Here is a 57,655-nt window from a genome sequence, read left to right on the forward strand (position 1 = left end):
GAGCTAGAACGGTGAGCTGCGTGGCTCGTTGCCTCGCCTGGGCCGAGAGGGTCGCAGGATCTGAAGAAGATAGATTTCGTACCTTTGTAGGCAACTCATCGAGCTCTTCCTGCTCTTCTGCAGATAACGGCTTGACGCCCTTGAGCGTTTGCAATGCAGCCTCCTGCCCGAGGTGCGCAAACAGATCGGCTCCTGAACCGATTTCCAGTTCCGGCCAGTTTCGACTTTGAAGTTTGAGGGACTGCAGGTCTGCAGAAATGAGACCGTGGATCTCGTTCAGTGCTCTAGTGTACTCAGCTAGTATCTGGAGAGTTGCAGGAACGTAAGCGATCTCGGTTGCACCTGCGAGATGAACGTTTGCAGCCGCAGTGTCAAAAATGCGGACTCGCTGAAGCGGGCCTTCGGGCTGAGCATCCGCAGCCTGCCAGGTCAAGCTTTGAATGGATGCGTTTCCAATGGTGTATTCGACTACTGCCCTGGGAACTTGGGTAGAACGAAAAGCGTTAGGGAGCACGGCCTCTGAAGCCCTGCATGCTGCAACCTGCTTCAGAATCCGCGTGTAGCCAGATTTCCCGCTACCGTTCTTTCCGGCAATAATTGTGAGCCCTGTTTGATGTGGTTCCAAAGCTGCCCCGTCGGCCAGGCCATTTGCCCCGTGAACATGAATGATCTTCGCCAGCCGAACTGGATCAGCACCATCTTCCGTAGTGTTCAGGTGTGCAGCAGTTAGTGGCTCAAATTCTTGTAATTTATCCGTGCCAGGTACCGCATAGAAATGCGAAATCTTCTGCATCTCTGCTCGTTCGGCAGCGTCAGCATAAGCACGTAGGCTCTGCTGCCCCAGGACAACGCCTGTGGCCAACTGCCGCAGAAGGTCTTGCTGCCACGCATCGCGCTTACTGGCCCATTCCAGCAGCCCCGACTCCAATTCGCTCACTTACAGGTTCCACCTTCCCGGTGATGACTTCGCATAATCGATATTCAGTGCTTTGAAGTGCGCTCGTGCGGCCTTGATCTTCGCTTTCTCGGTAGGACGAAGTAGCTCTGCGTTTGCGGTGCTCTTGGTCTCACGCACCATGTAGATGCGGTCTTCGCCGTCCTCATGCTTCACGATCGCCCAGTCAGGGTTATACGGCCCGACAGGCGTATCGATCTTGAACTTAGCCGGGAGCTTCATGAACATCTTGACGTCTTCACGCCCGTCAAGCAGCTCCGCGAACTGTCGCTCAATGTCCGAGTCGAACAGCACGTAATCAAAGTCAGTCTTATCTTGGTTCTGCACTTTGTACAGCTGGTCAAGGAACCGATCCGCTTCTTCCTTGCTATCCTCGCGGAGTTCGCGTAGCTCGTAGACGCTGCCCGAGATCCGCTCATATTCAACACCGTCAACGATGATCTTTGCGAGCTCAGCATTAATAACTCGTCGAGCCATAGTGATGAAGTCATTCGGGTTACCAATGAACTCATCGAGCCGTTCGCTGCCGGTCAAGATATCAACGATAGTGCGGCGGGTGAGCTTCGTTGCATCTTGCAGCTCGGTGATGATGTCAGGTAGGTCATAGCTGCCTCGCAGATCAGCGGTGCGCACACCGCGTTCTTCGGCCTTCGCGCCACCGCGCTGGATCTTCAAACCAGCTTTGGTCACCTGAATCCTCAGCGGTTCAACTCGCGGATTCTCATCCAGATCGCGCAGCTTTGCCAGGCTCGTGCTAATGATGTCTTCACGATCAACCTTGACTCGGTAGGTCGTCTTGCGACTAATCGCGTACCAGAAGTCTTCAAACTCGTCTGACCAGTAGAACTCCTTATTGAGTTGGCGTGAGGCACGAAGCTTCTTTGGCTTCACGAGCTTGTCAAGCTTGCACTTATCGACGAGCTCAATCACGAAATCGGTCGCCCATGCGAAGTCGACTGGCAGACCAAGATCAAATCCGAGCGTTGTCGGCGCAAACTGATCCGTGACCCGACCGTCTTTATCGAGGAAGCCACCAGTCTGGAGAAGTTCGTAGATTCGCTTTGAAGCTTCAAACCCGAGTGGCTTCTCTGTCTCACCATCAACAACAGGAATCTGGGCGAACTCGCCCTTTCTGACGAAGCCAAGCTGCACGCCAGCTTTCTTGTACTCGTCTTGGAGGCTTTTCGCGAACTCAGCATAAGACTCGTTCGCGATCACCGTGAGCTGCGCAATTTCGGGCTCAGCAATTCGCTCACCGTCTTTGTTCACGGGGAGACGAAGTCCTCGTCCGATGGTCTGGCGTCGTTCGGTTTCTCCACCCATTTCGCGCAGGGTGCAGATTTGGAAAACATTAGGGTTGTCCCAGCCCTCGCGGAGCGCTGAGTGGCTGAAAATAAACCGAGTCGGGGTATCTTCACTGAGCAGGCGCCCCTTATCTTTCATGATGAGGTCGTAAGCGTCATCATCTTTCGCGGTAGTGCCCTCGCCTTTAGAATCGACAAACGTCAGCTTTGCAGCTTTTCCCTTGCCAGACTTCATCTGCGCAAAGTACGCCTTGCGATATTCCTGCGGATCTTCAGGCAGCAGCTCGCTCCAGGCTGGGACACGGTCGCGCTCTTCGCGAAGTAGCTCATCGAACCACTGTACGTATTGGCCGTTGGCATCTTCGTTGTTGACACCATCACCAAGGAAGTTAGCCACCTTGTCAATGAAGAATAGACTCAGTACTTTGACACCCCGAGGACGCATCTGCGCTTCCTTGCGGAGGTGTTCACGAATCGTCTCGCGGATCATCTCCCGGTAGATCACCTGAGAGTTGCCGCCAATTTCTTCGCCGAGGTTGAGAATCGGGTGCTTCGTTAGTTCAACAAACGGAAGACCTGAACCATCTGGAGACTCAAGTCCGATCTCGTTAACACGCCATCCCTCATAGATCGGATTATTAGACGCCGCAATACCTGCAAGGTCTTGCCCTTGCTTGATCTTCTTCGCCGTGCGAGCAAAGCTTCCGTCTGCCTTGCGGCTCAATAGCTCGAGCTTTGCCGTCCACGGATCTCGTTGCACGTCAACAAGTTTGATGTAAGGGGTTGCATCCGCGCCCTGCTGGCGAGCTTCAGCAACAACAATCTGCTTGACAAGCCCCTTGTCGTGGGCATCAACAGGGTCGAGACGGTACACAACGTTGCGTGTCTTGCGGTGGGTCGCGCTGTAACGCAAGGTGCACGTTGGCGAGAGGTCACCGACCGCACTCTGGGAGAGCTTCGACTCCATGTTCTGTGGTTCATCCATGATGACTACAGGCCGCGTGGCCTTTAGATAGTCAATCGGACGCAAGCCCTGCAGCTTGTCGCGGGTCTGGTGAATAATTCGGCTGTTCGCATCACCACGAATTGAGTCAATCGTCATTACTAGAATCTGCACATTGGTTGCCGTCGCGAACGACTGCACCTCTTCTGCAGACTTACCGCTGTACACGGAGGAATCGAATGGAAGAGCCGGGTAGAGTCCACGGAAGTGCTCGCGCATCAGCTCGATACTCGTGTTCACACCTTCGCGGATGGCAACGCTCGGAACCAAGATCACGAACTTGGTGAAGTTGTACTTCTGCGCCAACTCAAAAATGGTGCGCAGGTACACGTAGGTCTTACCCGTGCCGGTCTCCATCTCAATATCAAACCCGAGCTCTTCCTCAGCAAGCCGAGCGCTGAGTTCAAGGCCGTTCCGATTCTGTACCTTACGAAGATTCGCAAGGACCGTGTCGCGTTCAACGATCAGGTTATTGCCGACTGCGCCAACCTCTTGCGCTAGTTCCGAGGGGTCAATATCGAATGCAGCTTGACCTGATGTGTCACTCTCGGGAAGACTAATCTTGCCCCGTAAGGCGATCTCAAGTTTCTCAGCGTCCTTCGGCTGACCGTCAAAGAGGTCTACGACTGCTGAAATTGCATCGAGTTGAAATGGTTGTTTGTCGTCAAATCTAAACTTCATGGGTGCCTCGCCTACGCAGTCCATAGCTCAATGCCGTTACTCTTACAGAGTTGGGCGAGGTTGGTCTTCAGTTCGTCATCGCCATGGAACGCGTCTTCGAGCACGATGATCTTTCCACCATGGATTTCATCGACCATCGCTCGGAGCTGATCTAGCGTCGGCTTCCTGTGCTCGTCTAGATAGGCGAGCACAGCAATGTCCCCATCTGCCTGAAGAACTGCACGCATTTCGAGGCCAGCAACCTCGAACGGACTGATCTGCTCGGTGAGCGAGAAGCCCTGCTTTAGAAGGATCTCGGTGAAGAGGTCATCTGGTGTGGCGTTGTCGTCAGCACTGTCACGGAGACCGAGAAGTCTTTGCTCCAAAGCATCAGGCTCAATCTCACTCGAGACTCGCCATTTGGAGAAGTTACTGTCAACCAATCTGAATGAGCGGTATCCCGTATCCACGGGGTGTCCCTTCACCAGCAGATTTTGGTTGTCCGACTGAATCTCTGCTGCTGCAAGGTCGATTCGCAGTCGCGAAATATCCGGAATCGTTTTGTAGCCTGCCTTCGCAGCTTCGCTCCCACCGTCGAGTGGTTCGGGCAGTTGAACTTGAATATATCGTCGAGCACCGCCGTCTTCCCGGTTTACTTCCATAATGGCATGTGCAGTTGTGGCGGAACCAGAAAAGAAGTCCAACACAATATCGTTGTCATCGGTTGCCTGCGAGACTAGAAACTTGATCAGGTCGAGCGGCTTCGGGAAGTCAAAGTACTTCTTCCCGCCAAAGAGTCGAATCAACTGTTTGGTTGAAGTCTCACTATCGAATCGCCCAAGATTCGAGAATAGCGGTGAGCGATCATTTGCCATTTCATCCGCATACACAACTTGGACAGGCTTTCCATCATCATTTTTCGGGAAGCGGATTTTTCCGTCTTCCACCATCTGCTTGATCCGGTCTTCCGAGAACGCCCAGTTGCCGTAATAGGACTTACCGTTCACTGGGTTGATAATGCTAAACCAACTATTCTGCGCTCCAGTAGCTTGTATCGGCATCGTGCGCCACCAACGACCGTCCGCATCTTGTTTATAGCTGGCAAGGCTTCGCTCCTGCCCCTTGAAGCGGAAGGGCTTCCTGCGCTGAAGCACCATTAGGTACTCAAAGTTGGGTAGAAGCATGTTTTTCGGAGGAACACCTGAAGCCTTCTCTTTCTTGACCCAAACTAGTTCGCCAACGAAATTGTGCTCACCGAAAACTTCAACACAAAGCTTTCGAAGGTTTGCGACCTCATTACCATCGATGGAGATAAACATGACGCCGTCATCAGTCAGTAGGTTTCGCGCAAGCTTCAGACGCGGGTACATCATGTTGAGCCAGTTCGAGTGATAGCGCCCCTCTGATTCAGAGTTACTCGAGAGCTTCTTGCCATCCCCGCTGACCTGCTGCGTCCACTCAAGGTAATGCTGAACACCGCCGGTGAAGTTGTCGTTGTAAACGAAGTCCTTACCAGTGTTGTAAGGAGGGTCGATGTAGATCATCTTGATCTTGCCGTGGTAGTGCCGCTGCAAGATCTTTAGTACCTCGAGGTTGTCGCCCTCGATGAACACGTTCTGAGTCTTGTCCCAGTCTTTCGAGGTCTCGAAATCAGGCTTCAAGGTAGCGGTGGTCTGCTCCTGCGCTACACGAAGCGCTCGTTTCTTACCCGGCCAGAACAAGCCAAATCGCTCATTGCCCTCGGCTGCGTCACCGTCAAGAAGTTCCTGCAGCTTCGCGACATCCACTTTGCCATCAGCGATCGCTTCGGGTACTAATTCAGCCAGCTGCGCTGCCAGCTCAGTGCGGAAGTTCGGTGTTGTTGATGGTGTCTCGCGGATATCGTCGTCGTGCATATTCATTTCCTCTACTTGTAACATTTTTTAAGTCTTCTGTGAACAGGTTCCAGCGTCAGGCGACTACTCGCCAACGGATCGAAAACAGATGTTCTGTATTCTGTGTGCCAGTCAGAGCCTGAGAGATTAGCTCGAGAATGTCGTCTGCTTCGTCACGCATCTTGCGTTTCTCAAACCGGTAATCGTCCTCGGCGTCATCAGCCTTGCGATCCCACTTGGCGGCTTCCTTTTTCATGCGCAGCTGCTCCATCGGATCATCTGCACCCCTGGCGGCCTTGCGGGCTTCCTTTTCTTTACTGCGGTACTCGCGCACTTTTGCTTCAAACTCGGCGCGTCGATCTTTGATATTCCGGTCGAGGATTTCTTCCTGCTGGTTGTAGTACTTGGCGTTACGGCCCTGAACCTCACGCTCATACTCTGCCCGCTGGAGAGCGAGTCGATCGGCGAACCGCGCCTCATCGATAGCAACATCGTGCTGGCCGACCTCGACAGCAGTGAGCTCGAGCAAATCATTGACAAGTTCCGCGTCCATCCACTCGCCACCAGCACCATCGGCAAAGCCGCCAGCGAGCATGTACGACTCAGAGATGTCATCGTTCTTTGCTTGCATACTAAAAGTCACCAGGCTGACCGTCAGTTCGCCGTTCTTACCCTCAAGTTGCTTCACGGCGGCACCTGCACGATCTGATGCAGAAATACTGAACGTCAGTTCACGCGCTGGGGTAACTCGTGACTTCGCTCCTTCAACTACATGAACAGCAAGCGGACTTGAATAGCGATACTGGTGAGCATTTTCTAGAGGTTGTGATTTGAAGAAGTAGGGACCCTCCTTCGCCTCTGGCACAGGCGAGCAATGCAACGTGAAGTGTCGCGGATCTTCTTCAAATGTTGCATCGTCTTTAAGTTCATGCTGAGTAATCGACAGGAGTAACCGTTCGAACTTATTCAGAACCTCACCCGACTGCGCGTCGTAAGACTTCAAGCGATCCTGAACATTCGGATCTAGGTTGTCAAACACCTTTGACTTGGCCTGTGCCATTTCCTGGCTGATCTCTTCTGAGTACTGAGCCTCAAGCTTTGCGAATGCAGTATCGATCTCAGCGGCAGTCTTACAGCCATTCAGAATCGCAGAGATGTTCTTCTCGAAATCGAGGCCATCTTCAATCGACCCGAGAACCTGGTCGGATGCCCCAAAGACGCTCTCGAAGAGATGGAACTTCTCTGTGAGGAGTTCCAAAATGCGCTGCTCGGCGACGTTGCCTTTGTTCGAGAAGTTCACAACGATCACGTTGTGCTTCTGCCCAAACCGGTGCACTCGTCCAATACGCTGTTCCACACGCTGCGGGTTCCATGGCAAGTCGTAGTTCACAAGCATTGAACAAAACTGCAGGTTAATTCCCTCAGCGGCAGCCTCTGTTGCGATCATGATCGTGCCCCGGTCACGGAACTCATCGACAAGGGCCTTACGTCTATCCGCTGCAGGGATGCCCGTGATTAGGTCGCTGTCCTTGTTGCGCGCAAGCCAATCTTGGTAGATGCGTGTGGCTTCTGGACTGTTGTTTGTGCCGTTGAAGAGGACGAGGCCTTCACCGCGGCCAGCGTCTTGAAGGGTGCGCGCGATGTATTCCTGCGTCTTCGTTGAATCAGTGAAGATGATTGCTTTCTCGGGTGCACCAATCTCACGGAGACGTTCAAAACCTTGATCAAGCGCCTCACCAAGCTTTACCGCCTTCTGGTTGACCGTGATTGAACGCGCTAGTGCCGCATACTCGCGAAGCTCCTGCACCTCAGCCTTGACGCGTTGGTGGAGGCTCTTGTCTGCAAAGTCAGTCGGGGTGTCAGCAGTTTCATCGATCTCTTCAAACTCTTCGCTTGTCAAGTCGCCGTCGATAAACAAAGATCCGCGCCCGTCACGCCTGCGACCCTCAGCGAGTTCATCCGCGAGCCTGTTCGCGATGTTCTCCAGGGTGCCTGCTACTGCATACGTGGAGGACCCGAGACGTTTTCGAATAATTAGGGCTGATAGATGCCTCTGGCTCCCCGCAAATGCAAACAGCTCGTCCCGTTGCAAATAGTCGTTCACCAGGTCATATAGGCGCACTTCTTCAGGTGAAGGGGTGAACTCAACAGTCAAAGGTGAGCGCTTGGTGAAACGAATGTATCTCTCGGCGTCACGTCGAAGCGTGCGCTTTGAAACTGTTGCAACACGATCAACGAGGTCATCGTCGCCGAACGCGTCACGGTTCTTAATATATCGCTCTCGGAATGCGTCAAGCGAGTGGAAATACGTCGGATCAAACACCGACACCAGCCCGTACAGTTCATCGAGCCGGTTCTGTAACGGTGTCGCCGTCAGCAGCACTGTCTTGTTTGCGTTCCGAACCACTCTCGCTACGGCAGAAGGCATCTTCGCCCGGTCACCATTCCAGAAGTTGCGGAGCCGGTGAGCCTCGTCAGCGACGATGAGATCCCACTGCTGAGAAAGGGCAGCCTCATGACGCAGCACAAACTCATACGAGCAGATCAGAACCTGAGCTTTTTGAGTGTCTTGAGCTTGTAGCAGTCGATCGCGTGACTTCGAATCGAGAAGTGCCGAAGGGATTAGGAACTTTTCATACAGCTCTTGCTGCCACTGCTGGCGAAGACTAGAGGGAGCAATAATCAGGACTCGACGCTTACGCTCTGCCCAGTATTGACTGATGACGATGCCAGCCTCGATCGTCTTGCCGAGGCCGACTTCATCAGCCAGGATCACACCGGGCAAGAAAGGGGTCTGTAGTGCGAATAGCGCAGCATCGATTTGATGCGGCTTTGGCTCCACTTGGGCATCAAACAGCAGACCAGCGAGCTTGCCAACGTGATCATTTGCATAGCTGCGCTGTAGTTCATGCGCAAAATACTTAGCCTGGTGATCGGTGAGTTTTGTCTTGGGTGATGTCTCCGCCATGTGATGCAGTCTCCTACGCCACAGGGGCGCTATTCGTTTATACCTCTCATCATTTCACCGTACCGCGGACCAACGACAATGGCCGCCTCGGCCCACCGGAGACTTTGCGTTAGAGGCTATGCGGCACAAGAATGAAGCGATCCGGTCAGCTGCCTCATATTGCGGCTTATTATGACATGATCGGGTGTTTTCGTGAAGTACTGTTCCCAATTTCTCACGGCAACCATCCCACGGAAGATCACCCGCTGAACAGGCGGCAGCATGAGAAGGCGTCGAAGTATTCGTGCAATCGCTGCTCCTGGCTCGCCAGCCGATCTACGACTTCAGTAATTCGGGGCAACGCCAAAGTTCCGCGCCAAAAGTCATGTACCTCTGTGTCACGAATGATCAAGGCCATGATGTGCGCCGTCAGCTGCGTTTCAGGGAATCTTGGGTCGTAAATGCTCAGTGTTCCTTCGTAGAGGTATGGGAGCACCAGTTTGTCTATGTCACGGGGAGCGATTTCCTCGAATACTCTGCTGTACGCGCCGCCAGAAAGCACTCGAATCATGGTCTCGAACGGTCTCGCAGGGTGTACAACTCCACCTGGTCACGGAAGGACACTTTCACTTTCGCGCGCTCGCCGAGGAGCTAGCGGGCAAAAGATCGAGAAATCAAAAAAGCCCGCCATTTCTAGCGGGCTTTCCCGGATCAATGTGGATCAATTTCCGATTTCTTATGCCCTTGTTTCTGATTAAAGAGCACAGTGGTCGGGCTGACAGGATTTGAACCTGCGACCCCTTGACCCCCAGTCAAGTGCGCTACCAAACTGCGCCACAGCCCGTTGTTGTTGAAACAACTCTTCTATCCTAGTACAGATTTCGGGCCGCTCTGACCACGGGCACTCCGGCTACTTCCGGCGCCGACACAGCACCCGCCCACGGCGCACGCAGCGCAAGCGGCGCAAGCACCCAACTACTCCGCGTCCCACAGCGCCCGGTAGTACGCGATCCGCTCCGCGTCCGGCTCGATGCCATACGCATCCCAGAAGTCTCGCTCGTCATAGTTTGTGTAGTTCCAGCCGAGCGAGACGGTGATGATGGCGAGATCCGCCCACCGATCCGCGACACCGAGGCGCGCGAGATCGACGTGTGCGAGGAAGTCACCATCGCGGGAGATGAGCGTGTTGGGCGCGCACGGATCGCCCTGGCACACGACGAGCTTGTCGATGGGTGGCGGATCCGCGAGCGTCCCCGCAGCGATCCCCGCGATGCGCGTACGCTCGGCAACACCCCAGTCGAACGGGCAATCGTCGACGGGCAGCTCGTGCAGGCGGCGCATGCCAGTGCCGAGCGCGCGGAGCGCCGTCGCGGGGTCGGCCTTCCACCGCTCGCTCACTGCCGATTCACCGGGGAGTGCGCGCGTAATCAGCACCTCGTCATAGCGGGGCGGCTCGTCGCCCTCGCCAGCGACGGCCCAGTTCGCGAGCCCGACGACGGCGGGCGCCGGGTGGCGTGCTGACAGCCAGACGAGGCGTTTAGCTTCGTCGGCGAGGGACTCCCCTGATCCGCCGGGGTTCCACTTCACGAAGTATTCGGGTTCCGCGCCGGGGCCGCCCGTGGCCGCAGAGAAGGTGAGTCCGCCGGTGCCGTTCTGCCAGACGGCGGCGAGCGCAGCCGCACCGAGTCCGTGTGCGCCGAGCACTGCGGTCACGGCGACGGGCACCGCCACGGGCTCGGTTGGGGCGCCGGCGAGATCGCTCGGAACGGCAGAATTTGTCATGCGGGAAGCCTAGCGAGGCGAGTTGGTGAAACCAACCCTTGTGTCCCGCGCAAAGAAGCCGCTAGGGTATTTCTCAGACTTAACCCTCTACGACCCGGAAAGGAGCAGCCATGATTCGCACAATCGCATTTACCGCTGTTCTTCCGGGCACAGCTCTGTCCGGAAATTAGACCTCGGCCGTTCCAGGCCCTCTCTCTTTCCCACAGCTTCCGCGCCTAGGTGCGCACCTTCTTCTCATTAGGGATCATGTCTTCTTCATCTACAGTTTCACTGTCTCTGCCGCGCGCGCTTGCTCGGCTTCTCCCCTTCGTTGCGCCCACAAAGTGGTGGCTTCTGGCGGGCTTCCTGGTCGCTTTGCTGGGTTCCGTGGCGAGCCTCGCGATTCCGCTTGTGCTGCAGGCCGTCGTCGATGGCCCGCTCGTCTCCGGCGACCAAACCGCCATCGTGTGGGGTGTGGCTGCCGTGCTCGGCCTCGGAATCCTCGAAGCTCTCTTCATCTTCTTGCGTCGCCGGTTCGTGCTGCGCCCGATGACCGAGGTGGAGTTCTCGATCCGCCAAACGTTCTATGAGCGCTTGCAGCGCCTGCCCGTCGCATTCCACGATCGGTGGCAATCGGGTCAGCTCCTCAGCCGCATGATGCAAGACATCGGGCTCATTCGGCGCTGGCTCACCTTCGGCCTCATCATGCTCGTCGTGAACGTGCTGACGATGCTCGTTGGCATTGGCTTGCTGTTCCGCTGGCATTGGGCGCTCGGCACCGTCTTCTTCATCTGCTCGCTGCCGATCTGGATCGTGGCCTACCGCTTCGAGCAGAAGTACGGCGTACTGTCACGCATGAGCCAGGATCAGTCTGGCGATCTCGCGACCGCGGTTGAGGAGAGTGTGCACGGCATCCGCGTGCTCAAGGCATTCGGCCGCGGTGCGCACTCGCTCGCGAAGTTCCGGGAGCGCGCTGAAACGCTACGCGGAACCGAGCTGCGCAAAGCCCGCGAAGTCGGCCTCATCTGGTTCTGGTACGACCTCGTGCCGTTCCTCGCGCTCGGCGCGTGCCTGTTCACCGGCATCGTGCTCGCGAGCCGCGGTGAGCTGAGCGTTGGCGAGCTCTTCGGCTTCTTCGCGCTCGCTGCTGCGGTGCGCTGGCCGATGAATTCGCTCGGCTTCCTGTTCTCCTTCATGATCGATGCCCGCACCGCGACCGATCGCGTCTTCGAGGTGTTTGATGCCCCGATTACGATCGCGGATCCCGAACATCCCCAGACCATCGAGCATCCGCGCGGTGAGCTCGCGTTCCGTGGTGTGCACTTCCGCTTCGGCGATGCCCGCGAGCACGAGCGTGACCTCATCAACGGGCTCGACCTCGTACTGCAGCCCGGCGAGACCATGGCGCTCGTCGGCGCGACCGGTTCTGGAAAGACGACGCTCACCGCGCTGCCGACCAGGCTCTACGATGTGACCGCCGGCGCGGTCGAGCTCGACGGCGTTGACGTGCGCAACCTCACGCTTGAGGAGCTGCGGCGCCGCATCGGCATCGCATTCGAAGACCCGATCCTATTCTCGGCGAGCGTGCGCGACAACGTGCTGCTCGGCCGCGAGGATCTCGACCCCGCGAGCGAGGAAGCCGAGGCTGTACTCAGTGAGGCGCTCGGGGTAGCCCAGGCCGGGTTCGCGTACGATCTCCCTGAGGGCCTCGACACCGAGGTCGGCGAGGAAGGCATGAGCCTGTCCGGCGGTCAGCGCCAGCGCCTCGCACTCGCCCGCGTCGTCGCCGCGAAGCCTGATGTGCTTGTGCTTGACGATCCGCTGTCTGCACTCGATGTCGACACCGAGGCGCAGGTCGAGGCGGCGCTGCGTCGGGTGCTTGCCACCACGACCGCACTCATCGTTGCGCACCGACCGTCCACGGTCTCGATGGCGGATCGCGTCGCCGTCATGCAGGCAGGCCACGTCATAGCGGTCGGCACGCACAGCCAGCTGCTCGCGAGCAACGAACACTACCGACACCTGATTTCGTCGCTTGAACCCGATACCGACACTGCAGAGGAGGTGGCGCGATGAGCCCCGAATCAATCCGCGGAACCCGCGGCGAAGACCGCTCCAACTACACCCGCGAGGAGAGTCGCGCCATCAGGCGCCGCTCACTCCGGCTGCTCGGGTCGCTGCTCAAGCCCCGCAAGAAGCTCATCGTGCTCACCGCCGTCGTGGTCGTGCTCTCTGCGGTACTGCGCGCAATGGGCCCGTCGCTCATTGCCTACGGCATCGACGAGGCGCTGCCCCGCGCCGTCTCGCAGGGTGACTGGGGTCCGGCAATCGGCATCTCCCTCACCTACCTCGTGGTCGGTGGTGGCGGTGCCGCGCTCGTCGGCTGGTACGTCGTGCTCATCGCACGCCTCACCCAGGCCGTGATGCTTGAGCTGCGCACCCGCATCTTCCGGCACACGCAGCGCCTGAGCCTCGAATTCCACGAGGGCTACACCTCTGGCCGCATCATCTCTCGGCAGACGAGCGACCTGGAGTCGATCCAGGAGCTGCTCGATGGCTCCCTCTCGGAGCTCATCGACGCTGTGCTGCTCGGATCGTTTACGCTCATCGCTCTCTTCCTGCTGGATTGGCGGTCTGGCCTCGTCCTCGTCGCAATGGGGCTGCCCCTTGGCATCCTCATGTGGTGGTTCGTCATTGAGTCCCAGAAGGGGTTCCGCGCGACCCGCACCGTGAGCGCACGGCTCATCGTGCAGTTCGTGGAGACGATGACCGGTATTCGTGCGGTGCAAGCGTTCCGGCGTGAGAAGCGGAACGACCGCGCGTTCGCGAAGGTCTCTGATGACTACCGGCGTGCAAACCTGCGCGTGGTGAACCTGTTCGGTGTCCTTGATCCCGGCCTCGTGCTGCTCGGCAACATCACCATCGCTGCGGTGCTGCTGTGGGGCGCGTTCCGCGTGACCGACAACGCGCTCGCAGTGGGCGTGCTGCTCGCCGCGCTCCTGCACGTGCGCAACTTCTTTGGCCCGCTCGAAGACGTCGCGATGTTCCTGAACTCGTACCAGTCGGCAGTCGCCGCACTCGAGAAGGTCTCGGGCGTACTGGAAGAGGAGCCAACGGTGCAAGACCCCGAGCGCCCCGTCGCCCTCCCGGCGGCACGCGGCTCGCTGCGATTCGACAACGTGACCTTCCGGTACGGCGGCGCGGATGACCCCAAGGTCGTCCTCGATCGCTGCACGCTCGATATTCCAGCTGGCCAAACGATCGCGCTTGTGGGTACCACCGGTGCTGGCAAGTCGACGCTCGCGAAGCTCATTGCCCGGTTCTATGACCCCACCGAGGGAACGGTGTCGCTCGACGACGTCTCGCTGCGCGAACTCGACACTGCCGACATGCGCCGCGCCATCGTGATGGTCACGCAGGAGGCATACCTCTTCAGCGGAACCATCGCCGAGAACATCGCCCTCGGCAAGCCCGATGCATCGCGCGCGGAAATTCGTGATGCCGCGAAGGCCGTGGGCGCCGATGAGTTCATCCAGTCGCTGCCCGACGGCTACGACACCGACGTGAACAAGCGCGGTGGCAGGGTCTCGGCTGGCCAGCGGCAGCTTGTCTCCTTCGCGCGCGCGTTTTTGGCGGATCCAGCCGTGCTTATCCTCGACGAAGCCACCGCATCGCTCGACCTCCCGAGCGAGCGCCTCGTGCAGGATGCCTTGCAACGCCTCCTCGCCGACCGCACCGCAATCATCATCGCGCACCGGCTCTCCACCGTCGCGATCGCTGACCGCGTGCTCGTCATGGAACACGGTGTCGTGGTGGAAGACGGCTCCCCCGCTGCACTCGTCGCGCAGTGCGGCCGCTTCGCAGACCTGCACGCTGCCTGGGAGAAGTCGCTCGCGTAGCTGCTGACTGGTAAACTTGGGATTTATGGAGCTGATTGAGGTAGATATCCGGGCCTAGCCGCCGGTTGTAGGCGGCCTCTCGTTTGCGCGCCATTTTTGCGTCTCAGCAAACGATTCCCCCTCTTCCCCGCACTCCGTGAATCCGCTCGTCGTTCGAGCGTTGATTCCGCCGTGCACAGCACGCCCCGTGGTCGCCGCATTGTCACTGCACTGTGGCGACCACGCGGGCAGAAAGACGGTGCTTACATGTCTATGCATCCCGCAGTTTCACTGCACAATCTCACGTTTGCCTGGCCAGATGGCAAGGTCGCGCTCGAACAGCTCAACGGCACGTTCAATCCGGGCAAGACCGGCCTCATCGGAAGTAACGGTGCAGGCAAGTCGACGCTGCTTCGCCTCATCGCGGGCAAGCTCAAAGCGACCTCTGGCAAGATCCGCGCCCAGGGTGACATCGGATACCTGCCGCAGAACCTCACGCTGCAGGCCGACGCAACGATCGCCGATCTGCTCGGTATTCGCCCAACGCTCAACGCGATGCGTGCGATCGAAGCCGGTGATATTCAGCAGCGGTACTTCGACCGGATTGGTGACGATTGGGACATTGAGTCGCGCGCTGACGAGGCGCTCACGAACATCGGATTTTCGGGGGCGGATCTCGAACGCAGCGTCGCCGAACTCTCTGGCGGCGAGAGCATGCTCATTGCCATCACCGGGCTCCGGCTGCGCCGCACCCCCATCACGCTGCTCGACGAGCCGACCAACAATCTCGACCGCGATACGCGCGCAACCCTGACGAAGCTCGTCGACGGCTGGCCAGGCACGCTCATCGTGGTGAGCCACGACCTCGAACTGCTCGAACATATGGATCACACCGCCGAGCTGCACGCCGGACGCCTCGAGACGTTCGGCGGCCCGTACAGCGAATGGCGTGCGAACCAAGACCAGCTGCAGACCGCAGCGCGGCAGGCCGCTCGCACCGCGCAGCAAGCGCTGAAGAGCGAGAAGCGGCAGCGCGTCGAGGCAGAAACCAAGCTCGCCCGCCGCGAGCGCACAGCGAAGAAGGCGCAGAAGGACGGCGGCATTCCCAAGATCGTGGCCGGGAATCTGGCGAGCCGTGCCCAGGGATCCGCCGGATCGATGCGCACCACGCTCGACGCCAAGGTCGAAGCCGCACAAGCCGCGGTTGACGCCGCGGATGCCCGCGTGCGCGAGACCGCGCACATCTCGCTTGAGCTGCCCGACCCGAACGTGCCGCGCGGGCGCCGAATTGCGGAGCTGACGGATGGCTCGCGGAATGTGGTCATTCAAGGGCCGGAGCGGGTCGCGCTCATTGGGCCGAACGGGTCTGGCAAGTCGACGCTCATCGCGCAGCTGCTCGCGGGCAGTGAGGCGACTCCGGGTCGCGCCCACGGTCGACTCCTCACCGAACACGTGGGGTTCCTCCCGCAACGACTCGACAGCCTCGACGACTCCGCGAGTGCGCTCGAGAACGTTCGTGCGGTGGCTCCGGAGACTCCGCTGGGAACGATCCGCAATCATCTCGCGCGTCTGCTGCTGCGCGGTCCGGGCGTCGATCGCCCCGTGGGAACGCTGTCGGGTGGCGAGCGCTTTCGGGTGGCGCTTGCGCGGCTGTTGTTCGCGGATCCGCCAGCCCAACTCCTCGTGCTCGACGAGCCGACGAACAACCTCGATATTGCCAGTGTCGAGCAGCTCGCCGAGGCGCTTGACGCGTATCGAGGCGCACTCCTCGTCGTGAGTCACGACTATTCCTTCCTGGATCGGATCCGCGTCGACACGGTCATTCAGCTCGACCCGAGTGGTGGCATGGAGGTGCTTTCCGAGCTTCCATTTGACGACTAAAACGATCGCTGGACTGGGATTTAGGGTTGCCTAACCTTGCTTGCATTACGCCAAAATCGGAGTATCGTACTTTTTAACAGTTCAAATCAAACGTGAGACGAAAGGTATAGACACATCATGGTCGCTACTCAGAAAACTTCAGTCGTAGTCTCGCAGGGAGACCTCGATCGCCCCGCAGGCGTAGCTCGCTACCTCGCGCCGGTCGTGAACGATCTCGTTGCACTCGCAGTCAACGGCAAGCAGGCGCACTGGCACGTGCGCGGCGCAAACTTCATCGGCGTACACGAGTTCCTCGATGACGTGGTCACCCACGCACAGGACGGTGCCGACGAGGTCGCAGAGCGCATCGTCGCACTCGGCCTTCCGCTCGATGCTCGCATCGGTTCGGTCGCCGCTGGCAACAGCCTTCCTGAGCTGAGCGCCGGCTTCCAGAACTCCGAGACCACGGTCACCGAAATGGTCGCTTCGCTCGACGCAGCAATCGCGACGGTCTACGCGGCGATCGACGGCCTTGCCGACGTCGACGCTCCGAGCCAGGACATCGTCATCGCGCTCGCACAGCAGCTCGACAAGGATCGCTGGTTCCTCAATTCGCACATTGCGAACTAATTTCGTCTGACTAACGAGTCAGGGAACCCGGGTGGGTGGCGCGGATCTTTCCGCGTCGCCCACCTTTGCGTTTGCGGGCGAGTTAGTGCGGGCGAGTTAGTGCGTGCGTGGTGAGACGGCGCGAGCTAGTCGTTGAGTTCGCCGCGGAACGCGGTCGCGGCCGCGAACGTCTCAGCAAGTTCGTCAGCGATGCGACGCAGCTCACTGGTCGCCCACTCGTTGCCACCCAGGCCAGGCCACAGCTGCACATAGCGACCGCTCATCGGGTCACCACGCAGCCACTCATCCAGCCAGCCGTCAGCTGCACGGACAGCGGTGGCGCCGGGGCGCGCGGCATTCGTTGCGCGGACCACCCAGGTGACACTCACGCCTGCGGGGAAGAGTCCCCGCTCGAATGGTTCGATCTGCACCGGCGACTCAACCTCGACGATGACTCGGCCATAGGTCTTGCGTGGGAGCATTGACGCCCAGTCGCGCAGCGCAGGAACATCTTCGACGTCACCAACCGCGAGCACGCACTCGAGGTTCGTTGGGCACACGAAAATGAAGTCGCCTGACTCATCGCCAGACCCGACCTCGTTTTCTGGCTCACCAGGAAAAACACCCCAACTCACGCCTCCAGTGTACGCCACATTTCTCAATCATCAGATGTTGGTTTACTGAGAGGGGTTCGGCGGGCCTGGGTGAATGATCCGCGCCCCCGGTTATGGACGTTCGGCGGCGCCGGGCTTTGCCGCTTGCCGCTTGCTACTTGCTACGTGCTACTTGCTACTTGCTACTTGCCGTAGATATGCGATCGGCCAAAGATCTGGCAGTTTGGGCCGAAAACAGCATATTGAGGGCAGATTACATATCTATGGCGAAGGGTGACTGCGCGGATATGAGGCGCTGATGGGGCTGCCGCGGGTGAGCTTTCACTCACCCTTGCCATTGATGTGTGTGGCTGGGCAGGTGAGTTCGCCTGGGTATTGGAAAGTGGCTTCGCGCGCACTGAATTGGGGGAATCCGTCTTAACCTGGGGACTTTTCAATACCGGGGGTGAATAGGACGGGCGGGGTGAGTTGGACTGGCGGGGTGGAACGGCTGGCGGGCCGCGGGCTGGGAATGCAACAGCGCCCGAAGGCTCGAAAGCCACCGGGCGCTGCTAGCGAGAAATCAGGGCGTGATCAGAGCCCTTGTCCCGACGGCGAGACGAGGATCTTCACTGCCGTCTCATTGTGGTTGATGAGGGTGTCGAAGCCCTTGTCCACGAGATCTTCAAGACGGATCTTGCCGGTGATGAACGGCTTGAGGTCGATCTTGCCCGATTCGACGAGTGCGATGGTGTCGGGGTGCGAGTTCACGTAACCGATGGTTCCGCGAACGTCGATCTCCTTCATGACGAGCTTGTGCATGTCGAACGACGCAAGCTTGCCCCAGATCGAAACGACGACGATGACACCGGTCGGGCGCACTGCGTCCATGAGGGTGTCGAAGACAACCTGCACCGAGGTGCACTCGAACGCAACATCTGCGCCCTTGCCACCGGTGAGCTTCTTGACCTCAGCAACAACGTCGGTCTCTGCGGGGTTGAGGGCGACCTCTGCAACGCCAGCATCGAGCGCCTTCTGACGACGCAGTGGCGAGAGCTCCGAGATGATGACCTTCACACCGAGTGCGGTGAGTACCGCTGCGGTGAGCTGGCCGATGGGGCCCGCGCCGCCAACGAGTGCGGTCTGGCCTGCCTGCACGCCCGAGCGCTTGACTGCGTGGTACGCAACCGAGAGCGGCTCGATGAGTGCTGCCTCGTCGAGGGCAACAGACTTGTCGACCTTGTGTACCCAGCGCTCACGCACGACGATGTTTTCTGCGAGTCCGCCGCCGCGGCCGCCAAGACCGATGAAGTTCATGTCGTCCGACAGGTGGTAGTCGTTCGAGTCGGGGCCGGTGTTCACATCATCGCGGATGATGTACGGCTCAACCACAACGTGGTCGCCGATTGCGAGGTCGGTAACGCCCTCGCCAATTTCAGAAATCACACCCGAGAATTCGTGGCCGAGCGTGACAGGTGCGTCTTCGCCCGAGATCGGGTGCGGGTGACCGTGGGCCGGAACAAAAATGGGCCCATCAAGGTATTCATGCAAATCGGTGCCGCAGATACCAGTCCATGCGACATCGATACGAACCGTTCCCGGCTCGAGTTTCTGCTGCTCAATCTCTTCGATGCGAATATCGCCGCGATCGTAGAAACGTGCTGCCTTCATTATGAACACCCTCTTCAGTACAAGGTGCAACTGAGCGGAGGCGACCGGGTCTTGTGAACCCGGCACCAGCTTGTCAGCTGCTGGCTATTGGTTCTCAAACACCAACCGGCGCGGCGGTGCCGCTTCGATTGATGATTATCACGTTACGCCCGCTAGCATTGATGCGTCAACCACACAGGAGGTTCGGTGAGTCCGACAGCTGAAGACCGAAATCCAGACCTGCGCGAACTGCAGATCTGGGCCAATTACCTCGAGTCTGCTCACTTCCTGCGCAACATGCTCGAACGCCGCATGCTCGAGCGCGCATCGCTGTCGCTCGGTGACTACCAGGTCCTGCTCGCGCTGTCTGAGGCCGAGAAACACACGCTGCGATCCGCCGCCCTCGCAGACCTCGTGGACTGGGAACGCAGCCGCCTCTCACACCACCTCGGTCGCATGGAAAAGCGTGGCCTACTTAAGCGCAGCCAGAGCAAGGAAGCCTCTCGCGGCGTCAACGTGACGATCACTGCTGACGGCCTTTCGTCGTTCCGTATTGCGAACGCGGATCACCTCCACGCCATCAAAGAGCTCTTCGTGAATGCGTTCAGCCCTGCGCAGATCCAGCAGGCAGGCGAGGTCTCAGAGACACTGCTCGGCCACCTCGATGAGGTCGAAGAAGCAGAGATCGCAGCGGCTGAAGCTGCCGCAGCCGCAAAGCCATCGCGCGTCGCAGAGGCGGCACAGGCTGCAGCTGCGATCGCCGCGATGCCTGTAATCTTTGAGCCGCGCGAGGAGCTTTCAGGCGCCGGTGCAGCTGCGGTTCACCCCGCGGCTTAGTTTCCCCCGAACCGCTCCTCGGCAAAGTCGAGGAGCGCAGATGCACGCTGCGTGAGCTCCATGTCTTCAGGCCAAATCCCGACGACATGCGACTGCGTGACCGGCGGATCGAGCGGCCGAATCAAGAGCGGCCGACCTTCGACACTCGTGCGCGCCGCACTCGGCCGTGACATGAGCAGGCTGTACCCGAGCCCGCGGCCGACCAGTGCTTGCACGAGACCGATGTCGCTGATCCGCGCCTCAATCGTCGGAGCCAGCCCGAGCGCAGAAAACGCGTCCATGACGTTGGCGGTACCGGGGGTCGCGTCGAACTGAATGTATGGCTCGCTCGCCAGATCTGCGAGGTCGATCGAGGGCACGGTTGCGAGCGGGTGCTCCGGGTGCAGGTGGACCTCGAGTTCGGTCTCGTAGATCCGCCGTTTGCGGTAGCCAGCGGGCAGCGATACGTCGTAGACGAGCGCGACATCGAGCCGGCCACCTTGTAACGCTGAGAGAAGCTCCTCGTTCGTACCGATCATGATCGAGACGTCGACGCCGGGGTGTTCGCGCGGAAAGCCATCGAGAATCGCAGGCACGACATACGCCGCGAAGGTCGAGTAGCATCCAAGCTTCACCGGTCCGGTGCCAGCTTCGGAGGCTGCCCTCGACTGGGCCGCGGGCGTGCTCGCCGAGGCAGCTGCGTTGCTGACCGGAGCGCGCTAACGCGCCAAGCGTTCGCACGGTCACGATCCGCCCACCATGTCACTCGGCACGGTGGGCGGATCTATGCGGCGCATGCTCCGGGTTCGCACTGGACGAAAAATAGTTCATATGCAAAACTACTTTCACGCACCGGCGCGGCACACAACGCAGTGACGCGGATCGACACAGGAGTCACACATGCGCATCATCATCGTGGGAGCTGGCATTGCTGGCCTCTCGACCGCCCTCAGCCTCGAAGCTGCGGGCTTCACCGACATCACCATCTACGAACGCACCGGCCAGGTGCGCGGGCTCGGCGTCGGTCTCAACCTTCTCCCCCACGCGGTGCGCGAGCTCACCGAGCTCGGCCTCAAGGACCGCATCGAGGCGCTCGGCGTCGAACCGACCGCGCTTGCCTACTTCAACCGCTTCGGCCAGCCGATCTGGTCGGAGCCCCGCGGCACCACGGCAGGGTACGCTTGGCCCCAGCTTTCAGTACACCGCGGCGAGCTGCAACTCATGTTGCTCGCCGCGGTCACCGAGCGCCTCGGTGACATTGTCCGGACGGGCCACCGCCTCATCGAGGTTGCAGACGGGGACGACACCACCGTCACCTTCGAGACCGCGACCGGCCCGGTCACCGAGAACGCTGACCTCATCATCGGCGCCGACGGCATCCACTCATCACTGCGCCAGCTGCGCTATCCCGACGAGGGTGCCCCGCCCTGGAGCGGACTCACCCTCTGGCGCGGGACCGCTCGCATCCCCCAGTTCCTTGACGGTGCGACCATGGTCATGACCGGTGATGGCGACCAAAAGTTCGTCGCCTACCCGCTCGAAGCAGCCGGCACAGACGGCACCCAGCGCGTCAACTTCATCGCAGAACACCGTGCCCCAGGGTCTCCAGGCGCAGACTGGAACCGTACCGTCGACCCCGCGCCCATCGTCGAACTGTTCCAAGACTGGCGGTACGACTGGTTCGATGTCCCCGCGACCATCGCTGCCGCAGAGGAAATCCTCGAGTACCCCATGGTTGATCGCGACGCACTCCCCCAGTGGACGTTCGGCCAGACCACCCTCGTCGGCGACGCCGCACACGCGATGTACCCCAACGGATCCAACGGCGGATCTCAGGCCATCCTCGACGCCCGCACGCTCGCGTTTGAGTTGGCAACCGCAGTAGGCGGATCCGCCCCCACCAACACCGATGACCGCGCCGGTCGCGCAGCAGCAATCGCTCGTGCTCTCGAGAGCTACGAGACGAAGCGACGCCCTGCCACCGCAACACTGCTCGAGATGACGCGTCAGACCGGGCCCGAGCGCGTGATGCTGCTCGCCCGCGAGCGCGCCCCAGAGGGGTTTGCCGACATCGACGACGTGATTTCGCTGGCGGAGCGAGAGCAGATCGCGCTGAGCTACAAGCAGGCGGCCGGGTTTGATCCGGCAATGCTCGCGGAACGCAGCTCGCTCACGGTCGAGGCACGCGCGTGAGCTCGGCCGCGCTGTCCACGCTTGCCGCGCAAGTCTCCCCCATGCGGCGAGCGCTCAGCGCCCTTGCTCGCGAGCGTGAGGCGCTGCCAGAGATCCCGGATGCGCAGATCGAAATCATCCGGTTCATCGAGACCGGTGGCGAAGCAACGCCCAGCTCGATTGCACTCGCGCTCGGCTCGGGTCGCCCGACGGTGAGCAACCTGCTCGCCACGATGGAATCCGCTGGCCTCATCACCCGGAGGCGCGATGTACACGATGGCCGCCGGATCGTCGTGAACGTATCAGCCGCCGCACGTGACTACTTCGCCCGGTTCGACGCGGCGACCTCCGCGATCATGACGGAGGCTGCTGCGCAGCTTTCCGCGGCGGATCAGGCAGCCCTCATCGCCGCAGCCAAGGCCTTTGAACGCCTCACAGGGCAACTCGTGCTCACCCGCGGCGGAGCACACACGCCTTCGTCCGTTTCCACCGAACAGACCGAACAGGAACGCGCATGACCACTCCGCTCCTCGACCAGCTCGCAGTGCCTCAGCTCACCCCTGTCTTCGATGTGTGCGTTGACCTTGAGCGCCCGCTCGAACTCGGCAGCACACGCGCTGGCACGCGACGCATCATTCCCATCGTTGGCGGAACCGTCTCGAACGGCCTCGACGCAACGATCCTCAGCAGCGGTGCCGACTGGCAGCGCGTGCGCGCAGACGGCACCCTCGAGATCGATGGCCGCTACACCGCGCACACCGCAGACGGCGAGCTCCTGTACCTCACCGCGACCGGCATCCGCACGGGGCCACCAGAGGTGCTCGCTGCGCTCGGCCGCGGCGAAGCGGTGGATCCGGCCGCGTATTATTTCCGCACGACCGTCTCGATTGAGACCGGGAGCGCGGATCTCGCCTGGTTGCAGCGGTCACTGTTCGTTGCGACCTGCGTGCGTGAGGCTGCGACCGTGCGGTACCGGACCTACCAGGTGTCGTAACGACGAAGAGGTGGCTGGGCGCTCTCGCACTCAGCCACCTGTTCGTTGCCTGCCGGTGTTACTTGCGCTGCGCGCGACGGGAGACCGCGAACGCAGCAGCCGCAGCGACCAACAGTGCGATACCAGCAGCACCCAGCCACGGCGCGAACTCGTCACCCGTGTTGCTGAGGCTGCCTGCCTTTGCTGGCAAGGGCTTCGGCTGAGCCGGGTCGGGCTTTGGTTCGGGTTTCGGCTCAGGCTTCACCGGGGTCTTCGCGAGCGTGCTCGCCGTAAGATCCGCTGATGCGCCTTCCCGATCGTTTGCCCCGTAGGCAGTCAACTCGACGGTGTACGTCGTATCTGCTTTCAGCCCGGCAAAGCGATAGCTCGTCGGGAGTTGGGCATCAGTCAGTTGGCTGGCCTCAACGACGTTCTCTGGATCCGCGTCCCCTTCAAAGAGGGTAATCACGTAGTGATCTACGGGAACTTCCGATCCGCCAGCCCGCGTGGTGACAGGGGCAGCTGGGGCGTCCCAAGCGAACGTGAGTGAGTCAACGGTGCGATCCGCAGCTTTCAGACCGGTGGGCGCCGCCGGGATCTGGGCTGGCAGCATCTCGTCGATCTGCTCCAGGAGCGCCAGTCCATCAACGAGGCCGTTACCGAACACATGCTCGTCAGCGAACCGCGGTGCGTACGGGTTCACGAGCGAAACGCCATCAACGTTGTCACGCGCAGTACTAATCGTGAGATCGCTCAATTCAGCGCCCGTCAACTCGGGACGATATGAAAGTCCGAGTGCCGCCACTGCCGCCGCGTTGGGGGCCGCCGCAGACGTGCCCTCAAATCGGTACTCGTTCTCCGTGTCCGTTTCCGTGAAGAAGGTGGTCTGGGTGCCGTCGACTGACACGATATGCGGCGTATCGACAATCTCCGGTGCGGCCAGGCGCGCTGATGCGGCCGGTGGGGCCACCGGCTCGAAGAGCAGCGTGCCAGGGCCGAGGGAAGAGTAGTCACGAATGATGGTGGGGTCTTCCCAGTTCATCGCGCCAACACTGATCGCTGATCCGTCAGCCGCGTGCCCGAAGAATGATTCGCCAACCCAGTCGTGGGTGTTATCGCCCATGAACTGTCGCTCAGTGATCGCTGCACCACCTTGCATAAACAGTGTGTAGAGCGCTGGCAACGGAGCCGCGGTGTCATGTCCCGAACGCACAATGACCATCTTGATGTTGGAGGCCAAGGGCAGCGTCGCTTCACCGACCAGTGTCGTGAACGGGCCGCCGATCATTCCAATCTCATCAATGAGTTCCGGCTCGGCTGCACCGTCCGTTTCCTTGTAGAACTGCACCTGGAAGTCACTCGTCACACCGAAGAGTGATTCACCAACCGCGCCATAGAAGAGCAGCTTGAATGCGTTGCCACCTGCAGCCTGCATGGTCTTGAGCGTGTCAAACCCGACCTCCGACGATTCGGAAGGGTCAAAGTCCATGCAGTCAACCCCGGCTTCTGACGCCGGAACCTGCACCTCCTCGCCGTCCTGCAGCACGGTGATTTTAGTCCACGCCGGGCATTCCATCGGCCGGTACTCGTTGGTCTGCCATGAGCTGTTTGGCAGCCCCGCACTCGGGCCAGTAGACGCTATTGCGGTCGAATTTCCTGCCGCCGTGAAGTAGGCAACATCGTAGTTCTCTTTCGCCTCCTCAACCGTGGCCGAAACGATCCCCTTTTGGTAGTAGGCCTCGGACAGGTAGGAAATGTCGTCGACAATAATGTCAGCGCCAGCTTCCACGAGCGCTTCGATGTTGAGCGCCATCCCGATCTCGCTGCTGCCTGAATCTGCGAACAGCAGCTTCGCTCCGGGGGCAATGCCGTGCACGAGCTGCGCCATCGCTCGGCCTTCATCGCTTCCATCGTCTTTCTCGTCGGACACGATCGTTACTGGTTCTTGCCAGCCGCAAGGATTGTCGGGGCCGGGCAGAGCCCCAGCCGCGATGTCTTCCGCCACCGATTTGGGTGTTTCGAGCTGCCCGAATGAGTCAGAGATGATGCCGATCGTGACACCGGTACCGTCGACGTCGTATTCACCCCTGGCGAGGTCTGCGCGCAGCGGAACGTCTGCCTCGATCGGCACGGGTCCGCACTGCTCGCCCGAGACTTGCTCCGCAGCGGTACGAATCGCGCCGTTCGCAGCGAGGCTCTCGCGCAGGCCGGCCGTTGCTGCTGCTGACCGTTCACGGCCCGCAATCGGTGCGAGGGACGGAGTAGCGCTGAGGACACCGTCAATTTCCGCAACCGCGGGAAGCGCCTCCGGCGCCACCCGAATCTCAGCAGCCGCAAAGCGTTCGACAAGCTGATCGATTTCGGCGATCTCACCGAGGGCAGCGAGCGTTGCCGCAGTCGGCGCACCGTCAAAGAACACCGTCGCGCTCACGCGCTGATCAGCGTCGAAGGACAGACTGCCGCCGCCCTCGACCGGGAGCGAGGCTGCCTCACTGATCTCTTCGGGGCTTGCTCCCCCTTCGGCAACTGCCGCAATGCGGTCGGAAAGCGTATCCAAGGTTGTCACTTCAATCGGCTCTTCTGCCGAGGCCGCAACCGAAACACCACCCATGGTGACAAGCGAGACTACGGCAAACGCCGAGAGTAAAGACGTGGATCTCAGACGCATATCTTCTCCTAAGCGCGCCCGGGGAGGCCTTTCTCCCAAGCCAGAGACGCACAAGAGAAACCTAAGCGAGATTTCCCGTTCTCCGGATGAATTCCTCGGTTGCTTCGCAAACTGCACGCTCTGTGCGCGGATCGTTCCAAGCTCGCACGCTGCGTCTGCTGCTCCGCACGCGCCAACTAGCGACTGTTGCGCAATTCCCGCGGGGCGAGTCCGTACAGCTCCTTCAGCGCCCGACGCATGCTCGCGCTCGTGCCGAACCCGGTTTGCTCCGCGATCGTCGTCACATCGATCTCATCGAATCGAGCGTCTTGCAGCATCGACCGTGCCACGCGAGCTCGCTCCCGTCGAATCTCACCCGCAACCGAGCTTTCAGCCTCAGCAAACACCGCCTGCAGGTGCCGGAGCGACACCCCGAGGCGCTGCGCCACCATGCACGGAGTCAAATGCGCTTCAGCACGGTGCTCAGCAATATGCTGCAACGCCTTCTCACGTAGGGCAGCACGCGGGCTACCGGCCTGTTGAGGGCCGCCCTGTCGTCCGATGATCAGCGTGCCGGCCATCTCGAGCAGCATCCGGTCGACAGTGAAGCGCTCACGCTCCGAGGTGTCGTCAGTGACCGAGATGCACTGTCCGAGGAACGCCAGCATCGCGCGCTCCGAGACCGTGAGCTCGTCAAAGAGCATGACCTGATCGATAAGCATCGGCACGTACGCAAGCAACGCATCCCGCGGAATACGCAACACGTGGAATCGCCACGGTTCGACGAAGCGCACGCGGTGCGGCAGGCCGCTCGGCGCGATCATCAGAGTACTCGAGGAACGTTGCCAGGCCCCACCAAGCAAGTATTCGAAAGACCCTTCTTGCACGAAGACAATATCGATCGTTGGCAGGCCAGGCCGCAGCGGCCTCCGCTCAACCTCGCCGCCGGTACCCCACGCTTCGATTGCCATGAGCAAGCCGAAAGCAGTGACTCGAGCCTGCATACCAAGGTCTCCCCCGGCATTGCGCACACCGGTTCGCCGAATGTCGCTATCTGCGTAATCAGTGGTCGATCGTTCAGGCAGTCCCTCGATCTGAGCAGCGGTGCTACTGTTCATCCTCACAATGTATCCCGCAAATCAGTCAATTGCAGCCGTTTCCGGCTTCCACTTCGCACGAGCCGCGAGCGGCGGCGAAATGAACGAGCAGTGGTGCGGTGCGGCGCTGGGTACCGAGCGTCCCCTTCGAAGAAACACAAAGTCCCGGAAACCCTCAGGTTTCCGGGACAATCTGTCGGGCTGACAGGATTTGAACCTGCGACCCCTTGACCCCCAGTCAAGTGCGCTACCAAACTGCGCCACAGCCCGTTGTTATCTGGCTTTCACCAAGCAACCACTCAATAATAGCGAGGAAACTTCGTTTCGCCGATTCGAGCGCGACTCACGCCCATACTCCCGCGTGATTCTGCGGATCTTGTAACCCACGCCAGGAACACAGCCGCGCGTTTCGCGGCTCAAAAACCAGGGTGGATGGCGTCGCGATCAGGCTCTTCACCAAAAATAAAGTCACGTCCTGTCAGCGACGCAACCATGATGCGTACGAACTCCATTTTGACGGTGGCCACCATTGGCTTCAGCGGTAGCTCTTCGGCGCGCTCGATCTCGCTGAGCTTCTGGATACGGTGCGCGTTGCCACGGATCACGACGCTCCATCCGCTTTTATCGTTGTACTCATCAACTTCAAACAGCACCTCATGGTTCACGACGAGGCTGGAGAGTTTTGTCCCCTCAGCCGTGCGAAACACAATGCTCCGATCGTCAACCACGTAGTTCACGGGGACGATGTCGAGCAAGCCCGCGACGTTCGTAACGATACGACCGACACGCTGCGTTGCGAGTCGTTCCCAGCAAGCGTCTTCGCTCAGTGCGGTGATGGGGACTTCAGTGTTCATGTCTCTAATCTTGCCGTATCACAGGTCGAAATTGTGGTAATTCGCAATCTCCATTCGAATGTCAGAGGCCTCCGATATTCTGAGGAAATGAGCGATACTCGGAACACCGGAGATGTCTGGGTCGAAGCCCCTGACGGGACTCGATACTGGGGCAAATTCGGCGCGGCCGGCCTGCTCGCCTACGACCGTGCACGCGATGCAGTACTCATGCAGCACCGTGCAAGCTGGAGCGATCATGGTGGCACCTGGGGTATCCCCGGTGGTGCACTCCACGAGGGTGAATCGGCAATCGCAGGTGCGATCCGTGAATCACAGGAGGAGGCGGGAATTCCCGATGACTCCGTGCAGCCGCGTTACACTCACGTACTGAACCGCGAGGTGTGGTCGTACACGACCGTTATTGCCGAGACGGTATTCCCATTCGAACCGGTCATCACCGATGCTGAAAGCGATGCTCTCGAGTGGGTGCACGTTGATGAGGTCGACGATCTTGATCTCCACCCTGGCTTTGCGCAGAGCTGGCCACTGTTGCGCACCCTCGTGCGCGCAACACCGACAGTCGTTGTCGACGCAGCAAACGTCATGCTGACGATATCTGGTAACTGGTGGCGCGACCGCAAAGGCGCAACAGAGCGTCTGCGTGACCGCATCAACGAGGCAGCTCCGCACGGAATCCGCCCTGGGTTCATCGGCTTGCCTCCGACCGAGGCACCCGGCCTTGAGCTTGTGTTCCCCGAGTGGATTCTCGTCACAGAAAGCACTGCTCGCGGCATGCTCTCGGTCGACCATGTCGCCGCGGTCGACGCCGTGCATTCTGGCGACGACACCATCGTCGACCAGGTGAAAGCTGCAGCGCTCAACGGCAACACCATCACGGTTGTCACCAACGACGACGAACTGCGCGTTCGCTGCTCAGTCTCGGGCGCGGGCAATTTCCGCGGTGGCGCACAGTTGCTGTTGCTGCTGCCGGAAGAAATCGCAGCAGCTTAGCCGCGCGCAACGAGCCAGTCGACAGTCGACAGTCGGCAGCGACCGGCAACCCATTGCGGGCAGCCGGTCGCTTTCGCCGCGGGCGGTTAGTCGCGCAGGGCGTCGACTGGTTCGATCCGCGCTGCCTTGAGCGCAGGGTACGAGCCCGCTGCGAGTCCTACCAGTGCGCCAACGAGCACTCCGACGGGAGCAGCCCACGGTGCGATGATTGGCGTCCATTGCTGGGCGATGCAGACCCCGATGAGGGCAAACAAACCGACCACAACGCCCATTAGCCCGCCAAGTACACCGGTCGTGAGTGACTCAAGCATGAACTGGGCTGCGATGTCCCGCGTGCGGGCACCGAGCGCTCGGCGCAGACCAATCTCGCCGCGCCGCTCCGCGACAGAAAGCAGTGTCACGTTGGCGATTCCGATGCCGCCACCAATGAGCGCCACAACGCCAATTGCGAGGAACAGCACGTTCACGTCAGCCTGCACGTCTTCTTGCAGGTCGTTCGTGCTCGACGGCGCTTTGACCTTAAACCCGTCTGGCGTATTCGGGTTGAGCGCGATTGGTGCTTGATGGGCAACCACTGATCCTGCACCAATTGCAATACGAATGTCGAGGTTCTCAGCCGTCGCAATATCAAGCTGTGCCCGCGCAGTCTGCAAGGGCACAATGACCGAGTCAAGCAGTGTCTTCCGGGTTCCGACTGAATCAAGGATGCCAATAACCGTGTACGCACGATCATCAATAAACACCGCAGGCTGGCCAGTCACGCGGTTGACGCCGAGTTTGTCGGCAGCGTTCTTCCCGAGTACAACGACGCGGTCACCGCGATCATCATGCCCGCGGTCGTAGAACCGACCAGTAGCGAGTTTGCCGTTCACAGTTTCGAGTAGCTCTGGCGATGCCGCAACGACACTTGGAGATGACTGCTGCGCGGCCGAGGGATCTTGTACTCGCACTGCTTCAACACGTGGGGCGGCCTTCGGGCGTGCGATCAGCGCGGCGTGCTCGACGCCAGCAAGGTCACTCACCCGGTCAACCGCGTCCCAGGGCAACGACGCTTTCGCTTGCTCTTTGCCTTTGGCTGCCTTCACCGTGCCTGGTTCGACTGTCACTCGCGTTGCCGCGAGCGCGTCAAACTGTTGCGCGATTTGGCCCGAGGCTGTCTGCGAGAAGCCGATCGTTGCGACGAGTGAAGCGATACCGAGTACCGTGCCGACAAGCGTAATAATGAGGCGCGACGGTCGTGCGCCAACGCCTTCGAACGTCTCGCGCAGCAAGTCTTTCGTCGAGACGCCTGGCGGTAGTGGAGCGCGTGGCTGTTTCCGAGTTTCGCGCCATTGACGGAATCTGTGCTTCAGGTTGCCCATCAGTCCACCTCCGTCAGCGATCCGTCGTGCATGCGCACCCGTCGCCGAGCGGCCTGTGCAACCTCTGCGTCGTGCGTGATCATAATGATGGTGAGACCGTCTTCACCGAGTTCCTCGAACAAACGCATGATGCCTTGCGAGTTCTCTCGGTCAAGGTTGCCCGTCGGTTCGTCGGCGAGCAGCAAACGCGGTGATGTGCTGACGGCGCGGGCGATCGCCACGCGCTGACGCTCACCGCCTGAGAGCGTACGTGGGAAAAAGTCGACTCGGTGTGAGAGGCCAACGCGATCAAGCGCGGATCGTGCAAGCTCCTCACGTTCCTCGCGCGGAATGCCAGCGTATGTCCCAGCAAGCATCGTGTTCTCCAGCACTGTGCGCGTGGGCATGAGATGGAACGACTGAAACACGAAGCCAATTGCGCTCGCGCGCAACGCAGCACGCGTGTTGTCTTCGAGTCCACCCGCGTCGATGCCTTCAAACAGAAACGTGCCAGTACTTGGCCGGTCGAGTAGGCCAAGTGTGTTGAGCATCGTTGATTTACCGGAGCCAGACGGACCAATAATCGCGAGGTATTCCCCCCGGTCAACGGTCAAGTCGACACCGCGCAATGCGTTCACCGGTGGCGGCCCAGCGAAGAACCTGGTGACATCAGTGAGCGAAATGAGCGGCCCAGCGTAGTCGGGATTCCCTACGCCAGCGCTTGGCACTCCTAGCATCCCTCGCGAGCTTGCTGCGTGCAGCTTTGCCCGCCGCTTTGCTTCACGCACTGTCTCCCGGTCACTCTGTCGCTGCCCACGTGCGAGCGCTCGCCTTGACAGCTGCTTTCGCTCTGCACCTGCCTCACGCGCTTCCTCGAAGAGGTTGTCGACCTCACTCACCGGCCGACCACAACCTTGGCACCAGCCTTAAAGCGCGAATCGTCGCTCGTAATCTCTACAAAACCATCTGCAGCAAGGCCAGCCTGAACATCGATGAGTTCCGTGACCGCGTCTGGGCCACTCTTCAGATCAACCAACAGTTCAACGCGGTCTTGCCCACCTGAACCTGCCGAGAGTGCCGCAATCGGGACAGCGAGTACATCACCATCGGTACTCGCAACAGGTACGCGAACTCGCACGTTTGTTCCGCGCAGTGCCTCAACCTGTTCCTTCGTGAGGCCACTTGGAGTGAAGCTCACGGTGTAGCGCGAACTCGAGCCGGTGCCTGCGCTGTCGCCCCCCGCATTGCCGCTGTTCTCGCCGCCCTCCGGCTTCGCACCGGTCTTCGGCGCTTCGACTTTGGCGACCTTAGCCTTCAACTCGGCGCCGTCAGGGCCGGGGAATGTCGCCTCGGCACCCGCAACAAGCAGTTCTGCGTCTTGCTTTGAGACCGTGCCAACAATGGTGAGCTCCGCGCCAGACACGTTCATCGGGGATCCCTGCAGCACGTCGCCACGCTTCACGGAGATGTCGTCCACTCGGCGCGGGAGGTTATTGAGGAAGAGCACTTCTGACGAGGGCAGTGTCGGCAGCACACGTTCCTGGGCCAGGCCGAGTGCGTCCTGGGCGTCAGAGAGCTGATCGTTCGCACCTGTGAGGGCCGCCTCTTCGGCTGCGGTGTTTTTGCTCCCACCGGCGCGTGCCTGGTCTAGCGCTGCCTGAGCCTGAGACACCGCAATGTTTGCATCCCGAACGCTGCGTTCGGAAGCCTGCAGTGCTTCTTGCGCTTCTGTACCGCCATTTGCCGCAGAATAGCCGGTCTGCTCGTACAGCGCGCCGACGGCTGTAGCGGTGTCCCAGGTGAACGTGTCATCTCCTGAGTCACCTGCGGCGTAGCCCATTGCGTTCAGGGCAGCTTTGAGCTGTACAACGTCAGGGCCACGCATACCGATGCTCAGTGTGCGATAGGCAGGCAGGTCGCCAGGAAGCACAATGACAGGACGGCCCGCAACCTCAAGCGCGATATTGCCGGCGTTGAACACCGTTCCGGCCTCTGGCACGTGACCGGTGACGACCGGTCGCTCTGCTGCTGCAGCCGCATCGATGCTGACTTCTACCGCGTCAGCGTACGTCACCTCACCACGCGTGATGATGGTGTTCTCGATGCGCCGCTCTTCGACAGGCGCCGTAATTGGTCCGGGCTCAGGAGCCTCGGTGCGCGCAGCAAGCTCGGCAGGAGACACGATGAACTGCATCACGCCGATGCCGATGAGCAGCGAGGCCACGGCAACGCCAGCGATGAGGGCGACAAGGCGTCGCCCTGTCCAGCTCTTTCGTTCTTCAGCCGACTTTGAATTCTCAGCTAAGGCTTCTGCGTTTTGCTCGGTGCCGTTCGATGCCTCATCTGCCGACATTTCGTCGTGCAATGCAGTTTCATCGCCCGTTACTTCTTCGTTCAATGCTGCGTTTTCGTGACGGCGCTTTCGTTCCCGCATTCGCTAGTTCTTCTTTGCGCCGTACTTGGCGACGAGCGCATCGAGCTGCGCCTTGTTCTCATCGATGAACTCTTGCTCTGCGGCGTTTGTGAGCTTCCGGACCTGGTCGTCGTACTTGACGTTCTTCTTGCAGGTTGCGTCGGCAACAGCAGTCTCGATCTCGCGTGACTTGAACGCGTCAACAGCGCTCTTGTCAGCTTTCGACATGTCGCCGTCCTCAGGCATGAGCTCGTTGTACTCCTCGATGAGCGTGTCGTACGGCTGATTCGGGTTGTCAAATTCGCTGATACCCGTCTTCGTCATGCATGCGTTCCACGACGCATTGATCGCCTGCAGCTCAGGACTTGCCTGTTCAGGGTCGTAGAACGGAGTGAGGAGGTTACTCATTCCTTCAAACAGTTCAGCGAACTCAGGGTCTTCGTATGCGCCCATGATTCCGCCAGATTCTTCATTAACCTGGTTCTGCGCCCAGCCCTGGCAACCGGCGGTCTCCCAGTTGTACTCGTACGAGCCGTCTTCGTTGAGCTCGCTTTCGTCAGGGCCTTGGCCGTACAGGGTGTCGTAGAACGCCTGCTGCTCAGACTCGCTCAACGAGTTGATGTACTCCTCGTTGGGGTCGGTGTAGTCCGTGGAGTCATCGGGCTCTTCGGCATCGGCATCGTCCATACCGGGCCAGTCCACAATGCCGTAGCCGTACTGTTCGGCGAATTCGATACTGCCCCACTCCGGACCGCTATCGCCCTCGTCCTCGGTCGTGTTCGAGATCACTACGCCGCCACCAGACGAGCTGGGGATGTATTCGAAGCCTTCCTTCGTCATGCACTGCGCAACGAGCTCTTCAGTCTTCGCCATCTCGGCGTCCAGCATCTCCTGCGTGTACTCCTCCTCACCCGACAGGGCAGCGAAGTACTTCTGCAGCGGAGTCTCTTCAGCCTCGGCAGCCTGCTTACCGCCGTCGCCGGAACAGCCGCTCAGCAGCATCGCTGCGGCGAGCGCGAGGGCGGGTGCACCAATGCGCATTCCAAGAATCGAACGTGTACGGCTGGTCTGGGGATTCATGCTGGTCCTCAATTTCGAGCGTCGCCGGCGGTATCTGACAGGCTAGTTAAGCAGAAAGCCTATCCAGCGAAGTCTGTGGGAAGACACCGCCGAGACCAAATCGTCACCGAACGACTGGAACTGATCACCGTTCGACGAGCACCCCGTCCGCATCGCACCACACGTGGGCACCTGGGCGGAATTTCACTCCCCCGATGATGAGTTCAACGTCGAGAACTCCGGCACCCGTCTTTGTCGATTTTGCTGGGTTCGAACCGAGCGCTTTTACCCCAAGCGGCAGCGTGCCGATGGCAACCCGGTCACGAATTGCGCCGTTCACGATGATGCCTACCCAACCGTTATCGACAGCGAGCCCTGCAATCATGTCGCCGACGAGTGCGGTCTCCAGCGATCCGCCCCCATCAATCACCAACACAGCCCCGTCACCGGGCGATGACAGCACGCTTTTGAGCAGCGCATTGTCTTGGAAACAGCGAACCGTCCGAACCGGACCGTCGAAGCACGTCATGCCCCCGAGGTCTTGAAACTGCACGGCGAGAGACTGCAATGAATCTCCATGGTCGTCATAGAGATCTGCGGTGCTGATGAGGTCCACGAGACCCCTCCTTCCGGCGCGGGCGTCTGCGAACGCGCACCATTCCAAGCTACCCCTGACCTTGGTATCGCGCGACCCCCTGATGACGGTACCTGGGTATGACAGCGCCAATACCCACGCAGGATGTCCGCGTGCTTCCATCCCCGTAACTTTGTAGTTACCAGGCACACAAGCCACCGTCCGAGAAAGGCAACATCATGCAGGACACCATGCACCTCACCCAGGCAACCGACATTGACAACGGCCTGGGCACCACTACTTCGCACGCCGATGCACATACTGCACCCTCAACAGAGCAGTTCACCGCGAAAAAGGAAAGCGACGGCAGCGCATTCGCAATCGCAAGCTTCGTCGTCGGCATCGCGTCGATCGTCTCCGGTTGGACCATCGTCGCTCCGATCGTCGGCCTCATCCTCGGCGTGCTGGCCCTCCGCCGCGACACCAAGGAGCGCACGCTCGCTCTCTGGGGCGTGTGGATGAACGCCGCGATCCTCTCGCTCGTTGCGATCATGCTGGTCTTCGGCATCGGCCTGCTGGTCTTCGGCTTGATCGCGGGCACTATCGCCTAGCGCGCCAGATTCCCTCTGTGCCGGGGCGCGGATCACCACCCATGATCCGCGCCCCGTTTCGTGTGTGACGGGTTGCACGCCTAGGATGTACACGTCTTAATTTCCACGATGGCGAGGAAACCCTACGTGTCTAAATACACACTTGATAATGCAACCGACACTGGCCACATTCACACTGGCAAGGGATTAAGCCAAGGCACCCTGGGCGTCGTTGGGTCAACAATCATTGGCCTTTCATCGACAGCCCCGCTGTACTCGCTCGCTGCGACGCTCGGTTACGTCATTGTCGCGGTTGGTGCGCAGGCTCCGCTCGTGTTCGTCGTTGCGTGTATTCCGATGGTGTTTGCAGCGTTCGCATACCAAGAGCTGAACCGTGTCGCGCCTGACTGCGGCACCACTTTCGTGTGGGGCACCAAAGCGTTCGGGCCGGTCACCGGCTGGATCGGCGGCTGGGCCGTAGCCGTTGCAGGAGTCATGGTGATGGCCAACGTCGGCGAGATCACAGGCCGCTATTTCTGGTACCTCCTGGGGAACGAAGAGTTCGCGAACGATCAGACCATTGTGGTTATTACCTCCGTGGTCTTTATCGCGATCATGTCGGGAATCAGCATGCTCGGCGTCCAAATCGGTGACCGCATGCAGATGGTGCTCATGGTGATTCAGATGGGAGCGCTCCTCCTCTTTGGCGTGCTCGCGCTCGTGCATGCGCTCGACGGCAGCAACCCTGATTCGATCGCGTTTAGCTGGAGCTGGTTTAACCCCGCAGAGCTCGGCAGCTGGAGCGGCTTCATGCAGGCAGTCTTGCTGGCGCTCTTTATCTACTGGGGTTGGGACACCTGCCTTGCGCTCAACGAAGAAACGAAGAACCCGCGCAAGACCCCCGGTCGCGCTGCCCTCTCGAGCATCGTCGTGCTCATCGTTGTCTACGTTGGCGTCTCGATCGCGGTCATGATGTTCGCCGGCTTCGGCGAGACCGGGTTCGGCCTCACGAATGCGGCGAACCTCGATGACGTATTTATTGTGCTCCGCGATGTCCTCTTTGGCCCGTGGGGCTGGTTCCTCATTCTTGCGGTAATGGTTTCGGCAGCGTCCTCGACCCAGACCACTATTCTGCCCACCGCACGCGGCACTCTTTCCATGGCGGTCTACCGCGCACTCCCCGCAAAATTCGCGTCGGTGCACCCGAAGTTCAAGACTCCGTGGTTTTCAACGCTCGTGATGGGAATCGCCTCAATCGTCTACTACGTCGTCATGTCACTCGTCTCGACAGACATGCTCGCCGACTCGCTCACCTCGATGGGTCTCGCCGTCGCGCTGTACTACGCGTTGACCTCGTTCGCCTGTGTCTGGTACTTCCGTGACACCCTGCGCGACAATGCTCGCAACCTGTGGATGCGCGGCATCCTGCCGTTGCTTGGCGGCCTGATGCTCACCTACGCCTTCATCCAGTCGGCAATTGATATGTGGGCGACCGACTACGGCAACACCGTTCTGTTCGGCATCGGCGGCGCGTTTGTCATCGGTGTTGGCGCAATCGGCCTTGGTTTCGTGCTGATGGGGCTTTGGGCGATGCGCCCGAATTCACGCCCGTTCTTCCGCGGCGAGAGCCTCAACCGCGATACCCCCGTACTCGTTCCCGACGAGTAAGCCGCTGCCCATGTCCCCAGATTCTTGTCATGTCCCGCATTGGAGCGTCAAATGACTCACGTTGACACCCTCATCATTGGTGCCGGAGTTTCTGGCCTCACCGCGGCATCGCTGCTCGCGCGTGCTGGCCGCAGCGTCACGGTGCTCGAAGCACGCGATCGCGTCGGTGGGCGCGTGCATTCTGAGCGCGCAAACGGCAAGGTGACCGACCTCGGCGCTTCGTGGATTCACGGCATTGTCGACAGCCCCGTCTACGAGGCCGCACGCGCCTTCGGAATGCCTATGGTGGAGTTCACCGTCGGCGGATACCAACCAGACAGCCGCCCCATGGCTTACTACGGCCCTGACAACGTGCGACTGTCGACGGCAGCAGCCAAGCAGTTCACTGCTGACCTCCACGCGGTTGACGCGCAGCTCGTGCACACGATCGCGGCATCGCAGCTCGGTGAATCATACGGTGATGTCGTCGAGCGCACGTTTGCGAGCCTCGACTGGGAAGCCGAGCGGACCGAACGTGCGCGCGAGTACTTCCGCCACCGTTCAGAAGAGCAGTACGGGGCATGGATCGATGATCTCGATGCCCACGGTCTCGACGATGATGCAATCGACGGTGACGAAGTCGTCTTCCCGGAAGGCTATGACGCGCTCGCGACCAACCTTGCGCGAGGCCTCGATATCCGGCTTGAGCACGAGGTCACCATGGTGAGGTGGGGCGGATCGGGCGTCGAGGTAACGTCCAACCGCGGCATCTTCACCGCTGATCGTGTGATCATCACCGTGCCCGTTGGCGTGCTGCAGTCGACGGAGTTTGTGATTGATCCGCCCCTCCCGGAAACCAATGCCCGTGCGCTCGCTGGTCTGCGTATGAACGCCTTTGAGAAAGTGTTCATCAGGTTCTCTGAGAAGTTCTGGGATGACGATGTCTATGCGATTCGTCGCCAGGGCGCGGAGAGCCACTGGTGGCACTCGTGGTACGACCTCACCGCTGTGGCAGACGAGCCGACGCTCCTCACGTTCGCGGCCGGCCCGTGCGCGCAGGAAACGCGTGGGTGGTCAGATGATCGGATCGTCGATGCCGTATTGGCCGAGCTGCGCGCACTCTACGGTGATCGTGTTGCCGTGCCAACGCAGGTGAACGTGACCCGCTGGCAGGACGACCGGTGGTCGCGTGGCTCGTACGCCTACATGATTCCTGGTGCACGCCCGGAGGAACACGATCTGCTCGCGAATCCCGTTGGGGATGTGTTGCACCTCGCGGGCGAAGCGACGTGGACCGATGATCCCGCGACCGTGACTGCGGCACTCATGTCGGGACATCGCGCGGCCGAGCGCATTCTTGGCCGAGACGTAGCGTTCTCTGAGCTGTGGAGCTAGCGGGAAATTCGTCGCTGGGCACGCGCCCACAAACAGCACAGAGCGGGTGCCTCAGCTTGATCGCTGAGGCACCCGCTCTGTTCATGTGCGCACGAGGCGCGGCCGCGTCGCTTACGGACGGGGACGCTTCTCGCGGATACGCATGTTCAGCACGATCGGGCTGCCCTCGAAGTTGAAGGTCTCGCGCAGACGGCGCTGGATGAAGCGGCGGTAGCCGGGGTCCAGGAAGCCGGTCGTGAAGAGCACGAACGTGGGCGGGCGGTTCTGCACCTGGGTGCCGAAGAGAATACGGGGCTGCTTGCCGCCGCGCACGGGGTGCGGGTTCTCCTGGGTAAGTTCTGCGATAAACGCGTTGAACTTCGCGGTGGGAATACGCGAATCCCACGAGTCAAGTGCGGTCTCGAGCGCGGGTACGAGCTTCTCAAGGTGGCGGCCGGTACGTGCCGAGATGTTCACTCGGGGTGCCCAGTCGACGTGAGCGAGGTCAGCCTCGATCTCACGTTCGAGGTAGCGGCGACGCTCGTCGTCAAGCAGGTCCCACTTGTTGAACGCAAGTACGAGCGCGCGGCCCGACTCGAGCACGAGGTCGATGATACGGAGGTCCTGGTCGGAGATCTCAGCGGTGACATCGATCAGAACGACGGCAACCTCTGCCTTTTCGAGCGCAGCCTGGGTACGGAGGGTCGCGTAGAAGTCAGCGCCCTTCTGCTGGCGCACGCGGCGACGGATACCTGCAGTATCGACGAAGGTCCAGACACGGCCCGCGATCTCCACCTGCTCATCGACGGGGTCACGCGTGGTGCCAGCGAGCTCGTTGACGACAACGCGCTCTTCGCCTGCAGCCTTGTTGAGGAGGCTCGACTTGCCAACGTTCGGGCGACCAAGCAGTGCAACGCGGCGGGGGCCTGCGAGCTTGGGCGTTGCGACAGCCGATTCCTCGGGAAGCGATTTGACGACGTCGTCGAGCAGGTCAGCTGCGCCGCGACCGTGCAGTGCCGAGACGGCACGGGGCTCGCCAAGGCCGAGCGACCAAAGCTGAGCAGCTTCGGGCTCAAGCACAGCGTCGTCGACCTTGTTCGCAACGAGGAAGACGGGCTTGTTGGTGCGGCGAAGCAGCTGCACAACGTGCTCATCGGTCGAGGTGGGGCCAACTCGCGAGTCAACGACGAAGAGGACGACGTCGCAGAGCTCGATAGCGATCTCAGCCTGCAGTGCAACCGAAGCGTCGATGCCCTTTGCGTCGGGCTCCCAGCCGCCGGTATCGACGAGCGAGAAGCGCTTGCCAGCCCATTCAGCGGTGTAGGTGACGCGGTCACGGGTCACACCGGGGATGTCTTCCACGACTGCCTCACGGCGGCCAAGGATACGGTTCACGAGCGCCGACTTGCCAACGTTCGGGCGACCAACGATCGCGACAACGGGAAGTGCCTCCGCAAGCTTTTCCTGGAAGCCGAGGAACTCGCCGTCCTCGCCAAAGAGAACCTGGTGGTCGTCTTCGTCGAGCTCGAACGTGTTCAGGGTCGAGCGCATGCTACGCAGGCGCTCCTCGTCGGTCAGCTCCGCGTCGAAGCCTTCACCAACGATGACCTCGGTGGCGTCGATCTCGGTGGCGTCGAATTCTTCGCCTGCCGGATCCAGTTGTTCGTTCTGGGTCGTCATCGGGGGTCCTGTTCCGAGGCACGGACGGCCTCTACGATGTCAATCACAGCCTGAATCGACTGTTCAAAGTCAAGATCACTCGTATCAACGAGCGTTACCCCGGGGGCGGGGTTAAGGAAATCCACCACGAGCGCATCTTTCGCATCACGCGCGGTGATGTCTGCAAGCACCTGCTCGTGCGTCGCACCGGGCAGTTCGCCTGCTCGCCGGGTTGCGCGCACCTCGGGGGACGCCGTCATCAGAATGCGAACCGGCGCATTCGGAGCAACGACAGTGGTGATGTCGCGACCTTCGATAACAACGCCGGGCAAACCCGACGTTGCCACGATGTCGCGGAACATCTCGTTCAACCGCTCACGTACCTGCGGGTGCTTGGAAACTCGGCTCACCTGACCACTAATGGCAGGCTCGCGAATCTCACTGGTGACGTCATGGGTCGCGGATCCGTCAGCACTCGACAGTTCGACCCCTATGCGCTGCTCCCCCTGTAGCGTGGTCTGATACGACCACGCGTCCATGAGTTCGAGCACGGCGGCTTCATTTTCAAGATCGGTACCGGTGTGCAGCGCCGACCATGCGAGCGTGCGGTAGGCCGCGCCCGTGTCGAGGATGCCAAAGCCGAGGCGATCCGCTGCCTTACGAGCGACGCTAGATTTGCCGCTGCCTGCGGGGCCGTCGATTGCGACGAGCATTGCTTCGGTCATTACAGCGTCCTCCATCCGCGCTCAGTAAGGTCGGTCGTCGCGCGTTCTGCCACTTCTGGCAGCACCGCGATCTCCGCGAATCCGATCTCTGCGCCCGGCGAGTGCTCAAGGCGCAAGTCTTCCATGTTAATACCCAGATCTCCGAGTTCGGTGAGCAAGCGGGCGAGCTCGCCTGGCTGATCGTCGATAAGCACCGTAATTGCGGTAAATCTTTCGCTCGATCCGTGCTTGCCCGGGAGCCGCTTTACGCCGAGATTTCCCTGCGCCATGAGGTCTGCGACCCTGCGCTTTGAGCCAGGCGCCTCAATTTCACGTAGTGCGTCAGCAAACTGCTGCACGTCGGCAACGAAGGCGTCGAGTACTTCAACGATCGGCTCGCTGTTCGCACCAAGAATTTGCACCCAAAGTTCGGGGTCGCTTGCCGCGATGCGCGTGGTGTCGCGCACGCCGGCTCCCGCCAGGTTCATCGACAGCTCAGGTGCGGGTACGAGACGCGCAGCAAGCAGACTCGAAACCACCTGGGGAACGTGGGAGACAAGACCGACCGAACGGTCGTGTTCTTCAGGCGTCATTTCGAGGAGCACCGAGCCAAGGTCGAGCGCAATTGCTTCGACGGCCGAGAGCACGCTCGCGGGGGTTTCTTCGTCGCGGCAGATCACCCACGGTCGAGCGGTGAACAGGTCTGCACGAGCCATGATCGCGCCGCCACGTTCGCGGCCAGCCATCGGATGCGATCCAACGTAGTTCGTGAGATCGACGCCGCGACGCTTGAGCTCGACGAACGGCGCAAGCTTTACGCTGGCAACGTCGGTAACGACTGCCTCAGGGAAGCGTGCCAGCGCACCTGCCACGACGTCTGCGACGACATCGGGCGGGGTTGCGACGATCACAATCGAGGGATGCGGATCGTTCTCGCCCCGTGCGCGGCCCGCGCCGTAGTCTGCGGCGAGCGCGACCACGGTGGGCGACTGATCTTCAAGGGTGACCTCAATGCCGCGTTCGCGCAGGCCGAGCCCGATGCTCGCACCGAGTAAGCCCGCACCAATGATGTGCACGGAGCCAGTCACGCGATTCACAAACGTGTGGGGAGCTGGACTCATCGCTGTCCTCCTCGGTTGTCACGGCGGCCTGAGCCACCGCCATTGTTCTTACCGCCGTTGTTGCCGTCGCCACCGTTGTTTCCGCGCCCAGCACCGCCGCGGCCGTGCGGGTTGCCCTTTGCTGCAATGCCGCGCATGCCGCGCGCACCTGCGCCGTCGCCGGGGCGACCTGCGGTGATGGGGCGGCGCTTGTTGCGCACCTGCTGCTTGGCGGTGTTCTCGCTCTCACGGTTCGAGCGCGCGGTCTCTTTCTGACCACCATCTTCAACTGCGGAGAGGATCGCACCTCGCTCAGCCGCCGACATTTCACGCAATTCGCCGAGGCCGAGTGTGCCGAGGTTGAGCGGACCAAAGCTGCGGCGCACGAGTTCGAGGACCGGGTGACCCACCTCTGCCATCATGCGTCGCACGATGCGGTTGCGGCCAGAGTGGATAGTGAGTTCGATCAGGGTGTTCGTGCTGTTCGAGGTATCGGGGAGCAGCTTGACTCGATCTGCCTTGATCGGCCCATCTTTCAGCTCGATGCCGTCTTTCAGCTGCTGCACGGTGCCGGGGCGCACGCGGCCGCGCACCTTGGCAATGTACGTCTTCTGCACGCCGAAGCTCGGGTGGGAAAGCGCGTGCGCGAGGTCGCCATCGTTGGTGAGGATGAGCAGGCCACTCGTGTCAGTGTCGAGGCGGCCGACGTTGTACAGGCGGTCAGCCGGTGCGGTGCCGATCTTTTCGGTGAACTCGCGCAAGTCAGGGCGACCGTCTTCATCTGCCATCGTTGACACGACACCGGTCGGCTTGTTGAGCACGAAGTAGCGCTTTGAAACATCGAGCTGGACGACGACGCCGTCGACGCGCACCTCATCGCCAGGGTTCAGACGCGAGCCAAGCTCGAGTTCAACTTCGCCGTTCACAGTGACACGACCGCTCGTGATGAGCGTCTCGCAGGCACGTCGTGATGCGATGCCGGCGTGCGCAAGTGCCTTCTGGAGGCGCGGACGCTCATCCACCGGCTGGGGTGCCGCCGACGTACGGGGTTCCCAGCCGAATTCGGCCAGGTCGACCTCGACAGCTTCGCCATCGACGGTGAACGAGCCACCGAAGTCGTTCGAGTCGTTGCGGTCAGAGTTCTTCATGGTCAAATCCTTCAGTGCCGTCTTCGAGGAGCGGCGCGATCGGCGGAAGCTGTGACAGGTGATCAATTCCCAGCTGCGCAAGCAGCATGTCACCTGTGCCATACAGGGTCGCGTTGGTCTCGGGCTCGAGCCCTACCTCTTCCACGAGCCCGCGGCCCAGCAGGGTGCGTACTACCGAGTCTACGTTTACTGCGCGGATCGACGCGATTGCACCCCTCGTAATGGGCTGCCGATACGCGATTACCGCGAGCGTTTCGAGCGCCGCCTGCGACAGCTTGGCTGGGGTGGTCTGCTGCACGAAATCAGCCACGATCGGGTCGAGGCTTTCTCGCACATAGAGCCTGAATCCGTTTGCCGTCTCGCGCAGTTCGAAGCCGCGAGGTGTGCCACTGCTTGCGAGTGTCTCGTCGGTGCCGTTGTAGTCAGCCACGAGGGCGGCGAGCGCGGATCGCACGAGCCGCACGGGGTGATCTGTCGCGGCTGCGAGCTCGACTGCCGACAGCGGCTGGTCGGCCACGATGAGCAGCGCCTCGAGCTGCTGTGAAAGCGAGTGCGCTTCACGAGCTGCTGCGAGCGCTGTCGGTGTCTGCTGATCGTCAGTCATAATCACTTCCCAGGGTAGCGAGTTCGTCCTCGCTCCATTCGTCGCCAACCCACTGCACGTGCAAGTCGCCAAGAGGTTCTGCCTGGTCAAACAGCACCGAGCCGCGTCGATACAGCTCAAGAATCGCGAGGAATCTGGCAACAATCACGCCTCGTTCGGTTGACATGTCAACCCCTGCGATGAGGTGCCGGAAACTCAGCGCACCGTCGCTTCGCAGCATTGCCACAACTATTGCCGCCTGCTCGCGAATCGATACGAGCGGGGCGTGCAGGTGGTCAAGCCCGACAACTGGTATTGCCCGCGGCGCAAACGCGAGCGTCGCGACTGCTGCGAAGTCTTCCGCCGTCAAGGTCCAGAGTAGCTCGGGGCCTTTGCCTCGGTACTTCGCGTCAAGAGGGACCTGCCTCGGGTGACGACCGGCCTCTGTCGTAAGCTTCCCGGCGAACCAGGCGCTCGCCTGCTTGAACGCACGGTACTGCAGCAGTCGCGCAAACAGCAGGTCACGCGCTTCAAGCAGCGCGATGTCTTCGGCATCGACAGCCTCGCCCTGTGGCAACAGGCTCGCGATCTTCATGTCGAGCAGGGTCGCCGCGACGACCAAGAATTCGGAGGCCTGATCAAGCTCGATCAGCCCCTGTCCTTCGAGCGTGCCAAGGTACGAAATAAACTCGTCGGTGACGAGGCTCAACGAGACCTCGGTGATATCGAGCTCGTGTTTGCCGATGAGACTGAGCAACAGGTCGAATGGACCGTCAAAGACCTCAAGACTTACCCGGAAGCCGCCATCATCTGCATCTGCCGGCAGCGACGTTGCTGCGCCCGCCTGAGCGCCCGGCAAAAGAGTGTCTGGCGTCTCAGCGTGTGTGTCCATGTGAGCGCCAGTTCGGGTCATGCGACTATGCCGCGCTGCACGATCTCACGGGCCAGCGTGAGATAGGCCTCAGCTGCCGCGTTCGAGGGTGCGTAGTCAAGAATCGACTGTGCCGCGACCGAAGCGTCAGGCAGCTTCACTGTACGGCCAATAACGGTGTCAAACGTCTTCTCACCAAAGGTCTCGACCACACGCTCAAGTACCTCACGGGCGTGCAGTGTGCGCGGGTCGTACATCGTCGCGATAATGCCATCGAGCTCGAGCGCTGGGTTCAGGCGATCGCGCACCTTTTCAATCGTCTCGATCAGCAACGCAACACCGCGAAGCGCGAAGTACTCGCACGCGAGCGGAATGAGCACGCCATGCGCCGCCGTCAGGGCATTCACGGTGAGCAAGCCGAGCGAAGGCTGGCAGTCGATGAGGATGACGTCATAGTCGTCAGCAACGCGGCGCAGCACCGAACCGAGGATCTGCTCGCGGGCGACCTCACTCACGAGGTGCACCTCGGCGGCAGACAGGTCGATGTTTGCGGGAATCACGTCAAGGCCGGGGGTCGCCGTGTTCTGGATAACCTCGTGCGGGTTCTTGATCTTGCCAAGCATGAGGTCGTAGATCGTCGGGACCTCATGCGCGGGAACGCCGAGGCCTGCTGACAAAGCGCCCTGGGGATCGAAATCTACCGCGAGCACCCGACGGCCGTAGCGTGCGAGCGCTGCACCCAGGTTGATGGTCGTGGTCGTCTTACCGACGCCACCCTTCTGGTTACACATCGCGATGATGCGTGCAGGGCCGTGCGTTTCAAGGAACTCAGGCGGCGTAATGACACGCACCGGTCGACCGGTTGGTCCAAGCTCGCCTTTGTTCGCCATCGTGCACTCTCCTTGGGGGTCGTGATTCGGCTCAAGCTTATCGCTGGCCACTGACATTTGAAGGTTGCATCACGGCGTGTATTTCGGTGTGGCGAAGCAGTGCAAACCGTCAGAAATCGCCCCTCAGCATCTACTTCGCTCGCGGATGCGACATCACATAGTGCTCCCGCAACGTATCAGGAGTCACCTGCGTGTAAATCTGGGTGGTGGTCACCGATGAATGACCGAGCAGTTCCTGCACGGTTCGCACGTCGGCACCGCCAGCGAGCAAGTGGGTGGCGAACGAGTGGCGCAGCGTATGCGGAGAAACCTCTGCGGTGATCTCGGCACGATCCGCCGCCGCGCGAATGACCAGCCAGGCGCTCTGCCGCGACAACCGAGCACCGCGGGGGCCGACAAACAGCGCGGGAGTTCCCTTGCCACGCTCGACCATCGCGGGCCGCGCGCGCACCAGGTAGGCAGCCAGCGCCGAACCAGCGTGCCGGCCGTATGGCACGATCCGCTGCTTCGAGCCTTTGCCCGTTACGCGCAGGAAGCCGCCTTCGCTGAGTACGCGGGCCGGATCTGCCCACGCGTCACCGGCAGTATGACCACCAACGAGATCATCGAGATCGAGATCAGCAACCTCGCTCACGCGCGCACCGCTCGCATACAGCAACTCAAGCAGGGCCCGATCGCGCAGCGCAACAGGATCGTCACCGCCCGTCGCCTCGAGTAGCGCGGTGACTTCCTCGATCGTGAGTGCCTTCGGTAGCCGCTGGGCTTTCTTCGGCGTGCGAACTCCGCGGCCAGCAAACTCCTCAAGCAGCCCTTCTTCGAACAGGAACCGATGGAGCCCACGCACAGTCGAAGTTCGGCGCGTGACGGTCGCTGGTGACAGGGGTGCGGATCCCCCAGCATCCTCATCTCCGCCAGCAGACAGGCTGACCACAAAGGCAGAGAGCAGCGCTGGCGTCACCCGCGCGAGATCGGTGACCTGTTCGGCCGAAAGCCACTCGCCGTACGCAGCAAGGTCGGCGCGATAGGCCTTCAACGTGTTCTCCGAAAGGCCGCGCTCAATCACGAGATGGCGCAGCCACCGCTCGGCAGCCGCATCGAACGTGACCGCCATGGGTACTACTTCGAACGCTCGCCACGCACAGTATCGCGCGCGGGCCATGCAGTGTCGGCAGCACGCAGCGTCGACCAGTCGAGCGAACGTGCGGTTGCAGCGGCCAAGATACCGCCTGCGGTGACCGCGTTCTTTACGCGCCCCTCAAGCACTGCAAGGACGGCCTCCTCGAGCGGCACCCAAGCTGTAAGCATGTCGGCCTCTTCGGCTTCACGCTCGAAGGTGTGCTGAGTGGGGTGCACATCGCGTGCGAGGAAGATGCGCATGGCCTCCGACGATCCGCCGGGGGTCAGGAAGAGGTCAATGAGCAAGTCCCAGCGCTCAGCAGCGAGGTCTGCCTCTTCTGCGAGCTCGCGGGCAGCGGCCAGATGGCCGGGCTCCCCCGCGACGTCCATGAGACCTGCGGGAAGTTCCCAGTCGCGGTGCGCGATGGGGTGTCGGTACTGCTGGATGAGCAGCACCCGACCGGCGTCATCGAGCGCAACGACTGCGACGGCGCCAGGGTGATCAATGTAGTCCCGCACAAGTTCGGTATCGCCATAGGCGAATCGATCCCGGCGCAGGTCCCACACATAGCCGTTCGCGACGAGCTCGCTCGAGAGCACCCGCACATCGCGTGCGGGTGCGTCTACGAGCGAGCCGTCGAACGACGCCCCGAGTTCGGGGTTAGGCGTTTGCGCCACCGTTGTTCTCCACCTCGAAGAGGTGCGTAGCCTCACGGCGCTCGATTGCTGCGCCTACGAGGCCAGCGAAGAGCGGGTGGGGCGTGCCCGGACGCGAGCGCAGCTCAGGGTGCGCCTGGGTTGCGATGTAGTACGGGTGCACGTCGCGGGGCAGCTCGACGAACTCAACGAGCTCGCCATCGGGGCTGGTGCCCGAGAAGCTCAGACCAGCGGCAGCGATCTGATCACGGAACTGGTTGTTGACCTCGTAGCGGTGACGATGACGTTCTTCGACCATGGTCGAGCCGTACAGGTCGGCCGCGAGCGAGCCGTCAGCGAGCTTCGCATCGTAGAGGCCGAGGCGCATGGTGCCACCGAGGTCGCCGCCGTCGATGTGCGCGCGCTGCTCGGCCATCGTTGCGATGACGGGAACAGCGGTCTCAGGATCGAACTCGGTAGACGAAGCGCCCTCGAGACCAGCAACGTTACGCGCGTACTCGATGACCATTGCCTGCATGCCAAGGCAGAGGCCGAGTGCGGGCAGGCCGTTCTCGCGAGCGAAACGGAGTGCGCCGAGCTTGCCCTCGATACCGCGGATGCCGAAGCCGCCGGGAACGCAGATTGCGTCCATGCCGCCGAGCTGCTCACGAGCACCCTCGGGGGTCTCGCAGGTGTCAGACGGGATCCACTTGATGTTGACCTTGGTCGCGTGAGCGAAGCCGCCTGCACGAAGTGCTTCGGTGACCGAGAGGTACGCGTCAGGAAGATCAATGTACTTGCCGACGAGGCCGATAGTGACCTCACCCTTGGGGTTGTGCACCGCATCAAGGACGGGCTGCCATGCCGCCCAGTCAACCTTGGGTGCACGCTCAGCGAGGCCGAGGTGCTCAACGACGGTCTGGTCGAGGCCCTGATCGTTGAAAAGCTTCGGCAGGTCGTAGATGCTCTTGACGTCAATAGCGTTCACGACTGCGCCCTCTTCGACGTCACACATGAGTGCGATCTTCGAGAGGTTCTCCTTGGTGACGGGACGGTCACTGCGAAGGACGAGCGCGTCAGGCTGGATACCAACCGAACGGAGCGAAGCAACCGAGTGCTGGGTCGGCTTGGTCTTCTGTTCACCCGATGCCCCCATGAAGGGAACCAGCGAAACGTGCACGAAGATGACGTTCTTGCGGCCGAGCTCGTGGCGAACCTGACGTGCCGACTCAAGGAACGGCTGCGACTCGATGTCGCCGACGGTGCCACCGATTTCGGTGATGATGACGTCAGGCTGGGGATCCTGCTCAGCCTGGAGACGCATGCGGCGCTTGATCTCGTTGGTGATGTGCGGGATGACCTGGACGGTTGCGCCAAGGTAATCTCCGCGACGCTCGGCTGCGAGCACGTCAGAGTAGATCTGTCCGGTCGTTACGTTTGCCGCGCGCGAAAGATTGATGCCGAGGAAACGCTCGTAGTGGCCGATATCAAGATCGGTCTCTGCGCCGTCGTCGGTAACGAATACCTCGCCGTGCTCGAACGGGTTCATCGTGCCCGGATCGACGTTCAGGTAGGGGTCAAGCTTCTGCATAACCACGTGCAGACCGCGCGCGGTGAGCAGGTTGCCCAGGCTAGCTGCCGTCAAACCCTTGCCGAGTGACGAGACGACGCCGCCGGTGACAAAGATGTGCTTGGTCGTTTTACGCTGTTCCGCGTTTAGCTCTGCTTCCACGGGCTTTGATCCTATCAGCTGATTCTGGAGAGTACTGGACAGTTGTGCGAATTACCGGGTTTCTTGGCGCGGAACCCAGACCTGCTTGATGATCATGAGGATCGAAGCCGTCACCGGAATCGAGATAAGAGCGCCAAGCAAACCGAGCAAAGTACCGCCGGCGAGGGCGCCAATCACGACGAGCGCGCCGGGAACCGCGACGACACGATTCATGATGCGCGGTGTGAAGACGTACGACTCAATCTGCATGTACACGAGGTAATAAATTACAGCGACAAGTGCCGTCATGGGCGAGTTGAATAGCGCCACAATGCCCACGAGAACCGTTGCCATCACCGAACCGATGAGTGGGATGAGCGCGAGAATGAACACACCCACCGCGACCAAGCCAGCGAACGGTACGCCGACGATAAGCATCATGATGAACCCCAGAATCGAGTTCATGAGCGCGAGCAGCACCATGCCGTTCACGTAGCCGCCGACCGAGCCAGCAACCTGCTCGGTGATGTCGATCACCTTTGCGCGCCCGCTACGAGGCACGAGCGTGTAGAAGCCGCGCTTGATTGATCGCATCGAGGAGAGGAAGTACAGGCTCAGAATCAGGATGATGAGCGCAGCAGTGAGTCCATTTGCAATGCCCATGCCTGCCTGCCAGACGCCACCGGCGACTTGCGTCCAGTTCTCGGGCTTACTGATCAGGTCTTGACCTGATTTCAGTAGCGCCTGGAAGTCGATGTACTGGCCGAAGCGCTCGTTGATGTCCTTGTACCAGGCTTTGGAAGTGATGTCGGTCACCAGTTCGGGTGCGCTCTGAATCAACAGGTTCACCTGGTGCGCAATCATCGGAATCACGATCGCCAAAATGGTGGCGATGATCGCGATAAAGCCGAGGAACACGACAGCGATGCCGACCGGTCGCTTCATGCCGCGCTTTTCAAACTTGCGAACTACGGGGTCAAGACCAAGCGCGATGAAGAGCGCGGCAACCACGTACATGATGATCGTGCTGAGCTGACCAAACATGTCGCCGACGAGGATAGCCACGAGCACACCAAGCGTGATGGTGAAGCCCAGCACAAAGGGGCTGCGCATAGTGACAAAGCGATTGCGCTTGTCTCCTGATTCGGCTTGTGCCTCAACTGCCGCTGATCGTGCATCACGATACAGTTCCCGGAGGTCAGCATCCATCTCTTCGATGTTCGCATGTACGACGCCTGAAGAGGCTTCGGACTTGGTCTCCACGATCGTCTCTTCGCTCGGCGAAGTCGCGTCTTCGTTCTTGTGCCCGAATAGCTTGCTCATAGCGTCAGATTATCAGAGCGTTAGGCAGATTCAAGGGGCAAGGTTCAGGAGCTCGTTGGCATGTTCGCGTGCACTTTCTGAACTTGAGAGCCCTGATAGCAGGCGCGCCATCTCATCAATTCTGGCCTCGCCTTCAAGCCGAGTACAGCTGCTTTCAGTGAACCCGCCCGAGGAGTCTTTCACGACCTGCAGGTGGTTGTTCGCAAAGGCAGCGACCTGCGCGAGATGCGTCACCACAATGACCTGCGAGGTTTGCGCCAAACGAGCGAGCCTGCGACCGATCTCGATTGCTGCCGCGCCACCGATGCCAGCGTCCACCTCGTCAAACACGAAGGTGGGCACGGGGTCTGCGCCGGCCAATACCACTTCAAGTGCAAGCATGACACGTGAGAGCTCGCCGCCGGAGGCACTCTTCGCGACTGGTCGCGGCGACGCGCCTGGATGCGGACTCAACAGGAACTGCACCTCGTCGGCCCCGTGACCCGCGAACGAGCCAAGCGGCTCGACCGTGACGATGAAGTCTGCGTCTGGGAGCGCGAGTTGCCGCAGTTCTGCGGTAACGCCCTTACGGAGCTTCGTTGCAGCCTTTGAGCGGAGCTCAGTCAGCTTTCCTGCCAACTCGCTTTCCAGCACCAGACATTCGTCGAGAAGCGCCGTGAGCGCCTCTTCTGAGCTACCCTCACCCTCAATGTCAGCAAGTCGTTCTGCAGCCGTCTCAGCGTACGCGAGGACGGCTTCCGTGTCTTCGCCAAAGAGCCGCAGCACGCGCTTGAGCGCTGACATTCGTTCGTTCGCCCGTTCGAGCTCTGCAGGCCCCTCTTCGTCGAGATCACTCGCGTACTCTGCGAGGTCCCGGCCAGCGTCTGCGAGTTGGAAGCGCGCTTCTCGCAGCATATTTGCCACGGCGTCAAGACGTGGATCGACGCCGGTCACACGGTCAAGGTGGTGCAACGCATCATCGATCAGGCCGGCTGCGTCACGCGACATCGGATCATCGCCCTCGTTTGCCACGGCATTCTGTGCAGCGGTTGCTGCGTCGCGCAGCGCTTCGACGTTTGCGAGTACCTCGATGCGGGAGGCAAGTTCACGCTCTTCGCCAGGCTCAGGGTTCACCTCTTGGATGAGCTCAAGCTCTTCGCGCAGTCGATTCGCTTCAGCCGTCACTGCGTCACGCGTGTCACGCAGTTCAGTGATGCGGCGTTCGAGATTGGTGCGTTCATCGTGAGCAGCGCGGTACTTTTTCGCGACGGTGGCAAGCGCAGAACCAGCGAATCGGTCAAGCGTCTCGCGCTGAGCAGCCGTTGATTTCAGGCGCAGCTGTTCTGATTGGCCGTGAACGGCAAAGAGCTGCTCTGCGAGGCGCCCAAGCGCACCGACCGGCACACCAACGCCACCGGCAACCGCACGGCTGCGCCCCTCGGCGTTCACCGTGCGACTCAAAACGAGTTCGCTATCTTCAATCGCACCACCGACCTCGTCGACGATCGCTGCGATGTCTGGGAACTCTGTTGCTTCAATGCGCACAATTCCACTCACGCGCGCCTGCGAGGCACCTGCACGAACGCTGCTTGCGTCTGCGCGCTCACCCATCAGCAGGCCGAGCGCGGTGACGACCATCGTCTTACCCGCGCCAGTTTCGCCCGTAATGGCGGTGAAGCCGGGTCCGAGCGGCAGCACGGTCTCTGCAATCACACCGAGATCACGAATCTGGAGTTCTTCAATCATGCGGCCCGCCCTCCGTGACCGCGCCAGCCTTCAACTGGTAGGTGGAATTTGCGAACGAGGCGCTCGGAGAACGGTGACTCGTCAAGGCGCGCAAGGCGCACGGTCTGGGCTGATCGACTCACAATCACCACAGAACCTGCGGGTAGCTCAGTGCGGCGGCGACCATCGCACCACATGACGCCCGGGCCGATGTTTTCAGGGAGGATCTCGACGGTGATGGTCGAATCGGGTCCGGTTACCACTGGCCGGTTGAAGAGCGCGTGCGCCGCGATCGGCACCATCAGCAAGGCTTGCACCCCGGGCCAGACGACAGGAGCGCCAGCGGAGAATGCGTATGCTGTTGACCCCGTTGGGGTTGCCACCACGACACCATCACAAGCGAAGGAGGTCAGCGGACGACCATCTACGCCTGTCGCCACCTCGAGCATGCGGCGACGCTTTTCAACGCTCACTTCGTTCAGCGCCCATGTTGCGGCAATCGTTTCGCCTTCATGCTCAGCACGCACGTCAAGCGTGAGTCGTTCTTCGACGGTGTAGCGACGCTGCAACACCGAATCGATCGTGAACTCAAGGTCGTGCATTTCCATTTCAGCGAGAAAGCCAACATGACCGAGGTTGACGCCCACAATCGGGCACGCTGAGTCACGAAGCACCTCGGCCGCACGCAGAATAGTGCCGTCACCGCCAAGCACGATCGCCACTTCAAGGTCTTCGATCTCGGTGTCGACGCCGAGTACCTCGGTGCGAGCGGGGGCCAAGTATGGAGCGAACTCGGCCTGGTCTTCTGCAGTGAGCACCGGAACCACGTCACGTTCGCGGAGTCGCCGAACTGTCTCTACGGTCGCACTCACAGCCTCTTCACGGAATGTGTGCGAGACGATCAGCATGCGCCGCACTGGTGCCTGGGTCATCAGTTGGTCCTCCCGGTTGCCGCTCCACTGCGTTCAGCAGTCACCGTGCACAGCTCGGTGATCCGCGCATCCCATTCTGTCTGATCGCCGGGCGTACCGCGCGCGATCCACAAAAGAAATTCTCGATTCCCTTCTCCGCCAAGGATCGGCGAGGGCGCAATGCCGCGAGTCATGAAGCCGTGCTCTGCAGCGGCCCCCATTACTGTGCGGATCGCCGACTCCCACTGCGCTGGGTCAAGGACAATGCCGTTGCGCACACGGCCTACCTCGAACTGAGGTTTCACCAGTACAGCCGCTTCTGCATCGTCACTCGCGCACCGGGCGATGGCGGGCAAGATGTGAGTCAGGGAAATGAACGATAGGTCTGCGACGATGAGGCTCGGTTTCTCGTTCTGCCCGGTCAGCTCAGCAAGGCGCTCTGCAGTGAGTTCGCGTGCGTTACAGCCCTCAATAGAACGTACGCGCGGATCAGCAGCAATCGCAGGCACCATCTGATCATGCCCGACGTCAATTGCCAGCACCACCTTGGGGTCATGCTCGAGCAGTACCTGAGTAAAGCCACCTGTCGACGCACCGAGGTCCATCGTGACGCGCCCCTGGGGTTCGAGCCCGAACTCTGCGATTGCCGCGACGAGCTTGTGCGCGCCTCGGCTCACGAAACGGTCTTCACCGGTCACCGTCACTTCTACGCCGGCGGTGACCTTCACACCGGCTTTCTTCGCAAGCACCCCGTCGCAGGTGACCGCGCCCGCTGCAATGAGCTCACCCGCGCGACTGCGTGAGCGCGCGAGGTCGAGCTCTGCCACTACGCGATCAAGGCGGGCCTCGTCACCTTCCCAGGTGGCGCTGCGCTGTACATCGGCGGCCTGATTATTCATTACTCGGCACCCACATCGCTACGTTCAAGCTCAGTTACGAGCTCACTGTACAACTGCTCAAACCCGGTTGCTCGTTCAGCAAGCGGCATCGCCTCGATTACCCCGACCTGCTCGGCGCATCGCTCGACGACCTCAGCCGCGTCAACGACCCCGGATTCTTGCTGCGTAATCATGTGTTCCAGACTATCTCTGACCGCTGACACTAGACATGTGTTGCGCCCCGTCAGGCGCATGTTGCACCACTTCTCACAAAAGTTCGACACATCGAACATTCAACTTGCATTTATGAAATACACTTTGGTGCATGCCCCGGACATCTTCGGTCACGATTCGCTCTTCGCAGAACCGCTTGCTTGCGCTCCTCGGTCCTGCGTTCGTAGCTGCAATTGCGTATGTCGATCCTGGCAACGTTGCAGCAAACATGTCAGCGGGTGCCGAGTACGGCTACCTGCTCCTCTGGGTGCTTGTGCTGGCAAACGCGATGGCGGCGATCGTGCAATACCTGTCAGCAAAGCTCGGGCTCGTGACCGGGGAGAGCCTGCCTTCGTTACTCGGCAAACGGCTGTCCACCACGAGCCGCAGACTTTATTGGGTGCAGGCTGAACTTGTCGCCGCGGCAACCGATCTCGCAGAAGTGATCGGCGGCGCACTTGCGCTGTACATTCTCTTCGGCATCCCACTCTTGCCTGGTGGAATTCTGGTCGGAATCCTGTCGATCCTCATTCTCATGCTGCAAGGCAGACGTCAGCGGCAGTTCGAGGGCGTCATGATCTTCATGCTCATCGTGATCACCGTTGGCTTCGTCGGCGGATTGCTCTTCGTCAACATCAATCCCTCCGAGCTCGTCGCGGGCCTCGTTCCTCGTTTCGCCGATGTGCAGTCGCTCCTGCTCGCCACGAGCATGCTCGGCGCAACGATCATGCCGCACGCGATCTACCTGCATTCGTCACTGTCGCGCGATCGTCACGGCGCGAGCATCGCAGCATCCGGCGATGATCCACGCCTCATCAAACGACTACTCAAGGCGTCAAAGATCGATGTCTTCCTCGCGCTCATCCTCGCGGGCGGAGTGAACATCGCCATGCTCATTCTCGCGGCGGCAAGCCTGCAAGGCGTCGACGGTACCGACACCATCGATGGCGCAGCAAACGTCATCTCGACGCATCTCGGTGCTGGCGTTGGCATTGTCTTCGGTATCGGCCTGCTCGCTTCCGGCCTCGCATCGACCTCGGTCGGTGCCTACGCGGGCGCTGAGATCATGGCCGGCTTGCTTCGGGTGCGGATCCCCTTGCTCGTTCGCAGGGTCGTCACACTCTTGCCTGCCCTCATCATTCTGGGCATCGGCATCGATCCAACCTGGTCGCTCATCATCAGCCAGGTCGTGCTCTCCTTCGGTCTCCCGTTCGCGATCATCCCGCTCGTTGCGCTCACTGGGAAGAGCGAACTCATGGGTGGCTTCGTCAACCGACTTCCATTGCGGATAGCAGGCATCGCCATCGCGGTCGCCATCGTCGTGCTGAACGGCGCGTTGATCGTGCTCGAGCTCAGCGGAATGGCGTAACACCCCCAGAAACACAAAAATCCCGCTTGAGCGCTACCGAAATTGGCAGCTTGCCCAAGCGGGATTCTTGTAATTACAACTAAATACGCCAGTGATCCTCGTAGATTACCGAGGGCACCTTCAAACCATAGATCGCGAGACCCGAGTTCCAGATCGCGCCGCAACCCGCACGCAATAGGTTGATCGCACTGTCACCCTCGTCGACGACGCTCGCAATGTGACCGTCCATACGCACGCGGGCGCTGCCGACGCTGACCGAACCATCACGGCGGATCTCCGTCGCGGGGTACGGCTCAAACAGCTCTGCGAGCGAAGCCACAATGTAGTCGGGGCGCATGTCTTGCGATGCAGCAACGAGCTGCTTGGGACGATCCGCACCAGTCAGAACGTGCAGCGAGGCGATACCAGCCTCATGCGCGCCCTTGATGTCGGTGTCAAGACGATCGCCGAGCATGAGCGGGTTCTTCGCGCCGAAGCGCGATGCAGCCGTCTCAAACATGGGGCGTTCGGGCTTGCCAGCGAACTCAGGAAGGCGCTGAACAGCGGTGTGTACCGCCGATACGAGCGTGCCGTTACCGGGCGCGAGACCGCGCGCAACGGGAATCGTCCAGTCCGTGTTGGTTGCGACCCACGGCAGCGGATCGCGACCAGGCTGATCAGCGAGCGCGAACGCCGCCTCAGCTAGCTCGGTCCAACCAACCTCGGGTGCGAAACCCTGGACAACGGCATCGGGGTTATCGTCTGCACTGCGCGTCGTGCGAAAGCCCGCCTTCGCGAGCTCATCCATGATACCTTCGCCGCCGATAACGAACACGAGCGAACCGGGAGCGACGCGTTCACGCAGCACAGTGACTGCCGCCTGAGGCGACGTGACAACCTGATCTACAGCAGCCTTGAGACCAAGGCTCTGCAGGTGTGCTGCCACGTCGCGATCAGTGCGCGAAGCGTTATTCGTGAGGTAGCCGATCTGCATCGACTCAGCCGCACGGTTGAGGTGCTCAACTGCGCCAGGGATCGCGCCTGCGCCGCGGTACACGACACCATCGAGATCGGTCAGGATCGCATCGCGACCCGCAATCGGCGCGTCAATCATCTTGCCGCGTCGGCTAAACATCCCCACGATAACCCTTCCTAGGAGTCAGGCGACTCGTTAGTCGTTCTGCGCTTCGGTAGCTACGTCAGCAGCGTCCGCTTCAGCTTCTTCAGCTACGGGCTCTGCAACCGATTCAGCCTCTGTCTCGACGTACGCCTCAGCATACGCCTCGTCTGCATCATCCTCGTCAGCTGTTTCAGCCTCTTCAGTTTCAGACTCGACAGCAGCGTCTTCACCAGCGGTGTCGACGATACCAGCCTCGGCGAGAAGCTCTGCAACCTCGTCCTCGATGCTCATCGAGTCTTCTTCGGTCTCTGCTTCTGCTTCTGCCTCTGCGACAAGAGCATCAGCGTCTGCAGCGGGTGCTGGCTCTGCTACTTCGTCAGCGCCTGCAGCGTCATCAGCGTCGTCAACGGGAGCATCGGTGTCGCTGTCGCGATCCGCGCCCTCTGCCGAATCGTCAGCGTCGTAACTGTCAGTCTCGTAAGCGTCGTCCTCATCGAACTCGATGGGCTCTTCTTCAACGATCTCGAATACCTCGAGCTGGTCGAAGCCGGCTGCGTGCTCATGCAGAGCGGCAGCAGCGCGGTCGGCGTAGGCGAACCACTTCTCGGATTCTTCGGCACGGCCAAGATCCTCAAGGACGGTTGCGTATGCGCCAAAGAGCTCGGGGCTCCAGGAGAACGCACGGTTCGGGTTGAGCTCGGGGATCTCAAGCTCGAGCAGTGCCTGCTGAGTCTGGTTGAGATCAAGACGAGCTCCCGACATTGCGATCGCGAGGTGCACTCGCTGCTCGGTATCGAGCTTACTTGCGTCAACCGCGAGGCCAGCCTCGATGGCCTTGTCAGGACGCTCCATGCCGCGCTCCGAATCAACCAGGATCGCGATGTGGTCATCACGGCCACTGAGACGACGGAACGTGCGGATCTCCCGCAGCGCAAGCGCAAAGTCGCCAGTACGGTATGCGGTCATCGCGAGGGTTTCGCGCGCAACCGGGATGCGGCCTGCACGGCGGCTTGCCGAGATCGCGTGCTCGTGAGCGAGCGCGGGATCATCGTCAATCAGCTGCGCAACCATAGCGAGGTGACGAGCAACCTTTTCGGCGGTCTCAGCCTGGAGGGTCTTCAGCTCAACACGTGCTGCGGGGTGCAGATCGCGCTCGGTGATCGAGTCAGGGATCTGCGGATCTTCGTGCTCCGCACGAACGGGACGCAGCGAGTGCTGAAGGCGCTCTGCCTCGGTGAACTCGCGGTCCACGCCACCACGGTCGCTGCGGTTACCACCACGAGTACCACCGCGGCCGTAATCACCGCCTCGATCGTCGCGGCCGTCACGATCAAAAGGGCGGCGGCCCCCACGATCGTTACGGTCGCCGCGATCATTACGATCGTTGAAACGACGGTCGCCACCACGGTTGTCATCGCGGTTGAACGACTTGCGATCACCACGATCGTTGAAGCGACGCTCGCCACCACGATCATCACGGTTACGATCACCGTAGCCACCCTGACGGCGATCCCCGCCATCACGGTTGAAAGGCTTACGCTCACCGCGGTCATCACGGTTGAACGAACGACGGTCATCGCCATCACGGTTGAAAGGCTTGCGGTCGCCACGATCATTACGATCGTTGAAACGACGGTCGCCACCACGGTTGTCATCGCGGTTGAACGGCTTACGATCACCACGATCGTTGAAGCGACGCTCGCCACCACGATCATCACGGTTACGATCACCGTAGCCACCCTGACGGCGGTCGCCGCCATCACGGTTGAAAGGCTTGCGATCACCGCGGTCATCGCGGTTGAACGGCTTGCGGTCATCGCGGTTGAAAGGCTTGCGATCACCGCGGTCGTCACGGTTGAACGAACGACGGTCATCGCCATCGCGGTTGAAGGGCTTGCGGTCGCCACGATCATTACGATCATTGAAACGACGGTCGCCACCACGGTTGTCATCGCGGTTGAACGGCTTACGATCACCACGATCGTTGAAGCGACGCTCGCCACCACGATCATCACGGTTACGATCACCGTAGCCACCCTGACGGCGATCCCCGCCATCACGGTTGAAAGGCTTACGCTCACCGCGGTCATCACGGTTGAA

Annotated in this window: 46 protein-coding genes, 2 tRNA genes and 1 pseudogene (1 of these 49 cut by a window edge); 14 read left to right on the top strand and 35 right to left on the bottom strand. The window is 60.8% G+C overall.

The genetic code is table 11. The features are described 5' to 3' along the window. From ICL81_RS07525 to ICL81_RS07550, 6 genes are all read right to left on the bottom strand, one after another. Positions 1–937: the beginning of an AAA family ATPase gene (locus tag ICL81_RS07525; protein WP_188034289.1), read on the bottom strand. 1,727 nt of this gene lie to the left of the window's left edge; the window shows 937 of its 2,664 coding nt (coding positions 1–937); it begins with the start codon at positions 935–937; its stop codon lies off the left edge, out of view. Further along, entirely contained in the window at positions 938–3,943 is a 3,006-nt protein-coding gene (locus ICL81_RS07530; protein WP_188034290.1) for a DEAD/DEAH box helicase family protein, read from the bottom strand. It lies immediately after the preceding gene. An 11-nt stretch (positions 3,944–3,954) separates the two neighbouring features. After that, complete coding sequence (locus ICL81_RS07535) at positions 3,955–5,823, bottom strand: site-specific DNA-methyltransferase (RefSeq protein ID WP_251381921.1); 1,869 nt, start codon at positions 5,821–5,823, stop codon at positions 3,955–3,957. Between the two features lie 49 nt (positions 5,824–5,872). Further along, complete coding sequence (locus tag ICL81_RS07540; RefSeq protein ID WP_188034291.1) at positions 5,873–8,764, bottom strand: SNF2-related protein; 2,892 nt, start codon at positions 8,762–8,764, stop codon at positions 5,873–5,875. A 746-nt stretch (positions 8,765–9,510) separates the two neighbouring features. Beyond that, positions 9,511–9,587 (bottom strand) — tRNA-Pro (locus ICL81_RS07545). A gap of 131 nt (positions 9,588–9,718) precedes the next feature. Beyond that, complete coding sequence (locus ICL81_RS07550) at positions 9,719–10,525, bottom strand: aminoglycoside 3'-phosphotransferase (RefSeq protein ID WP_188034292.1); 807 nt, start codon at positions 10,523–10,525, stop codon at positions 9,719–9,721. A 246-nt stretch (positions 10,526–10,771) separates the two neighbouring features. Here ICL81_RS07550 and ICL81_RS07555 point away from each other — a divergent pair, with 246 nt between their 5' ends. From ICL81_RS07555 to ICL81_RS07570, 4 genes are all read left to right on the top strand, one after another. Beyond that, a complete protein-coding gene (locus ICL81_RS07555) occupies positions 10,772–12,580 on the top strand; it encodes an ABC transporter ATP-binding protein (RefSeq protein WP_188034293.1) in 1,809 nt (602 codons plus the stop codon). Then, positions 12,577–14,403: an ABC transporter ATP-binding protein gene (locus ICL81_RS07560; protein ID WP_188034294.1), complete on the top strand. Its 1,827-nt coding sequence runs from the start codon at positions 12,577–12,579 to the stop codon at positions 14,401–14,403. Before ICL81_RS07555 ends, ICL81_RS07560 begins: the two co-directional genes overlap by 4 nt. A gap of 246 nt (positions 14,404–14,649) precedes the next feature. Next, on the top strand, positions 14,650–16,263 hold the full coding sequence (locus tag ICL81_RS07565) for an ABC-F family ATP-binding cassette domain-containing protein (protein WP_188034295.1): 1,614 nt from the start codon (positions 14,650–14,652) through the stop codon (positions 16,261–16,263). Positions 16,264–16,380: 117 nt separating this feature from the next. Next, complete coding sequence (locus ICL81_RS07570; RefSeq protein ID WP_188034296.1) at positions 16,381–16,872, top strand: Dps family protein; 492 nt, start codon at positions 16,381–16,383, stop codon at positions 16,870–16,872. A 125-nt stretch (positions 16,873–16,997) separates the two neighbouring features. Here ICL81_RS07570 and ICL81_RS07575 read toward each other — a convergent pair whose 3' ends face one another. Further along, positions 16,998–17,486, bottom strand: coding sequence for an SIP domain-containing protein (locus ICL81_RS07575; protein ID WP_188034297.1), 489 nt, complete (start codon positions 17,484–17,486; stop codon positions 16,998–17,000). A 552-nt stretch (positions 17,487–18,038) separates the two neighbouring features. Further along, positions 18,039–19,115: a 2,3-butanediol dehydrogenase gene (locus tag ICL81_RS07580; RefSeq protein WP_188034298.1), complete on the bottom strand. Its 1,077-nt coding sequence runs from the start codon at positions 19,113–19,115 to the stop codon at positions 18,039–18,041. A gap of 186 nt (positions 19,116–19,301) precedes the next feature. Here ICL81_RS07580 and ICL81_RS07585 point away from each other — a divergent pair, with 186 nt between their 5' ends. Continuing rightward, on the top strand, positions 19,302–19,931 hold the full coding sequence (locus ICL81_RS07585) for a MarR family winged helix-turn-helix transcriptional regulator (protein ID WP_215394768.1): 630 nt from the start codon (positions 19,302–19,304) through the stop codon (positions 19,929–19,931). Here ICL81_RS07585 and ICL81_RS07590 read toward each other — a convergent pair. Further along, positions 19,928–20,545 carry a LysR substrate-binding domain-containing protein gene (locus ICL81_RS07590; RefSeq protein ID WP_188034299.1) on the bottom strand — a complete coding sequence of 206 codons (618 nt, stop codon included), beginning with the start codon at positions 20,543–20,545 and terminating at the stop codon, positions 19,928–19,930. The genes ICL81_RS07585 and ICL81_RS07590 overlap by 4 nt on opposite strands. Before the next feature lie 265 nt (positions 20,546–20,810). On the opposite strand from ICL81_RS07590, the gene ICL81_RS07595 reads away from it, so the two are divergent. The 3 genes from ICL81_RS07595 to ICL81_RS07605 are packed head-to-tail and all read left to right on the top strand — an operon-like array spanning position 20,811 to position 23,076. Then, positions 20,811–22,103 (top strand): flavin-dependent oxidoreductase, encoded by a 1,293-nt coding sequence (locus ICL81_RS07595; RefSeq protein WP_188034300.1) that lies wholly within the window; start codon positions 20,811–20,813, stop codon positions 22,101–22,103. Then, positions 22,100–22,600, top strand: a complete 501-nt coding sequence (locus ICL81_RS07600) for a MarR family transcriptional regulator (RefSeq protein WP_188034301.1) — start codon at positions 22,100–22,102, stop codon at positions 22,598–22,600. The genes ICL81_RS07595 and ICL81_RS07600 overlap by 4 nt, the downstream gene beginning before the upstream one ends. Beyond that, positions 22,597–23,076 carry a DUF3237 domain-containing protein gene (locus ICL81_RS07605; RefSeq protein ID WP_188034302.1) on the top strand — a complete coding sequence of 160 codons (480 nt, stop codon included), beginning with the start codon at positions 22,597–22,599 and terminating at the stop codon, positions 23,074–23,076. The genes ICL81_RS07600 and ICL81_RS07605 overlap by 4 nt, the downstream gene beginning before the upstream one ends. Positions 23,077–23,134: 58 nt before the next feature. On the opposite strand, the gene ICL81_RS07610 is transcribed toward ICL81_RS07605, so the two are convergent. From ICL81_RS07610 to ICL81_RS07625, 4 genes are all read right to left on the bottom strand, one after another. Continuing rightward, entirely contained in the window at positions 23,135–25,723 is a 2,589-nt protein-coding gene (locus ICL81_RS07610) for a S8 family serine peptidase (RefSeq protein ID WP_188034303.1), read from the bottom strand. 176 nt (positions 25,724–25,899) lie between these two features. Next, positions 25,900–26,820, bottom strand: a complete 921-nt coding sequence (locus ICL81_RS07615) for a helix-turn-helix domain-containing protein (protein ID WP_188034304.1) — start codon at positions 26,818–26,820, stop codon at positions 25,900–25,902. A gap of 175 nt (positions 26,821–26,995) precedes the next feature. After that, positions 26,996–27,069 (bottom strand) — tRNA-Pro (locus tag ICL81_RS07620). Positions 27,070–27,215: 146 nt separating this feature from the next. Further along, positions 27,216–27,653 (bottom strand): pyridoxamine 5'-phosphate oxidase family protein, encoded by a 438-nt coding sequence (locus tag ICL81_RS07625; RefSeq protein WP_188034305.1) that lies wholly within the window; start codon positions 27,651–27,653, stop codon positions 27,216–27,218. Positions 27,654–27,740: 87 nt separating this feature from the next. On the opposite strand from ICL81_RS07625, the gene ICL81_RS07630 reads away from it, so the two are divergent. After that, complete coding sequence (locus ICL81_RS07630) at positions 27,741–28,643, top strand: NUDIX domain-containing protein (protein WP_188034306.1); 903 nt, start codon at positions 27,741–27,743, stop codon at positions 28,641–28,643. An 86-nt stretch (positions 28,644–28,729) separates the two neighbouring features. Here the strand turns inward: ICL81_RS07630 and ICL81_RS07635 are convergent, their stop codons facing one another. The 5 genes from ICL81_RS07635 to rraA all read right to left on the bottom strand — a co-directional run bounded on the left by ICL81_RS07635 (position 28,730) and on the right by rraA (position 34,071). Next, positions 28,730–30,004, bottom strand: coding sequence for an ABC transporter permease (locus ICL81_RS07635; RefSeq protein WP_188034307.1), 1,275 nt, complete (start codon positions 30,002–30,004; stop codon positions 28,730–28,732). Further along, positions 30,004–30,882, bottom strand: a complete 879-nt coding sequence (locus tag ICL81_RS07640; RefSeq protein ID WP_370566866.1) for an ABC transporter ATP-binding protein — start codon at positions 30,880–30,882, stop codon at positions 30,004–30,006. The genes ICL81_RS07635 and ICL81_RS07640 overlap by 1 nt, the downstream gene beginning before the upstream one ends. Then, entirely contained in the window at positions 30,879–32,417 is a 1,539-nt protein-coding gene (locus ICL81_RS07645; RefSeq protein WP_251381923.1) for a hypothetical protein, read from the bottom strand. The genes ICL81_RS07640 and ICL81_RS07645 overlap by 4 nt, the downstream gene beginning before the upstream one ends. 3 nt (positions 32,418–32,420) lie before the next feature. Further along, complete coding sequence (locus ICL81_RS07650; protein ID WP_188034308.1) at positions 32,421–33,476, bottom strand: hypothetical protein; 1,056 nt, start codon at positions 33,474–33,476, stop codon at positions 32,421–32,423. Between the two features lie 124 nt (positions 33,477–33,600). After that, positions 33,601–34,071 (bottom strand): ribonuclease E activity regulator RraA, encoded by a 471-nt coding sequence (rraA, locus tag ICL81_RS07655; protein WP_353055463.1) that lies wholly within the window; start codon positions 34,069–34,071, stop codon positions 33,601–33,603. Positions 34,072–34,268: 197 nt separating this feature from the next. Here rraA and ICL81_RS07660 point away from each other — a divergent pair, with 197 nt between their 5' ends. The 3 genes from ICL81_RS07660 to ICL81_RS07670 all read left to right on the top strand — a co-directional run bounded on the left by ICL81_RS07660 (position 34,269) and on the right by ICL81_RS07670 (position 37,661). Next, the gene (locus tag ICL81_RS07660) at positions 34,269–34,640 is read left to right on the top strand and encodes a DUF4190 domain-containing protein (RefSeq protein ID WP_188034310.1); all 372 of its coding nucleotides are present in this window, start codon (positions 34,269–34,271) and stop codon (positions 34,638–34,640) included. Between the two features lie 126 nt (positions 34,641–34,766). Further along, positions 34,767–36,287 carry an APC family permease gene (locus ICL81_RS07665; RefSeq protein WP_188034311.1) on the top strand — a complete coding sequence of 507 codons (1,521 nt, stop codon included), beginning with the start codon at positions 34,767–34,769 and terminating at the stop codon, positions 36,285–36,287. 39 nt (positions 36,288–36,326) lie between these two features. Then, positions 36,327–37,661, top strand: coding sequence for an NAD(P)/FAD-dependent oxidoreductase (locus ICL81_RS07670; RefSeq protein ID WP_285895412.1), 1,335 nt, complete (start codon positions 36,327–36,329; stop codon positions 37,659–37,661). A gap of 111 nt (positions 37,662–37,772) precedes the next feature. Here ICL81_RS07670 and der read toward each other — a convergent pair whose 3' ends face one another. From der to ICL81_RS07745, 15 genes and pseudogenes are all read right to left on the bottom strand, one after another. After that, positions 37,773–39,191, bottom strand: a complete 1,419-nt coding sequence (gene der, locus ICL81_RS07675; RefSeq protein WP_251381961.1) for a ribosome biogenesis GTPase Der — start codon at positions 39,189–39,191, stop codon at positions 37,773–37,775. 125 nt (positions 39,192–39,316) lie between these two features. Further along, entirely contained in the window at positions 39,317–40,024 is a 708-nt protein-coding gene (gene cmk, locus ICL81_RS07680; protein WP_188034314.1) for a (d)CMP kinase, read from the bottom strand. After that, the gene (locus tag ICL81_RS07685) at positions 40,024–41,124 is read right to left on the bottom strand and encodes a prephenate dehydrogenase (protein ID WP_188034315.1); all 1,101 of its coding nucleotides are present in this window, start codon (positions 41,122–41,124) and stop codon (positions 40,024–40,026) included. Before ICL81_RS07685 ends, cmk begins: the two co-directional genes overlap by 1 nt. Before the next feature lie 272 nt (positions 41,125–41,396). Then, a pseudogene (locus ICL81_RS07690) lies at positions 41,397–42,125 on the bottom strand (pseudouridine synthase); the annotation flags it as partial. 112 nt (positions 42,126–42,237) lie between these two features. Beyond that, entirely contained in the window at positions 42,238–42,855 is a 618-nt protein-coding gene (gene scpB, locus ICL81_RS07695) for an SMC-Scp complex subunit ScpB (protein WP_188034317.1), read from the bottom strand. Further along, on the bottom strand, positions 42,848–43,726 hold the full coding sequence (locus tag ICL81_RS07700; protein ID WP_188034318.1) for a ScpA family protein: 879 nt from the start codon (positions 43,724–43,726) through the stop codon (positions 42,848–42,850). The genes scpB and ICL81_RS07700 overlap by 8 nt, the downstream gene beginning before the upstream one ends. A gap of 17 nt (positions 43,727–43,743) precedes the next feature. After that, positions 43,744–44,595, bottom strand: a complete 852-nt coding sequence (locus tag ICL81_RS07705) for a ParA family protein (RefSeq protein WP_188023951.1) — start codon at positions 44,593–44,595, stop codon at positions 43,744–43,746. A 130-nt stretch (positions 44,596–44,725) separates the two neighbouring features. Beyond that, positions 44,726–45,706, bottom strand: coding sequence for a site-specific tyrosine recombinase XerD (locus ICL81_RS07710; RefSeq protein ID WP_188034319.1), 981 nt, complete (start codon positions 45,704–45,706; stop codon positions 44,726–44,728). Between the two features lie 5 nt (positions 45,707–45,711). Next, positions 45,712–46,389, bottom strand: a complete 678-nt coding sequence (locus ICL81_RS07715; protein ID WP_188034320.1) for an NUDIX hydrolase — start codon at positions 46,387–46,389, stop codon at positions 45,712–45,714. Next, positions 46,373–48,079 carry a CTP synthase gene (locus ICL81_RS07720; protein ID WP_188034321.1) on the bottom strand — a complete coding sequence of 569 codons (1,707 nt, stop codon included), beginning with the start codon at positions 48,077–48,079 and terminating at the stop codon, positions 46,373–46,375. Before ICL81_RS07720 ends, ICL81_RS07715 begins: the two co-directional genes overlap by 17 nt. Positions 48,080–48,130: 51 nt before the next feature. Then, complete coding sequence (locus ICL81_RS07725) at positions 48,131–49,381, bottom strand: AI-2E family transporter (RefSeq protein WP_188034322.1); 1,251 nt, start codon at positions 49,379–49,381, stop codon at positions 48,131–48,133. 30 nt (positions 49,382–49,411) lie between these two features. Further along, on the bottom strand, positions 49,412–51,106 hold the full coding sequence (gene recN / locus ICL81_RS07730; RefSeq protein WP_188034323.1) for a DNA repair protein RecN: 1,695 nt from the start codon (positions 51,104–51,106) through the stop codon (positions 49,412–49,414). Continuing rightward, positions 51,103–52,017, bottom strand: coding sequence for an NAD kinase (locus tag ICL81_RS07735; RefSeq protein ID WP_188034324.1), 915 nt, complete (start codon positions 52,015–52,017; stop codon positions 51,103–51,105). The genes recN and ICL81_RS07735 overlap by 4 nt, the downstream gene beginning before the upstream one ends. Further along, positions 52,017–52,895, bottom strand: coding sequence for a TlyA family RNA methyltransferase (locus ICL81_RS07740; protein WP_188034325.1), 879 nt, complete (start codon positions 52,893–52,895; stop codon positions 52,017–52,019). Before ICL81_RS07740 ends, ICL81_RS07735 begins: the two co-directional genes overlap by 1 nt. Further along, positions 52,895–53,068, bottom strand: a complete 174-nt coding sequence (locus ICL81_RS07745) for a hypothetical protein (protein WP_188034349.1) — start codon at positions 53,066–53,068, stop codon at positions 52,895–52,897. Before ICL81_RS07745 ends, ICL81_RS07740 begins: the two co-directional genes overlap by 1 nt. Positions 53,069–53,199: 131 nt before the next feature. On the opposite strand from ICL81_RS07745, the gene ICL81_RS07750 reads away from it, so the two are divergent. Continuing rightward, entirely contained in the window at positions 53,200–54,456 is a 1,257-nt protein-coding gene (locus ICL81_RS07750; protein WP_188034326.1) for an Nramp family divalent metal transporter, read from the top strand. Positions 54,457–54,535: 79 nt separating this feature from the next. On the opposite strand, the gene ICL81_RS07755 is transcribed toward ICL81_RS07750, so the two are convergent. Next, complete coding sequence (locus tag ICL81_RS07755; RefSeq protein ID WP_188034348.1) at positions 54,536–55,570, bottom strand: HAD-IIA family hydrolase; 1,035 nt, start codon at positions 55,568–55,570, stop codon at positions 54,536–54,538. 36 nt (positions 55,571–55,606) lie between these two features. Next, positions 55,607–56,806, bottom strand: a complete 1,200-nt coding sequence (locus tag ICL81_RS07760; RefSeq protein ID WP_188034327.1) for a hypothetical protein — start codon at positions 56,804–56,806, stop codon at positions 55,607–55,609. Here ICL81_RS07760 and ICL81_RS07765 point away from each other — a divergent pair. After that, the coding region (locus ICL81_RS07765; RefSeq protein ID WP_188034328.1) for a hypothetical protein at positions 56,768–57,655 on the top strand (888 nt) is incomplete at its 3' end. The two genes, ICL81_RS07760 and ICL81_RS07765, sit on opposite strands and share 39 nt — an antisense overlap.

Source organism: Leucobacter sp. cx-328 (genome assembly GCF_014530035.1).
Lineage (GTDB): Bacteria > Actinomycetota > Actinomycetes > Actinomycetales > Microbacteriaceae > Leucobacter.

Excerpts from the sequence above, each read along its gene's own strand:
- ICL81_RS07550 (WP_188034292.1), bottom strand. The coding sequence starts at position 10,525 with ATGACAAATTCTGCCGTTCCGAGCGATCTCGCCGGCGCCCCAACCGAG.
- ICL81_RS07660 (WP_188034310.1), top strand. The coding sequence starts at position 34,269 with ATGCAGGACACCATGCACCTCACCCAGGCAACCGACATTGACAACGGC.
- ICL81_RS07725 (WP_188034322.1), bottom strand. The coding sequence starts at position 49,381 with ATGAGCAAGCTATTCGGGCACAAGAACGAAGACGCGACTTCGCCGAGC.
- der (WP_251381961.1), bottom strand. The coding sequence starts at position 39,191 with ATGCGCTCGACCCTGAACACGTTCGAGCTCGACGAAGACGACCACCAG.
- recN (WP_188034323.1), bottom strand. The coding sequence starts at position 51,106 with ATGATTGAAGAACTCCAGATTCGTGATCTCGGTGTGATTGCAGAGACC.
- ICL81_RS07555 (WP_188034293.1), top strand. The coding sequence starts at position 10,772 with ATGTCTTCTTCATCTACAGTTTCACTGTCTCTGCCGCGCGCGCTTGCT.
- ICL81_RS07650 (WP_188034308.1), bottom strand. The coding sequence starts at position 33,476 with ATGAATCCCCAGACCAGCCGTACACGTTCGATTCTTGGAATGCGCATT.
- scpB (WP_188034317.1), bottom strand. The coding sequence starts at position 42,855 with ATGACTGACGATCAGCAGACACCGACAGCGCTCGCAGCAGCTCGTGAA.
- ICL81_RS07530 (WP_188034290.1), bottom strand. The coding sequence starts at position 3,943 with ATGAAGTTTAGATTTGACGACAAACAACCATTTCAACTCGATGCAATT.
- ICL81_RS07750 (WP_188034326.1), top strand. The coding sequence starts at position 53,200 with ATGCCCCGGACATCTTCGGTCACGATTCGCTCTTCGCAGAACCGCTTG.
- ICL81_RS07625 (WP_188034305.1), bottom strand. The coding sequence starts at position 27,653 with ATGAACACTGAAGTCCCCATCACCGCACTGAGCGAAGACGCTTGCTGG.
- ICL81_RS07645 (WP_251381923.1), bottom strand. The coding sequence starts at position 32,417 with ATGCGGGAACGAAAGCGCCGTCACGAAAACGCAGCATTGAACGAAGAA.
- ICL81_RS07710 (WP_188034319.1), bottom strand. The coding sequence starts at position 45,706 with ATGGCGGTCACGTTCGATGCGGCTGCCGAGCGGTGGCTGCGCCATCTC.
- ICL81_RS07565 (WP_188034295.1), top strand. The coding sequence starts at position 14,650 with ATGTCTATGCATCCCGCAGTTTCACTGCACAATCTCACGTTTGCCTGG.
- ICL81_RS07755 (WP_188034348.1), bottom strand. The coding sequence starts at position 55,570 with ATGTTTAGCCGACGCGGCAAGATGATTGACGCGCCGATTGCGGGTCGC.
- ICL81_RS07580 (WP_188034298.1), bottom strand. The coding sequence starts at position 19,115 with ATGAAGGCAGCACGTTTCTACGATCGCGGCGATATTCGCATCGAAGAG.
- ICL81_RS07700 (WP_188034318.1), bottom strand. The coding sequence starts at position 43,726 with ATGGACACACACGCTGAGACGCCAGACACTCTTTTGCCGGGCGCTCAG.
- ICL81_RS07615 (WP_188034304.1), bottom strand. The coding sequence starts at position 26,820 with ATGAACAGTAGCACCGCTGCTCAGATCGAGGGACTGCCTGAACGATCG.
- ICL81_RS07535 (WP_251381921.1), bottom strand. The coding sequence starts at position 5,823 with ATGAATATGCACGACGACGATATCCGCGAGACACCATCAACAACACCG.
- ICL81_RS07630 (WP_188034306.1), top strand. The coding sequence starts at position 27,741 with ATGAGCGATACTCGGAACACCGGAGATGTCTGGGTCGAAGCCCCTGAC.
- ICL81_RS07540 (WP_188034291.1), bottom strand. The coding sequence starts at position 8,764 with ATGGCGGAGACATCACCCAAGACAAAACTCACCGATCACCAGGCTAAG.
- ICL81_RS07570 (WP_188034296.1), top strand. The coding sequence starts at position 16,381 with ATGGTCGCTACTCAGAAAACTTCAGTCGTAGTCTCGCAGGGAGACCTC.
- cmk (WP_188034314.1), bottom strand. The coding sequence starts at position 40,024 with ATGACCGAAGCAATGCTCGTCGCAATCGACGGCCCCGCAGGCAGCGGC.
- ICL81_RS07685 (WP_188034315.1), bottom strand. The coding sequence starts at position 41,124 with ATGAGTCCAGCTCCCCACACGTTTGTGAATCGCGTGACTGGCTCCGTG.
- ICL81_RS07735 (WP_188034324.1), bottom strand. The coding sequence starts at position 52,017 with ATGACCCAGGCACCAGTGCGGCGCATGCTGATCGTCTCGCACACATTC.
- ICL81_RS07740 (WP_188034325.1), bottom strand. The coding sequence starts at position 52,895 with ATGAATAATCAGGCCGCCGATGTACAGCGCAGCGCCACCTGGGAAGGT.
- ICL81_RS07560 (WP_188034294.1), top strand. The coding sequence starts at position 12,577 with ATGAGCCCCGAATCAATCCGCGGAACCCGCGGCGAAGACCGCTCCAAC.
- ICL81_RS07635 (WP_188034307.1), bottom strand. The coding sequence starts at position 30,004 with ATGGGCAACCTGAAGCACAGATTCCGTCAATGGCGCGAAACTCGGAAA.
- ICL81_RS07605 (WP_188034302.1), top strand. The coding sequence starts at position 22,597 with ATGACCACTCCGCTCCTCGACCAGCTCGCAGTGCCTCAGCTCACCCCT.
- ICL81_RS07745 (WP_188034349.1), bottom strand. The coding sequence starts at position 53,068 with ATGATTACGCAGCAAGAATCCGGGGTCGTTGACGCGGCTGAGGTCGTC.
- ICL81_RS07705 (WP_188023951.1), bottom strand. The coding sequence starts at position 44,595 with ATGGCGAACAAAGGCGAGCTTGGACCAACCGGTCGACCGGTGCGTGTC.
- ICL81_RS07610 (WP_188034303.1), bottom strand. The coding sequence starts at position 25,723 with ATGCGTCTGAGATCCACGTCTTTACTCTCGGCGTTTGCCGTAGTCTCG.
- ICL81_RS07595 (WP_188034300.1), top strand. The coding sequence starts at position 20,811 with ATGCGCATCATCATCGTGGGAGCTGGCATTGCTGGCCTCTCGACCGCC.